The organism is Actinoplanes sp. NPDC023714, assembly GCF_040639855.1.
Lineage (GTDB): Bacteria > Actinomycetota > Actinomycetes > Mycobacteriales > Micromonosporaceae > Actinoplanes.
Window position 1 is genome coordinate 418,414 of the sequence record NZ_JBFAAR010000001.1, and the last position, 55,992, is coordinate 474,405.

Here is a 55,992-nt window from a genome sequence, read left to right on the forward strand (position 1 = left end):
GTCGAGGGGATCATCGCGGCGGTCAAGGCCATGGCGCCGTCGTTCGGCGGGATCAACCTGGAGGACATCAGCGCGCCGCGCTGCTTCGAGATCGAGCGCCGCCTCGACGCCGAGCTCGACATCCCGGTCTTCCACGACGACCAGCACGGCACCGCGGTCGTCACGCTGGCCGCCCTGCGCAACGCCGCGAAGCTGCTCGGGCGCGACTTCGCCGGCCTGCGGGTCGTCATCAGCGGCGCCGGCGCGGCCGGGGTCGCGATCACCAACACCCTGATCGCCGCGGGCGTCCAGGGCGCCAACGTGATCGTCTGCGACTCGCGCGGCATCATCCACGCCGACCGCCCGAACCTGGGGCCGGTCAAGGAGCACCTCGCCGCCACCACGAACGTCTCCGGGCGGACCGGCGGGATCGCCGAGGCGCTGATCGGCGCCGACGTGCTGATCGGTGTCTCCGGCGGCGCGATCGAGGAGTCGGCGCTGGCCGGCATGGCGCCCGGCGCGATCATCTTCGCGCTGGCGAACCCGACGCCGGAGGTCCCGCCGGCGGTCGCCCACCAGTACGCGGCCATCGTCGCGACCGGCCGGAGCGACTTCCCGAACCAGATCAACAACGTCCTGGCGTTCCCCGGCATCTTCCGCGGCACGCTGGACGTCCGGGCCACCACGATCACCGACCGGATGAAGGTCGCCGCGGCCGACGCGATCGCGGCGATCGTCGCCGACGACCTGCGTCCCGAGGCGATCGTGCCGTCGCCGCTGGACCCGCGGGTCGCCCCGGCGGTCGCGGCCGCGGTCGCGGCGGCGGCCATCGAGGACGGCGTGGCCCGCCGGACCGCGGTTCCGGCGCCCGCGCAGGCGGCGGCCTCCCCGGTCTCGCCGGCGCCGGCGGTCTTCCCGGCGTAGCGCTCTTCTTTCGCGCTCTTCTTTAGCGATCTTTTTTCGCGCTCTTTTTTCGCGATCTTGGACGATTGACCGCCGAAATCGGTAGTTGATCGTCCAAGGTCGCTGAGCGGGTGGTTGATCGTCCAAGATCGCTGAGCGGGTGGTTGATCGTCCAAGATCGCTGAGCGGGTGGTTGATCGTCCAAGATCGCGGTAGGTGGGGGTTGATCGTTCAAGATCGGCCGCAGGTGGTGGTGCGGCTGGGACGGCGGTCGGGCGTTCGTAATTGCCTTATTCGCCGTTAAGGTCGGTGGATGCGAGCCGCTTACGCCTCCTCCATCAACCCGGACGAGCCCCTGCGCGGGCTGACCGTCGGGGACCTGCCCGAGCCGACCGCACCCGAGGGCTGGGTCCCGGTCGAGGTCCGGGCCTCGTCGCTCAACCATCACGACCTCTGGTCGCTGCGGGGCGTCGGCCTGCCCGCCGACCGGCTCCCGATGATCCTCGGCTGTGACGCCGCGGGCGTCGACCCGGACGGCAACGAGGTCGTCGTCTATCCGGTGGTCGAGGACAAGGCCGACCCCCGCGGTTTCTCGCTCTTCTCCGAGCGGCACCCGGGCACGATCGCCGAGCGGCTCGCGGCGCCCCGGGAGAACCTGGTCCCGAAGCCGGCCGGGGTGTCGTTCGCCGAGGCGGCCTGCCTGCCGACGGCGTGGCTCACGGCGTACCACATGCTGGTGACCCGCGGCCGCGCCGGGGAGGCCTCCGCCGTGCTGGTGCAGGGCGCCGGCGGCGGCGTCGCGACCGCGGCGGTCGCGCTCGGCGTCGCGCTGGGCAAGCGGGTGTACGCGACCAGCCGCGAGCCCGGGAAGCGCGAGCGGATCGCGGAGCTCGGCGCCACGGCGGTCGAGCCCGGCGCGCGCCTGCCGGAACGCGTCGACGTGGTGATCGAGTCGGTCGGCGCGCCCACCTTCGACCACTCGATGAAGTGCGCGGCGCCGGGCGCCCGGATCGTGGTGTGCGGCGCCACGGCGGGGCACCGGGCCGAGGTGGACCTGCGCCGGGTCTTCGCCATGCAGCTCGAGATCCTGGGCAGCAGCATGGGCACCCCGGACGAGCTGGCGGCGCTGCTGGAGATGGTGGCCGGCGGGACGGTCAAGCCGGTGATCGACTCGACGTACCGGCTCGGGGCGGCGCGGGAGGCGTTCGAGCGGCTCGACTCGGGCGAGCTCTTCGGCAAGGTCGTCATTGATCATTTCGCCTGATCAGGTGGACGGTTTCGCCATCCTTGCCCCGTTTCGCTAGGGTCGGCGCATGTCTGACAACAGCGTCGACCCCAGCGGCAACACCGAGGCGTTCCGGGCGTTCACCCGGACCGGGCCGGACGAGACGGCGGCGAGCAAGCTCCCGCTGCTGATCGGCGGCGGCGTGCTCGTCGTCCTCCTGATCGGCCTAGTGGCCTTCTTCGCGCGCTAGGGCACGAAGGGCCTCCGAAGCGATCTCCAGCTCCTCCTCGGTCGGCACCACGCACACGGTGACCGGTGACCCGTCCGGGGAGATGATCCGCTCGTGGCGAGCGTTGCGGTCCGGGTCCACCGCGATGCCGAGCGACTCCAGCCCGGCCAGCGCGTGCTCCCGGACCAGCGGCGCGTTCTCGCCGACCCCGGCCGTGAAGGTGATCGCGTCCACCCGGCCGAGGACCGCGAGGTACGACCCGACGTACTCGCGGATCCGGCGGCAGTAGACGTCGAACGCCAGCGTGGCGTCCGCGTCACCGGCCTCGCGACGCTCCAGCACCGTACGCATGTCGTTGGCGCCGGACAGGCCGAGCATCCCGGACCGGCGGGTGAGCACGTCCTCGATCTCCTCGATCGACAGTCCGGCCACCCGGTGCAGGTGGAAGATCAGGCTCGGGTCGATGTCACCCGAACGGGTGCCCATCACGAGACCGGGCAGCGGCGTCATGCCCATCGACGTCGCCACGCTCTTCCCGCCGCGCACCGCCGTGGCGCTCGCCCCGTTGCCGAGGTGCAGGGTGATCACGTTCGCCTCGCCGGCCGGCTTGCCGATCACCCGCGCCGTCTCCCGGGACACGTAGGCGTGCGAGGTGCCGTGGAAGCCGTACCGTCGCAGCCCCCACCGGCCGGCGAGCTCCCGGTCGATCGCCCAGAGTGCGCCCTCCGGAGGGATCGTGGCGTGGAACGCCGTGTCGAAGACCGCGACCTGCGGCACGTCCGGCAGCAGCTTGCGGGCCACCCGCAGGCCGGCCAGCGCGCCCGGGTTGTGCAGCGGGGCGAGCGGGACCAGTTCCTCGATCGCGGCCAGCACCTCGTCGGTCACCACGGTGGACGCGGTGAACCGCTCGCCGCCGTGCACCACCCGGTGCCCGACCGCGGCCAGCCCGGTGAGGTCGAGCCGGTCCATCAGGATCCGGAGGGCCTCGTCGTGGCCGGCCGCCTCCCCGCCCTCCTCGCCGATCCGCTCGATGTGCCCCTTGGTGACCACCTCGTCGCCGTCGAAGAGGCGGTAGCGGACCGAGGAGGAGCCGGAGTTGAGCACGAGTACCCGGGTCATTTCGCTCCCGCCTGGATCGCCGTGATGGCGACCGTGTTCACGATGTCCTTGACCGTGGCGCCGCGGGACAGGTCGTTCACCGGCGCGCGCAGACCCTGCATGACCGGGCCGACCGCGACCGCGTTCGCCGACCGCTGGACGGCCTTGTACGTGTTGTTCCCCGTGTTGAGGTCGGGGAACACGAAGACCGTGGCCTTGCCGGCCACCGCGCTGCCGGGCAGCTTCGCGGCGGCGACGGCCGGGTCGATGGCGGCGTCGTACTGGATGGGCCCCTCGACCGGCAGGTCGGGACGCCGCTCCCGGACGATCGCGGTGGCCGCCGCGACCTTGTCGACGTCGGCGCCCGAGCCGGAGCTGCCGGTGGAGTAGGAGAGCATCGCGACCCGCGGCTCGATGCCGAAGGCGGCGGCCGTCTGCGCCGAGGAGAGCGCGATGTCGGCGAGCTGGGCCGCGTCCGGGTCGGGGTTGACCGCGCAGTCGCCGTAGACCAGCACCCGGTCGGCGAGCAGCATGAAGAACACGCTGGACGCCACCGACAGCCCCGGAACCGTCTTGATGATCTCGAAGGCCGGCCGGATCGTGGCCGCCGTCGTGTGGTTCGCGCCGGAGACCATGCCGTCGGCGAGGCCGGCCGCGACCATCAGGGTGCCGAAGTAGTTGACGTCCCGGACCACGTCGTACGCCAGGTCCATGGTGACGCCGCGGTGCTTGCGCAGCTCCGCGTAGCGCGCCGCGAAGTCCTCCCGCCACCGGCTCGTGGCCGGGTCGACCAGCTGCGCCCCGCCGATCTCCACGCCGATCTCCCGGGCCCGCCGGGTGATCTCGGCCGGGTCGCCGAGCAGGGTCAGGTCGGCGACGTCGCGCCGCAGCAGCGTCTCGGCGGCGCGCAGGATCCGCTCCTCGGTCCCCTCCGGCAGCACCAGGTGGCGGCGGTCGGCGCGGGCCCGGTCGATCAGGTCGTTCTCGAACATCAGCGGCGTCACCCGGCTGGACCGGGCCACGTCGAGCATCCGGGCCAGCTCGTCGGTGTCGACGGCCTTCTCGAAGACGCCGAGGGCCGCCTCGATCTTGCGCGGGGTGCTCAGCTCCGCCTTGATCCGGCCGGCCGCCGCGATCGTGTGGTAGCTGTCCGCCTTGGAGATCAGGATGGCGAGGCCGGTATTGAGCCGCTCGATCACCTCGACGGCGCGCCGGTCCGGCGGCTCGCCGAGGGTCAGCACCAGGCCGGCCAGCGTGACCGTGCCGGCGGCGTGCGCGGCGCTCGCGGCCACCAGCAGGTCGGCCCGGTCGCCGGGGGTGATCAGCAGCGCGCCCTCGGTCAGGTGCTCCAGCACGGTGGGGACCTGGGCGGCGCCGACCACGTAGTCCAGCACGTCCCGGTCGAGGGCGCTCGCCGTGCCGGTGAAGACGGTGGCGTCCAGCGCGGCCGCCACCTCGCCGACAGTGGGCGCGGCGATCGCGGCCACCTCGGGCATCGCCCAGATCGGGACCGGGAGACCATCAAGATCAATTTCAAAGGGTACGCGGTTCGCGATCACGGCCAGAACCGTCGCGCCGAGATCGACGAGTGAGTGGTACGCGCTGCGCGCCGCCGACGCGAGCGACTCACGCGTCCGGCCCTCGCCGCTCACCACCGGCACCACGACGCTGCCGAACTCGGTCGCCAGCCGGGCGTTGAAGGCGAGCTCCCGGGGCAGCTCCCCGCGGCCCTCCTCGGGCTTGTCGGTGAAGTCGCTGCCGATCACGACGACGGCGGCGCTGCGCCGCTCGACCTCCCGGTAGCGCTCGACGATCCGGCCGATCAGCTCCTCGCGGCGGCCGTCGGCGACGAGCGCGGTCGCCTCGGCGTGGGTGACGCCGAAGGACTCCTCGTACGGCACCGGGCCGGGATAGCGCTCGCGCAGGACGGAGAGCAGGGGATCCCGGTCGTTGCCGGCCACAAGCGGGCGGAAGACCGCCACCTGCGCCACTCGCCGGGACAGCAGCTCGACGATGCCGAGCGCCACGGTTCCTTTACCGACGCCGGGGCCTGAACCCGCGACGTACACGCTGCGTGCCACGGATTCAACCTACCGGCCGGATCATGATCCGGCCGGGCCTAAAGTCCCGTCTTTACTCGTCGTCGTCCTCGTCGTCACGAGCCAGCCAGGTGGCGAACCGCTCGATCGGCGTCTCGAACTCCGGGTTCATGTCGACGAAGGTGCGCAGCTGCTCGCCGATCCACTCCAGGGTCACGGTCTCCTCGCCACGACGCTGGACGAGCTCCTCGATGCCACGGTCGGTGAAGTACATGAGCGGATAGTAAGCGGGGCCGCTCCGGAATCCCGGAGCGGCCCCGCTTCTTCACTCGTGCGTCACGGGCGCGGCAGCGCCGCCTCGATCAGCGCCGCCTGCTCGGCGTCGTGCATCTTGGCCGAGCCGACCGCCGGGGCGGCCGCGGCCGGGCGGGAGATCCGCCGCAGGCGGACGCCCTCCAGGTGCTCGAGCAGGTTGAGCGCCACGAACGACCAGGCGCCCTGGTTGGCCGGCTCCTCCTGGACCCAGGCGAAGTCCTCGGCGTTCGGGTACTGCGAGAGCAGCGCCTTCAGCTCCTCGACGGGCAGCGGGTAGATCTGCTCCATCCGGATGATCGCCGTGTCGGTGATGCCGCGGTCGGCCCGCGCCTGGAACAGGTCGTAGTAGACCTTGCCGGAGCAGAGCAGGACCCGCTTCACCGCCGCGGCGTCGAGCCGGGTGCCGTTCACGCCGGCGTCGGCGAGCACCGGCTGGAAGGTGCCCTCGGTGAAGTCGCTCACCGAGGAGACGGCCAGCTTGTGCCGGAGCAGTGACTTCGGCGAGAAGACCACCAGCGGCTTGCGCTTGGGGCTCAGGGCCTGGCGGCGCAGCAGGTGGAAGTAGTTCGCCGGGGTGGTCGGGTTCGCCACCCGCATGTTGTCCTGCGCGCAGAGCTGCAGGAACCGCTCCGGGCGGCCGGACGAGTGGTCCGGGCCCTGACCCTCCATGCCGTGCGGGAGGAGCAGCACCAGCGACGACTGCTGGCCCCACTTCACCTCGCCGGAGGAGAGGAACTCGTCCACGATCGACTGAGCGCCGTTGACGAAGTCGCCGAACTGGGCCTCCCAGAGGACCAGCGCGTCCGGGTTCTCCACCGAGTAGCCGTACTCGAAGCCCATGGCGGCGTATTCGCTGAGCAGCGAGTCGTGCACGAAGAACCGGGCGTTGCCGGTCGCCAGCGAGGAGATCGGCAGGAAGTCCTTGCCGGTCTTCGCGTCGACGATCGCGGCGTGCCGCGAGGTGAACGTGCCGCGGCGCGAGTCCTGACCGGCCAGGCGGACCGTGACGCCCTGGTTGAGCAGCGAGCCGAAGGCGATCAGCTCGCCGAAGCCCCAGTCGATGCCGCCGTCGGTGGACATCTTGGCGCGCCGGTCGAGGAGCTGCTGGACCCGCTTGTGCGGGGTGAAGCCCTCGGGCAGCTCGATGTGCGACTGGCCGACCGCGTGCACGACGCCCGCCTCGATCGCGGTCTCCACCGCGGGCTCGCCCTCCTCCGCGATGATCCGCGGGCGGGGCGGGGTGCCGGCGGCGTCCCGGGTGGCCTTGAAGACGTCCTCGAGCCGGCCCTGGTAGTCGCGCAGCTGCTCCTCCGCCTCCTGGACGGTGATGTCGCCGCGGCCGATGAGCTCCTCGGTGTACGCCTTCCGCACGCTGCGCTTCTTGTCGATGATCTGGTACATCCGCGGGTTGGTCATCGACGGGTCGTCGCCCTCGTTGTGACCGCGCCGGCGGTAGCAGATCATGTCGATCACGACGTCCTTGTTGAACGTCTGGCGGTATTCGAAGGCGAGCTTCGCGACCCGGACCACGGCCTCGGGGTCGTCGCCGTTCACGTGGAAGATCGGGGCCTGGATCATCCGGGCCACGTCGGTCGAGTACATCGAGGAGCGGCTGTACTCCGGGGCGGTGGTGAAGCCGACCTGGTTGTTCACGATGACGTGGACCGTGCCGCCGGTGCGGTAGCCGCGCAGCTGGGAGAGGTTCAGCGTCTCGGCGACCACGCCCTGGCCGGCGAACGCGGCGTCGCCGTGCACCAGCACGGGGAGGACCGTGTAGCCGTGCAGGCCGAGGTCGAGGCGGTCCTGCTTGGCCCGGACGATGCCCTCGAGGACCGGGTCGACGGCCTCCAGGTGGGACGGGTTCGCCACGACGCTGACGGTGGTCGAGTGCTCGCCGTCGGGCGTCGTGTATTTCCCGGTCTGGCCGAGGTGGTACTTGACGTCACCGGAGCCGTGGGCCGACTTCGGGTCCATCTGACCCTCGAACTCGTTGAAGATCTTCTCGTACGGCTTGCCGACGATGTTGGTGAGCACGTTCAGCCGGCCGCGGTGGGCCATGCCGATCACCATCTCGTCGAGACCGGACTCGGCCGACGACTGCAGGACCGCGTCGAGCAGCGGGATCAGCGACTCGCCGCCCTCCAGCGAGAACCGCTTCTGGCCGACGAACTTGGTCTGCAGGAAGGTCTCGAACGCCTCGGCCGCGTTGAGCCGGTGCAGGATGTGCTTCTGCTCCTCGGTGTCCGGCTTCGTGTACTTGACCTCGATGCGCTCCTGGACCCAGCGGCGCTCCTCGGGGTCCTGGATGTGCATGTACTCGATGCCGACGCGGCGGCAGTAGCTGTCGCGCAGCACGCCGAGGACGTCGCGCAGCTTCATCTTCTGCTGGCCGCCGAAGCCGCCGACCGGGAAGGTGCGGTCGAGGTCCCACAGGGTCAGGCCGTGCTGCAGGACGTCGAGGTCGGGGTGCTTGCGGATGGTGAACTCGAGCGGGTCGGTGTCGGCCATGAGGTGGCCGCGGACCCGGTAGGCGTGGATCAGCTCGACCACCCGGGCGGCCTTGTCGATCTGGCCCTCGGAGGTGCGGGCCACGTCGCGCACCCAGCGGACCGGCTCGTACGGGATCCGCAGCGACGTGAAGATCTCGTCGTAGAAGCCGTGGTTGCCGAGCAGCAGCTCGTGCATCACCTTGAGGAACTCGCCGGACTGCGCGCCCTGGATGACCCGGTGGTCGTACGTGCTGGTCAGCGTGGTGACCTTGCTCACGCCCAGTTCGGTCAGCATCTCGTCGCTCATGCCGGCGTAGGGCGCCGGGTATTCCATCGCGCCGACGCCGATGATGGCGCTCTGGCCGTTCATCAGGCGCGGGATGGAGTGGACCGTGCCGATGCCGCCCGGGTTGGTCAGCGAGATCGTGGTGCCGGCGTAGTCGTCCATGGTCAGCTCGTTGCGCCGGGCGCGCCGGACCACGTCCTCGTACGCCTGCCAGAAGCCGCGGAAGTCGAGCGTCTCGCAGTTCTTGATGGACGGCACGACCAGCGTGCGGGAGCCGTCCTTCTTGGCGAGGTCGATCGCGATGCCGAGGTTGATGTGCTCCGGCTGGACCAGGTTGGGCTTGCCGTCGATCTCGGCGAAGGAGTTGTTCATCTCCGGGTGCTGCACGGTCGCCCGGATCAGCGCCCAGCCGATCAGGTGGGTGAAGCTGACCTTGCCGCCCCGGCCGCGGGAGAGGTGGTTGTTGATGACGATGCGGTTGTCGACCATCAGCTTGGCCGGGACCGCGCGCACCGAGGTGGCGGTCGGGACCTCGAGCGAGGCCGACATGTTCTGCACGATCTTGGAGGCCACGCCCCGGAGCGGGGTGGTCTTCGCCTCGGCCGGCACGTTGCCGTTCGGGGAGGGCTTCGGCGCGGCCTTCTCCACCGGGGCGGGAGCCGGCTTCGGCTTCGCCTCGGCGGCGGGCTTCGGCGGGGTCACCGGCTTGGGCGGGGCCACCGAGGCCGCGGCCGGCGCGTCGGTGCCCGCCTTCGCGGCGGACGCCGTGGCGGTGGCCGCCTTGGCCTCGTCCGGCGTCGCGATCGAGCCCGCTGCCGTCGCCGGTTTGTAGTCGGCGAAGAAGTCGTGCCAGGCGGGGTCGACACTGGTCGGGTCGGCCAGGTAGCGCTGGTACATCTCATCGACGATCCACTCGTTGGGACCGAAGTCCGCGAGTGGATTGTCCTGCGAAGTCTGCTGCGTCGACACTGCCGCGTTCGCCTCTTTCACCGTGTTTGTCATCACGTGACCGCTCCGTCACGTGGGACGGATAGAATTCCCCGTCAAGGCTACGCCGTGTGTGAGCGCCCTCCATCCGGACGTCCACTCTGTGACCAACTGCCGTGTCCGGTTGCACGTCGCGGCGATGTGTGAGCAGCGTCATGCGATGTCCCGGCGGCGCATGAGCAGAGCGCCCACCACCCCGGTCACCAGGGTGTACGCGACGAGCACCGCGGCGCCGGTCAGCCGGCCCGGCCCGGTCGGCAGCTCCGATCCGGTGATCATCAGGTCCGAGGCGACGGTCGGCACCAGGAAATCCAGCTCGGCGAACCCGTCGACGCGGCCGTCGATCAGGAAGAACAGGCCGGTGGCCACCGGCGGGCCCAGGACGTAGAGGATCGCCAGGGTGAGGGTCGCCGCCATCTGACCGCGGAAGAGCACCCCGCAACCGACCCCGAGGACCGCCCAGAGCGCGAAGGCGACGCCGTTCAGGCCGATCGCCTGCCAGACCTCGGCGGCGCCGAGCCGGCCGGACATGCCCAGATCCGCGGTGACCAGGGGGATCGCGATCAGATTCAGCACGGTGAGCGCGGCCCAGACGACCAGGGCGATCAGCACCGCCGCGGCGAACTTCGCCAGCACCACCCGCTCGCGTCGTGGCGTGATCAGGAACGTCGTCGTGATCGTGAGGTGCAGGAACTCGCCGGTCACCATGACCGCGCCCAGCAGCAGCACGATCAGGATGCCGAAGAACTGCCCGGTGGTGGCGAGATCGACGGTGACCCCGAGCGCCTCCTCGGGCGGCAGGACCGCGGAGTTCACCCAGTTGAAGGCGAGGGTCACCGACCAGAGCAGGAAGAGCAGCAGGCCGAAGTTCCGCCACAGCGGCGTGGTGCGCACCTTGAGCAGCTCGGCACGGATCAGGTTCACCGGATCTCCGCCCGTCCGGCCGTCAGCTCCAGGAACGCCTGCTCCAGGTCGGCCCGTTCACCGGTCAGCTCGTGCAGCTCCACGCCGGCGCGGAAGGCCGCGTGCCCGACCCGGGCCGGCTCCGCGCCGGTCACCAGCAGCGACCCGTCGTCCTGCGGCGCCACCGGCAGGCCGTGCTCACCGAGTGCGGCCGCGAGCCGGTCCGGTTCCGGCGTGCGTACCCGGACCCGCGCGGATCGGCCGCCGTCCAGCACGCCGCCGACCGGTCCCTGCCGGACCAGCCGGCCGGCCGCCACGATCACCACGTCGTCGGCCAGGTGCTGCATCTCGGCGAGCAGGTGGCTGGAGACCAGGATCGTGCGGCCCTCGGCGGCCAGGCCGCGGAGCAGGCCGCGCAGCCACCGGATCCCCTCCGGATCGAGCCCGTTGGCCGGCTCGTCGAGAATCAGCACGCCCGGATCACCGAGCATCGCGGCGGCGATGCCGAGCCGCTGGCGCATGCCGAGCGAGTAGCCCTGGAAACGGCGCTTCGCGGCCGGTTCCAGCCCGACCAGCTCGAGCACCGCGCCGACCCGGGCGGCCGGCAACCCGGCCGCCGTGCAGATGGTCCGCAGGTGGTCCCGTCCGCTCCGGCCGCGGTGCGCGCCGGACGCCTCCAGCACCGCGCCGACGTGCCGGACCGGATCGGTCAGCTCGGTGTACCGCCGGCCGCCGATGGTCGCCTCGCCGGATGTGGGGGCGACCAAGCCCAGCAGCATCCGCAGCGTGGTGGTCTTGCCGGCGCCGTTCGGGCCGAGGAAGCCGGTCACCCGTCCGGCTCGGACCGTGAACGACAGGTCGTCGACGGCGCGCAGCTTCCCGTACTCCTTGGTGAGGTGCTCGACGTTGATCACGCCGAAGATGAGACCGCGATCCAGGTGGCGCGCGCCACCCCCAGCCGCTCCCCGCCGGGCCCGTAGACGGCGGAGTCCACCGTCGCCTTGCGCCCCTCGATCGACGACGCGGCCCCGACCACCACGCACGCGTCGCCCGGCGCCGGCAGCGCGTCGATCGACGCGGTGATCCGGCCGAGGACGTAGGCCCGGCCGGTGGCGATCGCGGCCCAGCCGCCGGGGCAGTCCAGGGCGGCCCACATGGTCGGCTCGGAGACCTCGTCCGGGACCGTCCACGGCGCCGCGGTCCGGCCGTCCGGCAGCACCCCCGGGAAGATCCGCAGCCCGTCCGGGTGGTCCGGCCCGCAGACGAAACAGGTGGGGAAGGGGTGCTCGGTGAAGCCGGGATAGCTCTTCGAGACCTCGGCCGCCTCGGCGAGCGGGACGCCGGGGACGCCCTGCCCGGCCTCCCCGGCGGCGAGCGAGGCGACCAGGGTCGAGCCGTGCCAGACCGCGTCGCCGCGCACCTGGAGGCCGACCTCGAGCGGGGGCGGCACCCGCAGCGTCACCTGCGCCGGGCGCAGGCCCGCCGCCTGCGCGAAGACGCCCGCGCACCAGCCGCCGTTGCCGGTTCCGGGAGGGCCGTTGTATCGAGCCGGGATCAGCATCCACCGACCTTCGCACACGTCGTTCATCAACCGGTCACGCATCGCAACCTGATCCGACACGCCATCGGCAGTTGTCACCCTTACACAGATCTCATGGCAGTTCTGATGACGGCCGCCGCACCCACCGGGACCAGCGGCTACACGCTCCTCATCGCGGACGACGCGAGCCTCGTCGAGGCCGCGCAGCGCCTGCGCCACGACGTCTTCGCCGGAGAGCTCGGCGCCACCCTCGCCGGGGGCGACGGGCTGGACGCCGACGAGTTCGACCCGTACTGCGATCACCTGATCGTGCGGGACGACTCCACCGGCGCGGTGGTGGGCACCTACCGGATGCTCCCGCCGCGCGCCGCCGACCTGGCCGGCCGCCGCTACGCCGACGGCGAGTTCGACCTCAGCGCGCTGCGCCCGCTGCGCGACCACCTCGTCGAGATCGGCCGCTCCTGCGTGCACCCGGACCACCGCTCCGGCGCCGTGGTCAACCTGATGTGGGCCGGCATCGCCCGGTACCTGCACCTCAACAACCTGCGCTGGCTGGGCGGCTGCGCCTCGGTGCCGCTGGCCGACGGCGGCGTCACGGCGGCCGGCGTCCGCGAGCGGATCAACGCGAAGCACCTCTCCCCGCCGGCCCTGCGGGTCCGCCCGCGCCGCCCGTGGACCCCGGCCGAGGGCGTCGCGGGCGACCCGAAGGTGGCGGTCCCGGCGCTGCTCAAGGGTTACCTGCGACTGGGCAGCTGGGTCTGCGGCGAGCCGGCCTACGACCCCGGCTTCGACTGCGCCGACTTCTACGTGCTCTTCTCGATGGACCGGCTGGACCCGCGGTACCGCCGGCACTTCCTCGGCGCGACGCGATGAACTGGCAGCCCGCCTCCGGATGCGGGGACGACTGCCGGCCGGGTGACGCCGAGCGCGCCGGCCCGGTGCTGGCGGCGCTGCGGGTGGCCGGGCTTCTCGGCGTACTCGTGATCGGTCTTCTGCCCGCGGCCCTCCTGCGTGGCGGCGCCCTGCAGGCCCTGCCCCGCGCCATCCTCGCGGTCCTGGGTGTCCGGCTGGTCTGGCGCGGACCGGCGCCGCGCCCGGGCAGCCTGCTGGTCGCGAACCACGTCTCCTGGCTGGACATCGTGGCGCTCTACGCGGTCGTGCCGGTGCGGCTGGTGGCGAAGCACGACGTGGCGGCGTGGCCGGGGATCGGGGCGACGGCGGGCCGCAGCGGCGCCATCTTCATCGACCGGACCAGGCCGAAGGCGCTGCCGGGGACGGTGGGCGAGGTGGCTGCCGCGCTGCGCGCCGGGCGTTCGGTCGCGGTCTTCCCGGAGGGTACGACGTACTGCGGATCCGAGCGTGGCGCGTTCCGGCCGGCCCTCTTCCAGGCCGCCATCGACGCCGGTGCGCCGGTCGCGCCCGTCTCGATCAGCTACGACTCGGCGGAGGCCTCCTTCGTCGGCGCCGACACGCTCTGGGCCTCGGTGCTGCGGGTGGCCCGGGTGCGCCGCCTGACCGTGACCCTGGTCGCCGCGCCGGTGCTCCGGCCGGAGACCGGCGCCGGACGCGGCGCGCTGGCCCGGGCCGCGCAGTCCAGCCTCGGCGGGGGCGGTTATCGCCTCGCGGCCTGATCCGGCGTCTCGCCGCCCGACCCGGGGGAATGACGCTCACAGATAATTTTCAGCGACTGTGCAGCCGCGGCGCAGCGGACGGGGAAACAATGGGCGCCATGGCCACTCAGACCCAGCCCAAGCAGAGCGAGGCGAAACTGCTCGTCGTCGAGGACGATGCGAACATCCTCGAGCTGCTCTCCGCAAGCCTCCGCTTCGCCGGGTTCGACGTGACCACCGCGACCAGCGGCAGCGCGGCGGTCAGCGCCGCGCGCAACTCGGCGCCCGACCTCGTCGTGCTCGACGTCATGCTCCCCGACCTCGACGGGTTCGAGGTGATCCGGCTGATGCGCGAGGGCGGGCAGCGCACCCCGGTGGTCTTCCTGACCGCCCGCGACGGCACCGACGACAAGATCCGCGGCCTCACGCTGGGCGGCGACGACTACGTCACCAAGCCGTTCAGCCTGGAGGAGCTGACCGCCCGCATCCGGGCGGTGCTGCGCCGCACCACGGCGGGCGAGGAGCAGCCGTCCCGGCTGGTCTTCGCCGACCTCGAGCTCGACGAGGAGACGCACGAGGTCTACCGCGCCGGCAGCCGGGTGCAGCTCTCGCCGACCGAGTTCAAGCTCCTGCGCTACCTGATGCTCAACGCGAACCGGGTGCTCTCCAAGGCGCAGATCCTCGACCACGTCTGGAAGTACGACTTCCGCGGCGACGACAACATCGTCGAGTCCTACATCTCGTACCTGCGACGCAAGGTGGACAACGTCCAGCCGAGGCTGATCCACACGCTGCGCGGCGTGGGGTACGTCCTCCGCAAGCCCGCCGTGTAGGCATACCGTCATGAAGCTCGCCGAGCGGGTTCGCGGCTCGATCCCGCTGCACCCCAACCTGCGCAAGATCTCGCTGCGGACCAAGCTGGTCGCGTCGGTGCTGGTGCTGGTCTTCGCCGCGCTCACGCTGATCAGCGCGACCAGCACGTACGCGCTGAACACCTATCTGATCAGCCGGATGGACGACGAGCTCAAGCGGTTCGCGTACGCCCGGATCAAGATCGGGTTCACCGGCTCCCGGCTGGTGCTGCCGACCGACTACCTGACGGCCACCAAGTCGGTGAGCGGCGTCGGCGACATCGCGGTCGGCGGCGACTACACCGAGGGCCAGCTGCCGACGATCCTGACCGGGGTCGACGAGATCTCGAAGCACGACGGCACGCCGTACACGACCCGCTCGGTCGACGGCTCGGTGACCTGGCGGATGCTCGTGGTCCGCACCGACAACGACTCCGCGCTCTACGTGGGCCAGCGGATGTCCGGTGTGGACGCGGTGATCGCCTGGCTGGTCTGGGTCGACTTCCTGGTCGGCGGCGCGGTGCTGGTGGCGCTCGCCGCGATCGGCGCGGCGCTGGTCCGGCAGACCCTGATCCCGCTCGTGCAGATCGAGCGGACCGCGGCGGCGATCGGCGCCGGCGACCTGACCCGGCGGGTGCCCGACCCGGAGGAGAACGACGGCGAACCCACCACCGAGCTGGGCCGGCTGTCCCGCGCGCTGAACGCGATGCTCGCCCAGATCGAGGCGGCCTTCCTGGCCCGCGAGCAGTCCGAGCACGCGGCCCTCTCGGCCGAGCAGTCGGCGCGCGAGGCGGCCGAGGCGGCCCAGCGCTCCGAGGCGCGGGCACTGGAGTCCGAGGGCAAGATGCGGCAGTTCGTGGCGGACGCCTCGCACGAGCTGCGCACGCCGCTCACCACGATCCGCGGCTTCGCCGAGCTCTACCGGCAGGGCGCCGTCTCCGACCCGGAGCAGGTGGCCCGGCTGGTCCGCCGGATCGAGGACGAGGCGGCCCGGATGGGCCTGCTCGTCGAGGACCTGCTGCTGCTGGCCCGGCTCGACCGGGAGCGGCCGCTCACGCTCGCCCCGGTGGAGCTGCCGGTGCTCGCCCTGGACGCGCTGCAGGCCGCCGAGGCGATGGCGCCGGACCGGCGGATCGACCTCGAGGTGCGCGACGAGCCGGAGCGGCTGGTGGCGTACGGCGACGACGGCCGGCTCCGCCAGGTGATCGGCAACCTGATGACGAATGCGCTGGTGCACACGCCCGCCGACGCCACCGTGACGCTGCGGCTGCACGCCGGCGAGGGTGACACCGCGGTGGTCGAGGTGGCGGACACCGGCCCGGGGCTCGATCCCGGGCAGCGGGAGCGGGTCTTCGAGCGGTTCTACCGGGCGGACGGGGCGCGCACGCGCAACACCGACCGGGAGGCCACCGGCACCGGTCTGGGGCTCGCCATCGTGGCGGCGATCGTGAGGGCGCACCAAGGTTCCGTGGAGGTTGTCTCCGAGGAGGGCAAGGGAGCGACGTTCCGCGTAACGTTGCCCACCATAAATCCGGATAAAAGCTTCACAGAAAACGTCCAGGAGTAACACAGTTCGGTACGAGTACGACGGGGCAGAGTTAAGCGCATGAACGAGAACGAGACCGACCCGCGGCCCGCGGACGCCGCCGCTGGAGACAGCAGCGCGGCGCGGGTGGAGTCTGAGCAGCCGACCGCCGCGCAGCCGCCGGTTGCGCCGCAGTCCGCCGCACCCCAATCCGCGGCACCCCAGTCCGCGGCACCCCAGTCCGCGGCACCCCACACTCCGGCCGCCGAGCAGGCGGCGTGGGCTTCCCAGGCGGCCCACCAGCCGGCCCCTCAGCCGGCCCAGCCTCAGAGCCCGTGGGCTCCCTGGCAGCAGCAGCCCCAGGCGCAGGAGGCGGCCGCTCAGCCGACCTCCGCCCAGCCCGCGTCCGCGCAGCCCGCCTCGGGCCAGCCCTACGCTCCCGGTTACGCCCACCCCTACCAGGGCTACCAGGCCCAGGCGCCGCACGGTTACACGCCGTACCAGCAGCACGGCTACCAGGACTACGCGCAGCAGGCGGCGTACGCGTCGGCGTGGCAGCCCGGCGGCACCCAGACCGCCGAGGGCGTCGTCCCGCCGTGGGCCGGCGGCGAGCAGCAGCCGCGCAACGGCCGCGGCCGCAAGATCCTGCTGGCCGGTGCGGCCGCCGTGCTGATCGCGCTCGGCGCGGGCGGGGTCGGCGCCGCGACCGCCCTGGCCCTCGACGACGGCAACGCCTCGCAGAGCGTGCAGACCAGCAACTCCTCGGTCACCCGGGTGGTCGACCGGTCGTCGCTCGCCGAGATCGCCGCGTCGGTCCAGGACAGCGTCGTCTCCATCACCACCGGCTCGGGCGAGGGCTCCGGCGTGGTGGTCAGCGCCGACGGCTACATCGTGACCAACAACCACGTCGTCTCGACCGCGCAGGGCGACCAGGTCGACATCATCTTCGCGGACGGGACCAAGGCGACCGCCTCGATCGTCGGCACCGACGAGCGCACCGACCTGGCAGTGGTGAAGGCGTCCGGCGTCTCGGATCTGAAGGCCGCGAAGTTCGGCGACAGCTCGCAGAGCCAGGTGGGCGACACCGTCCTGGCGCTCGGCAGCCCGCTCGGCCTGGAGGGCTCGGTCACCGCCGGCATCATCAGCGCGAAGGACCGCACCATCCAGTCCGGCGGCGAGGACGAGCAGCAGACCCCGCAGAACCCGTTCGGCGGCGGCCAGCAACAGCAGCAGTCGTCCGGCTCGCAGACGATGACCGGCCTGCTGCAGACCGACGCCCCGATCAACCCGGGCAACTCGGGCGGCGCGCTGGTCAACACGAACGGCGAGGTCATCGGCATCAACTCGGCGATCGCCACCTCGGGCTCGAGTTCCGGCAACATCGGCCTCGGCTTCGCGATCCCGAGCAACAAGGCGAAGGACGTCGTCGACCAGCTGATGGCCGGCAAGAAGGTCAGCCACCCGGCGCTCGGCGTCAGCGTCACCACCGGTGAGAACGGCGGCGCCCTGGTCAGCTCGGTCACCGGCAACAGCGCGGCCGCGAAGGCCGGCCTCCAGCAGGGCGACGTGGTGACCAAGGTCGACGGCAAGGCCATCGACGAGTCCGACGACCTGGTCGCGGCGGTGCAGGCCGGCACGGTCGGTCAGAAGATGTCGATCACCTTCACCCGCAACGGCAGCGAGCAGTCCGTGACGGTGACCCTGCAGGAAGCGCAGTAGAGATCTTCCCTCTCGCTACGGCGGGTGACGTGACCCGGGGGTGGGCGCGTCACCCGCCGTATTCCGATAGATGCCGCGATTCAGGACCTTCACGACCAACGGGCAACTTTTGCCATGCCGGACTCGCGTAACCTGCGGAGACCGCCTAATCTCCATTCGCCCTCGGGCGTTTCTTGTGGAGTGAGAGGCCCTGCGAGTTGACGTACGTCGAAACCCGGACCAACGTCTGGGAAGCACTGGCCGGACGCGCCCCCGGGGCGCCGTCCGGGCCGGCCGACGCCGGGCTCTGGCACACCGTCGCCGACCGGCTCGACCCGTCGTCGGCCCGGCCGGTGCTGCGGGACGGGATCGAGGTCCGGCACCGGACCACGGTCCGCGGCGGGCGGTACGTCATGCTCCGCTCCCCGGAGGAGGGCGGCCGCAGCTCCTACCTCCGGCTCAGCCCGGAGGAATACCAGCTCGCCCTGATGATGGACGGCACCGGCACGGTGGCCCGCCTGGTCGCCGAGTTCGCCCGGATCGCCGGCCGGCTCGCGCCCGACCAGGTCCGCCGGGTCGTCGCCGACCTGGCCGCCAACCGGATGCTGGAAGAGCTCCCGATGGACGCCTTCCGCCCGCTGCGCGAGATGCGCCGGGAGCCGCTGCCGAAGCGGGTCGGCGGCTCGATCGCGGCGGCCGCCCTCGGGCGCCGGGTGCTCTCCGCCGACATCGACGGCGTGGTCGGGGCGATCTACCGGGGCGCGGGACGGTTCCTCTTCACCCGGGTGGCGTTCTGGATCGGCACGCTGTTCGCGGTCACCGGTCTCGTGCTCTTCGCGGCGACCTGGCAGCGGGGGAGCAGATCACTCTTCCTGGTGGGTGACTCGTACCTGCTCGGCGCGATCGTCCTGGTGCTCCTCAACGTGCTGGCTCTCGCGGCGCACGAATTCGGTCACGCCCTCGCGGCCAAGCGCGTCGGGCGCGAGGTCCCGGCGGCCGGGGTGATGCTGTACTTCGGCATCCCGTCCGTGTTCGTCGACACGAGCGACGTGTGGATGGCGGGCCGCCGCGCGCGCATCGCGGTCACCGCGGCGGGCCCGGCCGCGGCGCTCGGCCTGGCCGGTCTGGCCCAGGTGATCGGGCTGGCCGTGCCCGCGACCGGCGGAATCGCGTTCAAGCTGGCGTTCCTCTTCTACCTGCACACGTTCTTCAACCTGAGCCCGCTGCTCCCGCTCGACGGCCACTACCTGCTGATGGACTGGCTGGAGATCCCGGACCTGCGGGCCCGCGCGCTCTCCTGGCTCGCCGGCCGGCTGCGCCGCCGCGGCCCCCGGTTCTCGGCGCTCGACCGGGAGGGCCGGATCGTCGCCCTCTACGCGCTGCTCGGCGTGCTCTGGCTCGGCGTCGCGGCCGGGCTCGGGTACCGGCTCTGGACCGACCGGGTCCGCGGCCTGGCCACCGGCCTCTGGTACGACGGGCTCGCCGGCCGCCTGCTGCTGACCGTGATGGTGCTGGGCCTCGCCGCCCCGGCCCTCTACTTCCTCCTCGGCCGGCTCGCCGCGGCCTGGCGCCGGTGGCGTCAGCGGGCCGCCGAGCGCGACCGGGACGCCGACCTGCCCCGCCGGCTCGCCGCGCTGCACGCCTCCGAGCTGGGCGGCCTGCCCGAGCCGGCGCTGCACGAGCTGGCCGCCGGGGCCCGCTGGCGCCGCCCGCCGACCGGCCGCCTCCTGATCCGCGCCGGCGACCACCCGGACGCCGCCCTGGTGGTCGTCGAGGGCGCCCTGCACGGGCGCCGGCCCGGCGACCCCGGCGGCACGATCCGGCACCACGCCGGGCCGGGCGGGGTGGCCGCCCTGGCCGGCACGCTGACCGGCCGCCCGGTCCAGCTCGACTGGTACGCCGCGGCCGGCGCGACGGTGCTCGCGATCCCGGCGGAGACCGTCGCCGCGGTGGTCGGCCCGATGCCCGGCCCGTCGCCGGAGGAACGGGACGAGGCCGAGGCGCTCTTCGCGGACACCCCGGCCCTCGCCGGGCTCGAGGAGGACCAGCGTCTCGCTCTGATCGGCGCGGCGTACCCGGCCGACCTCGAACCGGGGCGCCCGGTGATGCTGCCCGGCCCGACCCACGCCGTGGTCGTCGAGTCCGGCGTGATCGCCATGCCGGACGGCATCGAGCTGCGCCGCGGCACCCTGGTCGGCCCGGTCGGCGACGGCAGCCCCGGCGCGGTGGCGCAGACCCGCACCCCGGTCCGCCTCTGGATCATCCCGGACGCCTCGAACCTGCCGCCCCTGGTCGGCGTGCACGGCCCCGGCGCCCCGATGCCGGCGCTGCGGCCGAGCGCCCCGGTGGCCGTGCGGCCCGGCGCCGCCCACCCGCCGCTCGCCGTGCCGCCCGGTCCGCCGGACGTGCCCGGTGAGTACGACGTGGACGGTCACTTCGAGCGCCGGATGTGGTCCTTCGCCGCCTTCCTGCTGGTGTTCGCGCTGGTCAGCGCGGGCCTCAACGTCCGGCCCGGCCCGGCCTGGGCGGAGATGCCGGCCGGCGAGGTGTTGCTCACCGTGGAGAAGGGTGAGGCGACCGCGGCCGGCTCGGCGCTCGCCCCCGGCGAACGCCGGTACCTCGCGGCCGGCTCGGAGATCAAGGTCCCGGACGCGTCGCGGGCGCTGCTGACGTTCCCGGGCGGCGCCACCGTGGTGCTGTGCGGCGGCTCGTCGACCGAGCTGACCGGCGCCGAGGTGGCGGCCGGCCGTGAAGCCGCGCCCAGCGCCCGGCTCGCCCTCGGCGGTGGCCGGGTGCTCGCGGACACGACCAGCACGAGCGGCGCCTACCAGCCGCTGGCGCTGACCGTGCTGCGGACGCAGGGCGACGTCACGAACGCGGACCGGTCCTGGTTCGCCGTCGACCCGATCACGGTGACCGTGTCGCGCGGCATCGTCACCGTCGGCGGCACCCCGTCCCCGGCCGCCCGCACGGACCTGAGCTGCGGCGACGGCAGGACGATCGAGCCGCCGTCGGCCGGTCCGAGCGAGGAGCCGACCGAGGAGGGCACGTTCCCGGCCGAGTCGGTCTCGCCGTCGCCCTCGGAGTCCTCGGTCCCGGCGGACGCCACGCCCGAGTGGACGTTCGAACCGGACGAGACGTCGACGACCGGCACGGCCGACCCCCGCCCGACGCGGACCCGGACCCGCCCCACCACGGTCCCCACCACGACGGCACCGAGCAGCCGGCCGACGCCGAGCCGCACCGTGACGACGGCGCCGACCGACGACCCGACCGAGCCGACGGACGACCCCACCGAGCCGACCGACGACCCCACCGAGCCGACGGACGACCCGACCGAACCCACCGACGACCCCACCGAGCCGACGGAGGACCCGGAGCCCACCACCGACCCCTCCACCGGCTGACCGCCCCAGGGTCAGGAGGACCCATGCTCTGCTGGTTCTGTGCCGAGGGCGCCCGCGCCACCTGCCGTTTCTGCGGCCGGGGCGTGTGCGCCGACCACGCCCGCTTCGGCCCCTACCTCCTGGAGATCAGCCGATCGGTCACCCGCGATCGTGCGGAGGCACTCGTGGTCGAGGACGCCGTCCAGTGCGGAACGTGCCGCCCGCGCCCGCAGCCGGTGGCCATGCCCGAACTGGATTGAGGTCGCCGCTGGGAGCGTGCGGGTGCGCCGGGGCCGGCGGCGGAACGCGCCGGGGGAACGTGGCCGCAGGTGTGGTGCGCCACGGGACGGCGTCGCATTGCTCGTGGAGACGGCCGTCATCTTCGTACAAATCATGGTTTATGCATTGGAATATGGGCGGATCGCGTTGGTGATCGCCTGGCGCAGGAGGGTCTTGGGGCGGGCGCCCACCAGGCTGTTCGTGAGGACGCCGGCGGTGAAGAAGAGGAGCGTCGGCATCGAGTGGACCCGGTGGGCGCGGGTGGTGACGGGATTGCTGTCGACGTCGATCGTGACGATCCGGACCTCGTCGCCGAACTCGGTGGCCAGGTCGGCCAGCACGCGGGTCATCGGGCCGCAGGGTGGGCACCACCGCGCCCAGAAGTCGACGACCACCGGGACCGGGGAGTCCAGGACCAGGTCGGCGAAGGTGGCGTCGGTGACGGTCAGCAGGGATTCATCAGGCATCGGATCTCCTGGTCCTCGAGGCGGTGTTCGATGGCTTCGTCGAGCTGATCGCTCAGGCGGCGGCGCACGTCGTTCAGCCGGGCCAGGTATCCGTCCACCTCGGCCAGGCGGCGGCGCAGGACCGCCACGGCATCGGGACAGACGTGGGCCGCGCTGTTGCCGGCGCGCAGGCAGTCCACGAACGGCTTGATGTCGTCGACGCCGAAGCCGTCGGCCAGCAGGGCGCGGATCTCGTGCACCACGCGGAGTTCGGCGTCGTCGTACTGCCGATAGCCGTTCGCGTCCCGGCTCGGGCGGACGAGGCCGTGCTCCTCGTAGTAGCGCAGCGTGCGCGGACTGGTGCCGGCCCGTTCGGCCAACTCTCCGATCAGCATGGGACCGACGGTAGGCCCTGACATCGGCGTCAAGGCAAGATGGGGACATGGTCAACAGTGGTCCGGTCGCGTTCGTGCTCGGTGGCGGCGGTGTGCTCGGCGCCGTCGAGGTCGGGATGCTGCGGGCGCTGTTCCGTGCCGGGTTCCGTCCGGACGTGGTGGTCGGCACCTCGATCGGCGCGGTGAACGGGGCGCTGGTGGCCGCCGACCCGTCCGAGGCGGTGACCGATCGGCTGCTGCGGCTCTGGACGTCGCCGGAGGCCGCCGCCGTCTACGGGGACTCGATCGGCCGGCAGATGCGCCGGTTCGCGGCCCGCACCCACCTGCACTCGCCCCGGCCGCTGCGCCGCCTGCTGGAGAGCGAGCTCGGCGAGGGCACGTCGTTCAGCGATCTCAAGATTCCGTTCCGGTGTTGTGCCGCCAGCATCGAGCGCGCGGCCGAGCACTGGTTCGACAGCGGGCCGCTCGTCGACGCGGTGCTCGCCTCCTCGGCCGTGCCCGGTCTGCTCCCACCCGCCGAGATCGGTGGCGAGCACTATGTGGACGGTGGCATCGTGAACTCGATCCCGATCGGCGAGGCGGTCCGGATCGGCGCGAAGCTGATCTTCGTATTGCAGGTCGGCAGGGTGGAACGGCAACTCGCCGTGCCGAAGCGGCCGTGGGAGGTGGCACAGGTGGCGTTCGAGATCGCCCGCCGGCACCGGTTCGCCCGCGAGCTTGCGTCGCTGCCCGACGATGTACGGGTGCATGTTCTCCCCAGCGGCGGCGGCGAGGCCCGCGACGACTCGCCGTGGGCGTACCGGGACATGGCCTCGGTCGGCCGCCGGATCAGCCGGGCCTACACCGCCTCCCGCCGCTACCTGGCGGCCAACGTGAACCCGCTGCCGGGGCAGTGATGGGGCTGCCGCCGATCTGGGTGCGACGCGTCGTGCTCGCCCCGCTCGTGGTGGTGCTCGCGGTGACGTTGCTCACCACCCTGCCGCTCTGGCTGCTGCTGGCCCTCGCCGTCTCGCCGTTCGTGCCCGGCCGGCTGCGGGTGCCGAGGTTCGTGTTCCTGCTGATCGTCTACCTCGTCTGGGACGCGGCCGCGCTGATCGTGCTGGCGGTCTTCTGGGTCGCCTCGGGCTGCGGCTGGAAGATCCGGAACCCGTTCTTCCAGCGGGCCCACTACGTCCTGACCGGATGGTTCCTGCGGGTCCTGTTCTGGTTCGCGCGCTGGTCGCTGCACCTCGCCATCGACGTGGTCGGCACCGACCCGGACACCGCCGTCCCGGGCCGCCCGGAGATCGTGGTGAGCCGGCACGCCGGGCCGGGCGACTCGTTCACGCTGATCCACGCGCTGGTCAACTGGTTCGCCCGGGAGCCGCGGATCGTCCTGAAGGCGGGCCTGCAGTGGGACCCGGCCGTGGACGTGCTGCTCAACCGCCTGCCCAACCGGTTCATCTCGCCGGGCCGGACCGGCACGGCGACGCTGGAGGACCAGATCGGCGCGCTCGCGACCGGCCTCGACGACAACGACGCCTTCGTGATCTTCCCGGAGGGCGGCAACTTCACCCCGCGCCGCAAGGTGAAGGCGATCGCCCGGCTGCGGGCCAGCGGGCTCGACGAGATGGCCGAGCGCGCCGAGCACCTGCGCAACCTGCTGCCGCCGAAGCCGGGCGGCCTGCTCGCCGCGATCGACGCCGCGCCGGACGCCGGGGTGATCTTCGTGGCGCACACCGGCCTGGACCGGATGATCACGGTGTCCGACGTCTGGCGCGAGCTGCCGATGGACAAGCGTCTGGTGATGCGGTTCTGGAGCGTGCCGCCCGAGGAGGTGCCGGCCGGCGAGCAGGAGCGGATCGACTGGCTCTACGACTGGTGGGCGCGGATCGACGCCTGGGTCGAGAGCAACCGGCCCCAGCAGTTCGAGAGTCAGCCGCCGAGAGCCCGGTAGACGTTCTCCGGCGCCTCGACCACGGTGGCGGCCTGCGGCTGCTCGGCGTCGACGGTACGGCCGTACTCGGTGTACCGCGCCTCGATCGGGGCGATGGCCGTGCCGTTCACGGCGGGCGGCGTCACCGTCAGCGTGGCGAGCCGGCCCTGCTCGTCGAGGGCGGCCACGAACGGCACCCGCTGCGCGGCCGAGCCGTAGCCGTCGATGGTGACCCGGTCCAGGCCGGCGATCCCGGCGGCCTTCGTGAGGTCGACCGTGCCGGAGTAGGTGTTGCCGCCGGTCGACTGGACGTCGGTGGTGGAGGCGAGCAGGTTCGCCGAGTCCACCGGGTCGATCCGGCCGGGGCGCAGGCCGACGTTAGCGCCCTCCGGCAGCCGGCTCATGTCCAGGTGGGTCCAGGTGCCGTCCTTGGTGATGCCGGGGATCTGCGCCCAGAGGTCCTGGCCGATCAGCAGCGACTTCACGGTGATCTCGGTGTTCGGGCCGCTCGCGGTGAGCTCGGCGGTGCCCTTGCCGCCCGGCGGGTCGAGCAGGGCGGACAGCTTGAACCCGGTGCCCGCCGTGACCGTCATGGTGTAGCTGGTGGTGCCGAGGGCGGCGGTCGCCTTGCCGAGAGCGGCCGTGGCGGCCGGGTCGGCGGTCGAGGTGACGCTCGGGGCGGGTTCCGCCGAGGCGAACACCGAAGTGGAGGGTGCCGGGTCGGCGGTGCTCGTGGTGGCGCAGCCCGCCAGGGCGATGGCGGCGCATGCCGCACAAATAGCGATTTTTCGCATTTGCCTATCTCCTGCCGTGAGACGCCTGTCGATGAGCCTCCTTGCCCGATGGAGTGACGAAACAAACGGACAAGTCCGGCCTCGCGGACGCCCGGATTTCTCGGCGGATCATGTGGCGGGCATGATGGGCCGGTACGCGCAATCCATGGGGAGGACTCGTGAGATTCGAGGTCAGCAAGGTCCTCGACGCCATCGAGGTCCGGCTCACCACCGACCCGGCGCTCGCCCGGGCCGTGGTTGATCTGTCCGAGGTCGTCCGCTACGCCGACCTCGACGGTGGCCGCCCGGCCAGCCTGGTCCGACTCGGTCTGCTGGTCGACGCGCTCGGCCGGTACGTCGCCGAGGAGAACGTGCCCGTCTACGCGGTGGCGCCTCGCGGCCTCATCTCGGACACCGATCTCACCTCGAACGAGCGCATGGTCGTCCGCCGCTGGGCCGACGACGGCAAGATCGAGGTGGTTCCGCAGCTCGACGACCGGGTGCTCGAGGTGGCCGAGATGCTCGGCCTGCCGGTGCTCACCCGCGACCGGGAGGACCGCTTCCGGGACCGCCGCCCGTGGGTCACCGACCCCGGCCGCCTGCTCGCGCTCGTGTCGAACCAGGGCGGACCGGTGCTGGTCCCGCGGGTCGGCCGGGGCGAGGTGGCGCCCCCGGTGCCCCGGTCGCCGCTCGGCGAGCGGCTGCTGGCCCGGGTGTGGAACTGCCCGGCGCCGAACTGCACCAGCTACAGCACCGGCGGCGCCGGCGACTCGGACAGCTTCTTCTCCGACATGCGGACCTTCACGAGCCCGGTCTCGCAGCCGCCACCGGCCCTGCGGTCCGGCGCGCCGACCTGCCCGCGGCACGGGGAGCGGCTCCGGGACGCCGGCGCGCGCCCGGCCACCGAGGTCTTCTCGGTACGCATCGACGGCGTGATCCGGCAGCGTTTCGTGGTCTCCGAGGACCAGCCGGTCGTGATCGGCCGGGCCCCCGAGGGCGGCGCCGGCGTGATGCTGGGGCAGTGGCTCACCGACGACGCCCGGAAGTGGATCAGCCGGGGCCACGTGCAGCTCTCGCTGCGCGCCGGCGAGGTGACCGTCACCGACATCAGCATGAACGGCTCCGGCCTGCGCCCCGGCGGCGCGCCCGACGACGACCAGCGGCTCACCCTGAAGCGGGACGAGAGCCGGGTCCTCGGGCCGGAGGACGTGGTGGAGCTCTACGCCGGGGTGCACCTGGGCCGGTCGAAGATGTGGGCGACCGGTGGCGTGGTGCAGCCCGAGTCGGTAATGGGCGAGGCGCCGACGATGGCGTTCCGCCCGGTGGGCCGCTGAGCCTGCTTTTGTGCGATCTTGTGAAGTCCCGCGGCACCGTTGCTGCGGGACTTCACAAGATCGAGTGGAGGGCTACGCCAGGATCGCGGCCAGCTGGGCCAGCGCGTGATCCAGGTCCTCCTCGGTGACCGTCAGCGGCGGGGCCAGCCGGATCGTCGAGCCGTGCGTGTCCTTCGCGAGGACGCCCCGCTCGGCGAGGCGCTCGCACGCCTGCCGGCCGGTCATCAGCAGCGGGTCGATGTCGACGCCGGCCCAGAGGCCGCGCCCGCGGACCGCCACGACGCCCTTGCCGATCAGCGCGGTCAGCCCCGCGTGCAGCCGCGCGCCGAGCCGCTCCGAGCGCTCCTGGAACTCGCCGGTCGCGAGCAGCCGGACCACCTCGGCGCCGACGGCGCAGGCCAGCGGGTTGCCGCCGAACGTCGAGCCGTGCTCGCCGGGCCGCAGCACGCCGAGCACCGCACGGTCGGCGGCCACCGCGGAGACCGGCACGATGCCGCCGCCGAGGGCCTTGCCGAGCACGTACATGTCCGGGACGACGCCCTCGTGCTCGATCGCGAACGTGCGGCCGGTGCGGCCGAGCCCGGACTGGATCTCGTCGGCGATCATCAGCACGTTCCGCTCGGTGCAGAGGTCGCGCACCCCGGCGAAGAACCCGGCCGGGGGCACCAGCACGCCGGCCTCGCCCTGGATCGGCTCCATGAGCACGGCCACGGTGTTCGGCGTGATCGCCTTCCGGACGGCTTCGAGATCACCGTACGGAACCACGACGAACCCGGGCGTGTACGGGCCGAACTCGGCCCGCGCCTCCGGGTCGGTGGAGAAGCTCACGATCGTCGTGGTGCGCCCGTGGAAGTTGCCGGCCGCCACGATGATCTCGGCGCGCTCGTCGGCCACGCCCTTGACCCGGTAGCCCCACTTGCGGGCCACCTTGATCGCGGTCTCGACGGCCTCGGCGCCGGTGTTCATCGGCAGGACCATGTCCTTGCCGCAGAGCTCGGCGAGGCCCTTGCAGAACGCGGCGAACTGGTCGTGCACGAACGCGCGGCTGGTCAGCGTGACCCGGTCGAGCTGGGCGTGCGCCGCGGCGACGAGGCCGGGGTGCCGGTGCCCGAAGTTGAGGGCCGAGTACCCGGCGAGGAAGTCGAGGTAGCGGCGGCCGTCGACGTCGGTGACCCAGGCGCCCTCGGCCTCGGCGACCACGACCGGCAGCGGGTGGTAGTTGTGGGCGGTCCAGCGCTCGGCCTCGGCCAGCGCGTCCGGCGTACGGAACTCCACGGTCGTCACGAGCGCACCTCCAGCGTGCAGCACTTCGGGCCGCCGCCGGCTTTGCGCAGCTCGGACAGGTCGACCCCGATGGTCCGGTAACCGGCTGCCTCGAGGGCGGCCGTGAGATGGACGGCCTGCGCCGGCAGCACCACGGTGCGCCCGTCGCTGACCGCGTTCAGGCCGAGCACGGCCGCGTCCTCCGGCGTCGCGACGATCGCGTTCGGGAAGAGTTGCCGGAGCACCGCCTGCGAGCCCGGGGAGAACGCCTGCGGCAGGTACGCGATGTTCGTCTCGTCCAGCACGCAGAGCGCGGTGTCCAGGTGGTAGTACGCCGGATCGACCAGTTGCAGCGTGATCACCGGCCGGCGCAGGAACTCCTGGGTCTCGGCGTGCGAGGCGTGCGCCGTACGGAACCCGGTGCCCGCCAGCAGCACGTCCCCGGCGAGCAGGATGTCGCCCTCGCCCTCGTTGGTGTGCTTCGGCTCGTGCACCTCGAAGCCGCGGTCCCGGAACCAGGACGCGTACGCCGGCGCCTCGTCGGCGCGCTCGGCGTCCCGGAACTGGACCCCCAGGACCCGGCCGTCCACCACGGTCCCGCCGTTCGCGGCGAAGACCATGTCGGGCAGGCCGGGGAGCGGCTCGATCAGCTCGACGGTGTGGCCGAGGTCGAGGAACGTCTGCCGCAGGTTCTCCCATTGGCTGACGGCCAGCGCGTTGTCGTACGGCGCCGCCGGGTCCATCCACGGATTGATCCGGTAGGTCACGGCGAAGTGGGTGGGCCGGCACATGAGGTAGCGGCGCGGCATGGCGTGGGACGTCATGGAACAAGACGCTATGCGGGATCGGCCGACGATCACCCTGGATCAACCATGCGTACGGCGGCGAATCGTTGCGTGATCGCCGACGGCCACGGCGAAACATTGCGTGGCCCTTCATCACAGAAAAGCGCAGGGCGCTGCGGAGCCGGCGAACCGCCAGCCCTGCAGCGCCCTGCGAGGATCTCCGGCGCACCGCCGGAGGCATTTCGGGGCGGGTTCGGTGGAGCACCGTCCCGGTTCCGAGGAGCAATCACCGGTGCATCACCGGCGATGAATGTCTGATACCCGTCAGAAGCGGGTCTCAAACTGTGTGTCGAGCCACTGCCGGAGATCGGAGGCCGGCTGCATGTCGGTGCCGAGCCAGGAGAGCGAGCCGGTCAGCGCCAGGATGCCGACGACGATCGCGGCGATCGAGAGCAGCAGGCCGATCAGGGCGTCGGTCTTGCCGGCGATGTGCCGCTTGCGGGTCGCGAAGAAGCCGACCACCGAGAAGATCAGGCCGAGCGCCGCGACGCCGATGCCGTAGCCCACGAGCGGGCCGGAGAGCACCAGCAGCGCGCCGGCGACACCGAGGATGAGGCCGAGGGTGGCGGCGAGGCTGGCGCGCGGCTTGCGGTCCCGGACCGGCTCGGCGGCCGGGCGGTCCTCGGTCACCGCGGCGGCGCGCTCGGCCTCGGTGCGGTGGTCGAGGCGGGTGGCCGGGATCCTCGTGGTGGTCTCGTCCCGCGGCGGCGTCACGGTGCTCGTCCGCGGCGCGACCGGGGTCCGGCGCGGCAGGCGGTCGTCGACCTGTTCGTCACGCTGCGTCGCGGGCGTGGTGGTCGCGGTGGGCCGGTCCTCGACCGTGCTATCGGCCGAGGACTGGCGGGAGAAGGAAGGAATCCTCACGTCAGCACCTCCGAACGTTCTCATCAGTGATGACGAAGCTCTATACCCCCTTGAACCCCAAACGACACGAAAGGCACGTGGAAGTCACTCCACGTGCCCTTCGAACTGCTCGGATGTCAGCCGATCGGGGAAGCGGTGTGCACGTCGGCCGTCGTGGTGATGACGTGGTCGACGAGGCCGTACTCCTTGGCCTGCTGGGCGGTGAACCAGCGGTCGCGGTCGGAGTCGCGCTCGATCTCCTCCGGGGTGTGCCCGGTGTGGAAGGCGATCCGCTCGTTCATGACCTGCTTGATGTGCAGCATGCTCTCCGCCTGGATGGCGATGTCCGCGGCGGTGCCGCCGATGCCGCCGGACAGCTGGTGCATCATCACCCGGGCGTGCGGCAGGGCGTAGCGCTTGCCGGGGGTGCCGGCGCAGAGCAGGAACTGGCCCATCGAGGCCGCCATGCCCATCGCCACGGTCGCGACGTCGTTCTTGATGTACTGCATGGTGTCGTACACCGCCATGCCGGCGCTGATCGAGCCGCCGGGGGAGTTGATGTACAGCGTGATGTCGCGCTCCGAGTCCTCGGACGCGAGCAGCAGCATCTGCGCGCAGATCCGGTTGGTCACCTCGTCGTTGACCTCGCTGCCGAGGAAGATGATCCGCTCGCGGAGCAGCCGCTCGAACACCTGGTCGTCGAAGGACGCGCCGCCGCCACGCATGGTCGTGTCAATGCTCATGAGCCAACCCTCTCGCATCGCTGTTTACGTTTCACACCTTCTCCCAGGCGTGGCGGAATAGCCCAGTGATTCCCCTCAGGGCGAATCCGCTGTGGGCAGAAAGCGTCCCGCAGTGGTACTGATCACGCCGAATCGGTGTGGTGACCCGCGGCGGCTAATTTTGTCCGGTGCCCGAGGGACATACCATTCACCGCCTTGCCGTCCGTCACCGTGAGCTCTTCGCCGGCTCGCGCGTTGCGGTGAGCAGCCCGCAGGGCCGGTTCGCGGCGGGCGCGGCCCTGGTCGACGGCCAGGTGCTGCGGGACACCGAGGCGTACGGCAAGCACCTGCTGCACCACTACGCGGACGGCCGGACCGTCCACGTCCACCTCGGTCTCTACGGCAAGTTCGCCGACGGCGAGGGCGAGGCGCCCGTCCCGGTCGGCCAGGTGCGGCTCGCGATGACCGGTTCCGGTCACTGGCTGGAGCTGCGCGGCCCGACCGCGTGCGAGGTGCTCGACCCGGGCGCCGTCGACCTGCTGAAGGCCCGGCTCGGCGCCGACCCGCTGCGCGACGACGCCGACCCGTCCCGGGCCTACGCGAAGGTGCGGAGCAGCACGAAGCCGCTCTTCGCGCTCCTGCTCGACCAGTCGATCGTGGCGGGCTGCGGCCTCATCTACGCGAACGAGGTGCTGTTCCGGGCCGGGCTGTCGCCGGAGACGCCGGGCACCGCGATCGACCCGGCCGGATGGACGGCGATCTGGGACGACCTGCGGGCGCTCATGAAGGAGGGCGTGGCGCGCGGCCGGATCGACACGGTGCACACCGAGCACACGCCGGAGGCGATGCGGCGGGCGCCGCGGGTCGACCGGCACGGCGGCGAGGTGTACGTCTACCGCCGTCCCGGCCAGCCCTGCCTGGTCTGCGGCACCGAGGTGGCGCGCGGGCCGCTGGCCGGGCGCAACCTCTACTGGTGCCCGACCTGCCAGCCCGCGATCACCGCGCCGGCGGGACGCGCACGCCGGCGCTGAAGAGCACCGCCGGCCGCTGAGAAACAGCGCCGGCGCTGAAGCAGCGGTTCAGCCGGCGCTCGGCGACACCGACGGCCCGGCACCCGCCGCGGCCGCCCCGCCCTCGCCTCCGGCCGGCGCCTCGGCGGCCGGTGATTCGGCCGCCGGCGACCCGGAGACCGAGGGCGACGGCGTCGCGGGCGTCGGCTCGACCGGCGCCGGACTGCTCGGCGCGGGCGTCGGCTCGGTGGTGGCCGGCGCGGGCTCCTGACCGGGAATGCCCAGCGAGAAGTTCTTCACGAGCCACGGCATCAGCTGGTCGTACGCCTTTGTCGTCGACGGCTGGTTGAAGTCGTGCGACAGGATGATCGATCCCGGTCGCGTCTCCTTCTTGACCGTGGACACGATCCGCTTCACGTGCTGCTCGGCGGTCTCCCCGGCCGGGTGCTCCCAGTCCCGAGGGTCGACCTCCCAGTAGAGCGAGGTCATGCCGCCGCCGGTGTAGGCCACCCGGACCAGCCGGTCGGTGAAGTTGCCGCCCGGCGCCCGGAAGTAGGGGATCTCCGCGCCCGGCACGGCGGCCCGGATCGCCTCGTTCGTCCGCACCAGGTCCTCGAGGATCTGCTCGGGCTTCTTCTTGCCGATCTTCAGGTCGTGGTCCCACGTGTGGTTGCAGAGCACGTGGCCCGCGTCGCTGATCTGCTTGACCAGCTCCGGGTATCGCTGTGCCTGCGTGCCGACGAGGCAGAACACGGCCTTGACGTCGTACTTCGCCAGGATCTCCAGGATCCTGGGAGTCTCGTTCGGGTCGGGGCCGTCGTCGAAGGTGAGCGTCACGGTCCGCGACCCGGTGGTGCGCAGCGAGTTCGACGGCCCGTCACCCTTCGGCACGGCGAGCTTCGCCGGCTGCACCTCGGCGGCCGGCGGCGTCGTGGGGGCGGCTGTCAAGGCGGCCGGCGACGGCTTCTCGGCCTGCTCGGCCGACTCCGGCCGGGTGGTGGCGATCGGCGCGGCGATCCGGGTCTCCTCCGGCGCCGGCTTCGAGCTGGTCGCCCGGGAGACCGCCTGGGCGGCCACGTTCATGACGCTGGTCGGGCCGCCGCCCTGCTGCGGGATCGTCGGCAGCGCGGTGAGCAGCAGGCCCGCGACGACCAGGGTGCCGAGCATCAGCTGCGGCCGGTTGCGCGCGGCCTTCAGCCAGCCGTCGAGCGGGACGGTGCCGCCGGGGGCGCGGTGCCGGGCCGCGCTGTTCCTCTCCCGCGCCCTGTCCCGCGACGCGCGCGGGGTGGTCTGCGAGTGCCGCGCCGAGCGCGACCCCGTGCCGCGAGAGCCGCGTGCGCCGGTCACGCTCCTTGCTCCGTACGAGGAACCGCCGGTGGCCGCGCGGTGCCGGGCCGAGCGGGTGCCGGAGTCGGTGCCGAGGCTGTCGGCGCTCAGAATCAGGGCACGGTTCCCGAGGGTGGGGGTGCCGGCCGGGTCGTTCTCGGCAGGCGCGTCGGGCCTGCGGTGCCGCCCGACCCGGGCGCCGTCCACACCGGATGACGGTGCTGCTGGACGCGGGTTGTGCGGAAGCATCCGTCATGCCTACCGGTTGGCATGATCGAGCGCGATACCGGATCGGTCATTCCGTCGCCACGGACGGTGATTTTCGCTGCTCACCGTATGTGACTACGCTCCGCAACATCCGTACCGATAGGGGTGTGATCCTTATCGGTCCCGCTATTTCGCCTCAAGTCAGGCGGAGGGCGCCTCTCCCCGGGTCAGGCGGGCCAGCTCGTCGACCACGTCGGCGACCGAGGCGCCGCGGGCCAGCATCGCGCGCTGCCGGGCCGCACCGGTGCCGCCGGCCCGGAGCCGTCCCATCAGGACGGTCGCCGTCTCGAGATCGCCATGCCTCTCCAGCTCCGGACGTACGAAATCGAAGAGCTGACGCATGAGACGCCATGCCGGACGGGGCTCGCGCGTGGCCATGTCGATGTTGAGACCCTCCAGCCCGTCGTGCGCGGCCCGCCAGTGTGCGGCCATGAGCAGGGGATGCGGCACGTCCGGCGCCTCGATGCCGTCGCGGACCTCGTTGAGCAGCGTGGCGACGAGGGCCCGGGCCAGCGCGGTGAGCAGCATGGCGTCGTCGAGCGTCGGCGTGACGTCGCCCATCCGGATCTCGACGGTCGGGTAGTTCGCGGAGAGCCGGGCGTACCAGTAGAGCATCCCCTCGTCGAGCATGGCGCCGCTCGCCTCGAGGTCGGCGATGAGCGTGAGGTAGTGCTCGTGCGAGTGCAGGTAGGGCGTCGGGCCGACGGTGGGCCAGCGCTCCCACATCATCGAGCGCCAGCTCGCGTATCCGGTGTCGCGGCCCGCGAAGAGCGGGGAGTTCGCGGCGGCCGCCTGCAGCACGGGCAGCCAGGGGCGCAGGTGGTTGAGGACCTGCACGCCGGTCTCCGGGTCGGGGATGCTCACGTGCACGTGGGTGCCGCACATGCCCTGGCCGGGGGAGAGGTCGCCGAAGCGCTCCCGCATCCGGTGGTAGCGCGGTTTGTCCACGATCCGCAGGTTCGGCCCGGCGGCCGGCCCGGTGCCGATCGCGAGCAGCCGCGCGCCGGCCCGCTCGGCGGCCGAGGCGACGGTGCCGCGCAGCCGGGCCATCTCCTCGCGCAGGTCGGCGAGGTCGAGCCGCGGCGGGCTCGCCACCTCGATCTGGCTGCGGTAGTACTCGTGCTGAACCCCGTCCCGCAGTTCCTCGGGAAGCTCGGCGAAGACGTCCTCGACCGCCTCGACGGCGCGTGGCTCGACGGCGTCGACCAGGAGGTACTCCTCCTCGATGCCGAGGGTGTGCAGGTCGTTCCGGTCGGCCTCGGCGGCGATGTCCGCGGGGAGGACCGTTCCCTCGGTGGCGGCGTCCATGGGCCGTCGAATACCCGAGGGGATCTCCCCGGAAACAGATGTCGTTGACAGTCGATGTAACAAGCGTGAAACTGCGTGAGAGCGCTCTCTCATCCCCCTTCGGAAGGCGTTTCCCATGCGAGCTCCCCGACTACTCGCCGCAGCCGCTGCCGCCCTCGCGGTGGTCGCCTCCATCACGGTCGTGACCAGCGCCGAGGCGGCCGTCCCGCCCGCGCCGTCCGGCATGTCGCTGGTCTTCAGCGACGACTTCACCGGTGCGGCCGGCACCGGCCTGAACCGCACGAACTGGCTCTACTCCACCGGCTACGGATATCCCGGCGGCGCCGCCAACTGGGGCACCGGCGAGGTCGAGCGGATGACCGACTCGACCGCGAACGTCTACCAGGACGGCAACGGCAACCTGGCGATCAAGCCGATCCGGGACGGGGCCGGCAACTGGACCTCGGGCCGGGTCGAGACGCAGCGGACCGACTTCGCGGCGCCGGCCGGCGGCCGGGTCCGGATCGAGGCGCGGATCCAGCAGCCGAACGTCACCGGCGCCGCCGCGGCCGGGTACTGGCCGGCCTTCTGGGCCCTCGGCGCCGCGGCCCGCCCGGTCGGCGCCACCAACTGGCCGGGCATCGGCGAGTGGGACATCATGGAGAACATCAACGGGCGGTCCAGCGTCTTCGCGGCCCTGCACTGCGGGACCAACCCGGGCGGCCCGTGCAACGAGACCACCGGCCTGACCAGCGGCGAGCGCGCCTGCAACGGCTGCCTGTCGAGCTTCCACACCTACGCCGTGGAGTACGACCGCAGCACCTCGCCCGAGCAGATGCGGTGGTACCTCGACGGCGTCAACTACTTCACCCTCAACTCGACCGCTGTCGACGCCACCACCTGGAACAACGCGACCCACCACGGGATGTTCGTGATCCTCAACGTGGCGATCGGCGGCGGGTTCCCGGCGGCCTTCGGCGGCGGCCCCACCGCGCAGACGCAGTCCGGCGTGCCGATGCTCGTCGACTACGTGGCGGTCTGGCAGTCGTCCGGGGGCTCCACGCCCTCGCCCACGCCCAGCGCCTCTTCTTCTTCGCGTGATGCCTACTCCCGGATCGAGGCGGAGTCCTACAACTCCTCGGCGGGTGTCCAGGTCGAGGCGTGCTCCGAGGGCGGGCAGGACGTCGGATACATCGGGAACGGCGACTGGCTGCAGTTCGACAACGTCAACTTCGGTACGGGCGGCGTACGGGACTTCGTGGCGCGGGTCGCCTCCGGCGCGGGCAGCGGGGTGAGCGGGCTCATCGAGGTGCGGCTGGACAGCCGGAGCAACGCGCCGATCGGCAGTTTCGCGCTCGGCGGCACCGGCGGCTGGCAGACCTGGCGGTCGATCCCGGGGAACGTCGCGAACGTGACCGGGTCGCACACGGTCTTCCTGACCTTCAGCAGCGGGCAGCCCGCCGACTTCGTCAACGTCAACTGGATCCAGTTCCGGCGGTAATCATTTTCATCGATCAGGGCGCTTTACTTTTACTGTTAACAGTCCTAAACATTGACGCATGATGAAGCGCCCCAGCTCGGTGATCCTCGCGACGGTCACGGCCCTCGCCGCAGGTGGTGCGGCGACCTACTTCGCGGGCAGCGCGCAGGCGGCGGCGGCTTGTGCTCCGGCATGGAGCGCCACCGCCGTCTACGTCGGCGGCAACACCGCCTCGCAGAACGGCCACAACTACACCGCCAAGTGGTGGACGCAGAACGAGTCGCCCGCCACGAACAGCACGCAGTGGGCGGTCTGGACCGACAACGGGATCTGCGGCAGCGGCCCGTCGCCGTCCCCCTCCTCCTCGCCGTCCTCTTCGCCGTCCCCGTCCTCCTCGCCGTCCACTTCGCAGCCCCCCGTTACCGGTCAGCTGCCCAAGCACTTCCTCACCGGGTACTGGCAGAACTTCGACAACGGCGCCGCGCCGCTCAAGCTCGCTGCCGTCCCGGCCACGTACGACCTGATTGCGGTCGCCTTCGCGGACGCCACCTCGACGCCCGGCGCGGTCACCTTCAACCTCGACCCGGGCCTCGCCACGGCGGTCGGCGGATACACCGACGCGCAGTTCAAGGCGGACATCGCCACGCTGCACGCGCGCGGCAAGAAGGTCGTCATCTCGGTCGGCGGCGAGAAGGGCACGGTCGCGGTGAACAGCGCCGCCGCCGCCACGGCGTTCGCCGACTCGGTTCACACGCTGATCCGCAACTACGGGTTCGACGGCGTCGACATCGACCTGGAGAACGGGCTCAACCCGACCTACATGGCGAGCGCGCTGCGGTCCCTGCGGGCCAAGGTGGGCAGCAGCCTGATCATCACGATGGCGCCGCAGACGATCGACATGCAGAACCCGCAGTCGTCGTACTTCAAGCTGGCGCTCGACATCAAGGACATCCTGACCGTCGTCTTCACCCAGTACTACAACTCCGGCGCGATGCTCGGCTGCGACAACAACGCCGCGTACGGCCAGGGCAGCGTCAACTTCCTCACCGCGCTCGCCTGCATCCCCCTGCAGAACGGGCTGCGCCCCGACCAGATCGCCCTCGGCCTGCCGGCCAGCACCCGGGCGGCCGGCGGCGGATACGTCGCGCCGACCGTGGTGAACGCCGCGCTCGACTGCCTCGCGAAGGGCACGAACTGCGGCACGTTCAAGCCGCCGGCCACGTACCCGGGCATCCGGGGCGCGATGACCTGGTCGATCAACTGGGACGTCACGAACGGCAACGCGTGGGCCAACACGGTCGACCCGCACCTCGCCACCCTCCCCTGATCCCCTCTTCTCCGGAGCACCCCGTGAAACTCAGCAGAAAGATCGCCCTGGTAGCGGCGGTCGCGACGGCCTCGACGGCCGCCGCCGTCCTCCCGATGACCACCTCGAGCGCCGCCGTCGCCTGCGCGCCGGCGTGGAGCGCGAGCGCCGTCTACGTGAAGGACAACGTCGCCTCGCAGAACGGCCACAACTACACCGCGAAGTGGTGGACGCAGAACGAGTCGCCCGCCACGAACAGCAGCCAGTGGGCCGTCTGGGCGGACAACGGGGTCTGCGGCGGTACCACCACGCCGCCGACCACCACGCCGCCGACCACCGGCCCGACCACGCCGCCCCCGGCCACCGGCACGAAGATGGCGGCGGCGCCGTACATCTACCCGGGCTGGGGCAACCCGCCCGCGCCGGCCACCGTGGTGAACGCGACCGGCATCAAGGCGTTCACGATGGCCTTCGTGCTGGCCAGCAACGGCTGCAACCCGGCCTGGGACGGCTCGACCGGCCTGACCGGGGGCGCGCACGCCAGCACCATCGCGGCGATCCGCGCGGCCGGCGCCGACGTGGTGCCGTCGATCGGCGGGTGGAGCGGCAACAAGCTCGGCCCGAACTGCGCCACGGCCGAGGCGCTCGCCGGCGCGTACCAGAAGGTGATCGACACCTTCCAGCTGAAGGCGATCGACGTCGACATCGAGAACACCGACGAGTTCGAGAACTACGTGGTGGCCGACCGGATCGTGGACGCCCTGAAGATCGTCAAGCAGAAGAACCCGTCGGTGAAGACGATCCTCACCTTCGGCACCACGACGACCGGCCCGAACGCGCACGGCGTCCGCCTGATCCAGCAGGCCAAGGCGAAGAACGCGAACATCGACGTCTTCACCCAGATGCCGTTCGACTTCAGCGGCCACGCCGACATGTACGCCGCGACGGTGGGCGCCACCGAGGGCCTCAAGAACGTGCTCAAGTCGACGTTCGGCTGGACCGACGCGCAGGCGTACTCGCGGATCGGCATCTCCGGCATGAACGGCCTCTCCGACCAGCAGGAGGTCACGTCGGTGGAGACCTGGACCCGGATCCGGGACTACGCGAAGAGCAAGAATCTGGCCCGGTTCGCCTTCTGGGCGGTCAACCGGGACCGGGGCTGCGCCGGTGGCGGGGTGGTCTCCAACTGCTCCGGCATCGCCCAGGCGGACTGGGCGTTCACCAAGGTGAGCGCCGGGTTCTGAGTCAGCTGATCGGTGCGCGGTCGCTCTTCTGAGCGGCCGCGCGCCGCCGTTTCCGGATCTTCTTGACCACCCACGAGCCGATCGCGATCGCGAAGAACGCCCAGATCGCGTAGTCGAACCAGTGGCTGTACTTCTCCACGTCCTGCCATCGGCTGCCGAGCGCGTAGCCGCCGCCGATGAAGAGGGCGTTCCACACGCCGCTGCCGATCGTGGTGAAGAGAGCGAACTGCCCGATCGCCATATGGTTCGCGCCCGCAGGGATCGAGACCAGGCTGCGTACGACCGGAGCACAGCGCCCGAACAGCACGGCGGAACGTTCGTGCTTGGAGAACCAGCGGTCCGCCTTGTTCAGATCGTCGACGTCGACCAGCGGGACCTTGTCCAGCCAGCGGCGCAGGCGGTCCTCGCCGAGACCGCGGCCGAGCCAGTAGAGCAGCAGCGCGCCGATCAGCGCGCCGGCCGTCGCCGCGACCCAGACGAGCACCAGGTTGACCCGGCCCTCGCTGGCCAGGTAGCCGGCCATCGAGAGGACGATCTCGCTGGGGATCGGGGGGACGAGGTTCTCCAGCGCGACCAGCAGGCCGACGCCGGCCTCGCCGGCCGACTCGATCACCGAAGCGACCCAGCCGGTGAGCCCTCCCGCGTTCGCCAGGTCGCCCACGGCCATCAGCGTCCTCCTTCGTCGGCAGGCTCGTACCCGCTCTCCAGCGTACGAACCCCTTGCCGGATATACCGCTCATCGGTATATGCTTGCGGCCATGAGCGAAGCCCCGATGCGCGAGCCGACCTTCCTGGTGCTCACCGCGCTGGCCGAGGAACCCCGGCACGGCTATGCCGTGATCGAGGACGTGTCCGCGCTGACCGGCGGCCGGGTCCGGCTGCGGGCCGGCACGCTCTACTCGGCTCTCGACCGGCTGCGCGCCGAGGGCCTCATCGAGGTCGATCGGGAAGAGATCGTGCAGTCCCGGCTCCGGCGCTACTACCGGCTCACCGCGACCGGCGAGCGCAGCCTGGCCGCCGAGACGGCCCGCCTGCGGGAGCAGGCCGCGATCGCCGACCGGCGCCTGCGCGCCCGCCGCGCCGACCTCGGCGGAGCGCCCGCATGAGCGCTCTCCACCGCCGGTTGCTGACGCTCTATCCGAGCGACTTCCGCCGGGAATACGAGGAGGAGATGCTCGCCGTGCTGGCGGCCGACGGCCGGCCCGGCCCGGCGCAGGTGTTCGACCTGGTCCGGGCCGCTCTCCTGGTCCGGCTGGCGCGTCTTCCGGCGGCGCCGCCCGGCCTGCGGCGGGCCGCCCGGGTCGCTCAGTTCTTCGGCACGCTCCTGCTGCTGGCGGCCGCGCTGCGCCGGGTCGTGCCGTTCGTGCCGGCCGGGATCGAGGCGCTCGATCCCCTCGACGTCCTGCGCGCGGCCGTCTGGGCGGTGGTCCTCGCCGCCGCGTGGCGAGGCCTGCGCCTTCTCGGCTTCGCCGGCGCCACGGCCGGCCTGGCCCTGGAGGTGGCGGCGCCCTGGCGGTTCTACTCCGACACGCCCGCCATGGTGCTCAACGCCTACTGGCTCATCATGGCCGCGGCCGTGGTGCTGGTGGCCGGCCTGGCCGCCGCGCGGGGTGGCGATCGGTTCCGCGGCGTGCTCCCGGTGCTGTCCGCCGCCGGTCTGCTGGTCGCGCTCAGCGAGGTCTACTGGCTCGCCTCGTCGCAGCTGTCGCCCTGGTTGATGCTCGGCAACGGCAGCCTGAGCCCCTACTACATGGAGAGGGCGCCGGAGTTCGCCGCCGGGGTCCTGGTCCTCGTGGCGGCCGCCGGCCTGGTGCTGCTCGCGGTGTTCCGGCAGGAGCCCGCGGTCCGCCGGTGGCTGCTGGCCTGGGCCGCGCCGGTGCTGGTCACGGTGCCGCTGATCCGGAGCGGTTTCGACGCCTTCATCCGGCACAACGCGGGCCACCCCGAGGCGACCCGGCTCCTCGACGGCTTCCAGTGGGCGGCCCTGGTGCTCGTGCCGCTGGCGGCGTTCCTGACGGTGGCCCATCTGACCAGCCGATACGAGCGTGGCCGCGGGCCGGCGCGAACCGGGGGAGTGGCATGACGAGCACATTGGAGAGTCGCTACCGGCGGCTGCTGCGGGTCTACCCGGCCGGGCACCGCGCGGCATACGAGGAGGAGATGATCGGCGTGTTGATGGCCGGTTCGGCGCCGGGCCGGCGCATCCCCGCCCCGGCCGAGATGGCCGACCTTCTGCGGGCCGGCCTCGCCGCCCGCCTGGGCGGGTCGTGGCGGGGCGAGCGGGGTTCCGGCCGGCGGGACGCCTCCGCGGTGGCCGGCCTGATCGTCGCGGCGATGATGGCGGCGGTCGCCGGCCGGCGGCTCCTCAGCGGTCTCCGGTTCCACCTGTCCGGCAGCCCGGGCGACCCGATGGAGATGTTCGGCATCCGCGGCCTGCTGCTGCTCGACGTGTCACTGCGGTTCGCCCTCTGGGCCGCCGTCTGCGCGGCCGCCCTCTGCGGCCTGCGGCGCACCGCGTCCTGGCTGGTGGTGCCGGCCGCTCTGGTCGAGCTGGGCGCCGTCCTCTGGTGGCTGCCCGGCACCCCGGTCCAGTCGTCGATCCGCCTCTCCTGGTCCCTCGTGACGGTCGGCGTGGCCGTGGCCGCCCTCATGGCGGCCCGCCGCGCCCGCCCGCTCCCGGCCCTCCTCGGCCGCCGCGGCCTCACCGTCTTCCTGTCCGCAGCCGCCGCCATCCTCCTCGCCGAGCTGCTCGCCGAACTGCTCGCCGAGTCCGCCTTCGCGGCCGGCTACGGCTGGCCGGTCCGCCTCTTCGAGCTCGCCCTCTTCGCCCTGCTGACAGCCCCGGTCCTGACCGTGGCCCCGGGCCTCCGAGGCCGGGTAGTGGTCCTGCTGGTCCCCGCGTTCGCCGGCCCGATCACGTGGGAGCTGGCCCTGCGCTCCGACCTGCTCACCACGGTGGGCACCGGAACCGACCTCGTCCTCCAACTCTTCCTGGTCCTGGCCACCCCGTTGATCGCTTTCCTGGCGGCAGCCACGGTCCTCACGATCTGGCGCCGCACCGCACCAACCTCCGAGGAGACTCCACAGTGAACCCTTGACCACCTCCGGCCCGCCCGACCCACCCCGCGTGCTCACCGGGCCACCCACCCCGGCCGCCCGACCCACCTCGGTGCTCTCCGGGCGGCTCGGCGGCCCGACGCTCCCCGGTGCTCCCGGGCGGTCCGGTCCTGCCCGCCTGCCTTGCGGGGCCCCGACTACGCCCCGAGCGGCTCAACTCACGCGCTGCACGCGACATCGTCGCTGAGCCGCGTCGCTTCCAGGCCGGACGCCCCTCGTCCGGGGTCGTGCGCCCACGCCCGGGGCCTGGCGCCATGGCCGCGGTGGCCGCTCATCGCCTTGGGCCGCTCATCGCCTTGGGCCGCTCCGTGACCGGCCGCTCCGTGACCGGCCGCTCCGTGACCGGCCGTCGCTTGTTGCGCGGTGGGTCCTTGTTTCGCGGGTGTCGATTCGCGGACGGGCCTTCCTCGCCTCGGGGATGGCACGGACGGGACACGTTTCGGCCGGGTGGGGTGGGGCTAAAGAAGAGGGCCATGAGTGACCGGTGGTACGAGAAAGCGGTCGTCTACTGTCTCGACATCGACTCCTTCGCCGACTCGGACGGTGATGGGTGCGGTGACATCCGGGGGCTGATCGGCCGCCTGGACTACCTGGCACGGCTCGGGATCAACTGCCTGTGGTTGAACCCGATCCATCCGTCGCCCGGGCAGGACGACGGCTATGACGCTACGGACTTCTACAACGTCGATCCGCGGTTCGGGAACCTCGGTGACTTCGCCGAGCTGCTGCACGAGGCCGGCAACCGGGGCATCAAGGTGATCATCGACCTGGTGGTGAACCACACCTCGGACAAGCACCCGTGGTTCCAGTCGGCCCGGAAGTCGGCCGATTCGCCGTACCGTGATTGGTATGTCTGGAGCGAGACCGCTCCCTCGGACCGCAACCAAGGCATGGTCTTCCCGGGCGAACAGGAGGAGACCTGGACGTATGACCGGACGGCCAAACTCTGGTACTACCACCGGTTCTACAAGTTCCAGCCGGATCTGAACATCAAGAACCCCGAGGTCCGCGAGGAGATCAAGAAGATCTGCTCGTTCTGGCTGCAGCTCGGGGTGGCCGGGTTCCGGATGGACGCGGTGCCGTTCATCATCGAGGAGACCGAGCCGGGCAACCCGAACTCGCCCAAGGACATGGAGTTCCTGACCGACCTGCGGCAGCACGTGCAGTGGCGCAAGGGTGACGCGGTGCTGCTGGCCGAGGCCAATGTGGAGCCCGACCAGCTGGTGAAGTTCTTCGGCGACGAGGGTGGTTCCGGCAACCGGATTCACATGCTGTTCGACTTCATGCTCAACGCGAGGGTGATCCTGGGCCTGGCCCGGGAGGATCCCGAGCCGATCATCGACGCGCTGCGGGACTCGCCGAAGCTGCCGGCGGGCGGGCAGTGGGCCACGTTCCTGCGCAACCACGACGAGATCGACCTGTCCCGGCTCACCGCCGACCAGCGGCAGGACGTCTTCGCGCGGTTCGGGCCGGACGAGGACATGCAGCTCTACGGCCGGGGCATCCGGCGGCGGCTCGCCCCGATGCTCGGCAACGACCGGCGGCGGCTGGAGCTGGCCTACGCGCTGCAGTTCAGCCTGCGCGGCACGCCGGTGCTGCGCTACGGCGAGGAGATCGGCATGGGCGACGACCTGACCCTCAAGGGCCGGGACGCCATCCGTACGCCGATGCAGTGGTCGCAGCTGCCGAACGGCGGGTTCACCACGGCCGACCCGAAGCTGCTGGGGCGCCCGGTGATCACCGGCGGCGAGTTCGGCTACGAGACCGTGAACGTCACGGCGCAGCGCCACGATCCGCGGTCGCTGCTCTCCTGGTTCGAGCGGATGATCCGTACGCTGCGGGAGGCTCCCGAGATCGGCTGCGGCACCTGTTCGCACGTCGACGTGCCGGCGCCCCGCGGCGTGCTGGTGCACCGGGCCGACGACCACACCGGCGCGATGCTCTTCGTGCACAACCTCGGCACCGAGGCCGGCGTCGTGGACCTGAGCAGCCTGGCCGCCGAGGCCGAGTTCCCGAACGACGTGCTGGCCGACCAGGAATACCCCGAACCCGGCAAGCTGGACGCGATCCGGGTCGAGGGGTATGGCTACCGGTGGATCCGACTGCGCAAGAGGCTCTGATCACCGCTAGAGTCGGGCCCCAGGAGCAGCGAAGATCACAGTCCCGGAGGCCGCAATGTCGCAGTCCGTACCCAGCCGGGTAGCCATCGTGACCGGGGCCGCCCGCGGCATCGGTGAGGCCGTCGCCCTGAGGCTCGCCGCGGACGGTCTCGCCGTCGCGGTCGTCGACCTCGACGAGGGCGCCTGCGCCAACGCCGTGACAGCGATCCACGACGCGGGCGGCACCGCGGTCGCGATCGGCGCCGACGTCGCCGACCCGGCTCAGGTGACCGCCGCCGTGGAGCGTGTGGTGACCGAGCTCGGGGCGCCGACGGTGCTGGTCAACAACGCCGGGGTGCTGCGTGACAACCTGCTCTTCAAGATGACCGAGGACGACTGGGACACCGTCATGGCGGTGCACCTGCGCGGCGCGTTCCTGTTCAGCCGGGCGGTGCAGAAGCACATGGTGGACGCCGGGTTCGGCCGCATCGTCAGCCTCTCCAGCACGTCCGCGCTCGGCAACCGGGGCCAGGCCAACTACGCCGCCGCGAAGGCCGGGATCCAGGGCTTCACCAAGACCCTCGCGATCGAGCTGGGCAAGTTCGGCATCACCGCGAACGCGGTGGCGCCGGGCTTCATCGTCACGGACATGACCCGGGCCACGGCGGCCCGGGTCGGCGTGGACTTCGCCGACTTCGAGAAGGCCACGATCGGCACCATCCCGGTGGGCCGCGCGGGCCGGCCGGACGACGTGGCGCACACCGTCTCGTTCCTGGCGAGCGAGGGCGCCGGGTTCGTGTCGGGGCAGGTCATCTACGTGGCCGGCGGGCCCAAGGACTAGATGATAGGGACGGCTGGCAACTTGCTGAGAAGAGTTACAAAGAAATCATGAACCGACGCATGAGTTCCCGCAGCGTGTCGTTGACCAGCACCTTTCTTCTGCTGGCCGCGGGGGGAGCGGCGGCGTGCGACAACGATGAATATGTGGACGAGGGCTTCTACTGTGCCGACCAGAACGGTGTGGTCGTCGACGAGGACTACTGCGACGACGACTACAACGGCGGTGGGGGCGGCGGCTTCTTCATCTGGCACAGCTCGGGCTACAGCAGGGGCTACCCGGTGGGCTACAAGCTGCCTCCGGGCGGCAACAAGTTCGCCTACAACGACGCCGCGTCGCGGTCGAAGTTCGGCCTGCCGTCGAGCGGCAAGATCAGCAATGGCACGGTGAAGACGAGCGTGGTCGGCAAGGGCGGCGGCGGCCGGTCCTCGTCGAAGTCGGGCGGCTGACCGTGCGGCGGATCGCGTACGGGCCGGTCCGGGACGGCTGGCGGCTCACGAACTTCAGCCTCGGGCTGACGTACAACGACACCGAGCTGCCGGACGGCACGATGCAGTCGTACTGGCAGGAGGGGCCGTACTACGACTTCAGCGCCGCCGAGATCGAGGAGCTGGAGACGGCGACCGCCGCGCTCTACGACATGTGCCTCGAGGCCGGCGAGTGGATGGTCAAGCAGTGCCCGCGGCGGACCGTCGAGGGCCGCAAACGGGGCTACTTCGAGTCCATCTGCACGCCGGAGACCTGCTTCCTCGCGAAGATCGGCATCCCGGAGTACACCCACGAGCAGATCATCCGGACCTGGTACGACGGCGACGCGGAGACGTGGACGCACTACGACAAGGACCCGGACATGCGTCTGCCGATGCAGACCCCGGACTGGTCGCCGAGCGTCTACGGCCGGTTCGACCTCTGGTACAACGGCGCCGGCAGCGTCCCGAAGCTGCTCGAGTTCAACGCGCAGACGCCGACCTCGCTGGTCGAGGCCGCCGTGATCCAGTGGCACTGGATGGACCAGACCGGTCTCACCGATCACCCGTGGCGGCAGTGGAACTCGATCCACGAGCGCCTGGTCGGCTGGGACGCGGTTCCCGGCGAGCCGGGCGATCCCGGCGCCTGGCGACGCAACATCGACAAGCTTCGCGAGGCCCGGACCTGGCTGCCCGAGAAGCCCAAGATCTTTTTTGCGTACGAGACCAGCGAGACGTCCGGCGAGGACCGCATGAACGTCGCCTACCTCATGGCGACGGCGGAGGAGGCCGGTTATCCGGTCGAGCTGATCGCGATGAGCCAGATCGGCTGGGACGTGGCCGGCGACCGGGTCCTCTTCGTCCCGTCGCCGGGTCAGGAGCACCTGGCCGAGCCGATCGACGTGATCTTCATGCTGTACCCGTGGGAGTGGTTCTGGCACGAGGAGGGCGGCAAGGCCTTCTTCCGCAACATGGCCGACCCGGAGAAGCGGGGGACCGTGTGGATGGAGCCGCCGTACAAGGCGGCGCTACTCGGCAACAAGGCGCTGCTGCCGGTGCTGTGGATGCTCTACGGCGACAACCCGGAGCTCAGCAAGTACCTGTTGCCGGCCTACTTCGCCGAGTCGTCGTCGGCGGCGAAGCTCACCTCGTACGCGAAGAAGCCTGTCTGGGGTCGTGAGGGCGGATCGGTGACCCTGGTGAAAGACGGTCAGACGATCGTCGGCAACCCTTCCGAGTACGGCGCGGACGGGCGCTACATCGTCCAGGAGCTGAAGGAGCTGCCGTCCTTCGAATCCCTGGAGGGGACGGTTCACCCCGTCATCGGGGCGTGGCTCATCGACGGCGAGCCGGCCGGCATGGGAATCCGCGAGGGTGTCGGCACCGCCGGACTGGTGACGACGAACACCTGCAACTTCGTCCCGCACGTGATCGAGGGCCGCAACTAGCCCCCGGTTCGTCCCCCTCCCCCCGTCCCGCCCCGTCCCGCCCCGTCCCGCTTCCGTCACAGATCTTGTTGATTGGGGCAGACCCGTTTCTGTGCAGATCATCAAGATCGGGGCGGGGTGGTCTTGTGCGTGGTCGAGGGCCGCAGCCAGGTCCCGGTCTTCCCGATCTTGTTGATTGGAGCAGACCCGTTCCTGTGCGGATCATCAAGATCGGGAAGGGGGGCGGGGCGTCAGGGCGTCGGGGGTGTCAGGGGCGGTGCTTGGCGATCCACCAGAGGCCGACGAACGGCAGTACCAGCGGGACGTATCCGTAACCGCTGCCGAAGTGCGACCAGACGGTGTCGTCCGGGAAGGCCACCGCGTCGACGACGCTGAGCGTGCCGACGATCAGCACGCCGGCGAGCTCGATGCTGCAGCTGACCAGCGCGATCATCCGCCCGCGCGCGCCGCCGCGGGCCAGGCCGACCGTCGCGGCGATGTAGACGAGGCCGGCCACCGCGGACAGCAGATAGGCGAGCGGGGCCTCGGAGAAGTGCGTGCTGATCTGTACGAGGGCGCGGGCGCTCGCGGACAGCGCGAAGATGCCGTAGACGAGCAGCAGAACCCGGCCGATCCCGGTGTTCAGCGCGGCGTCGTGGGGACGGGTCGCTGTGGCCTTCTTCTCAGACAACGGGCACCGACGCGATCTGCTGCAGGCGCAGCACGAGGACGGGTAGGACGATGGCGGCGATGCCGAGGATGAGGTTGCCCCAGCGGGTCGGCTCCATCCGGGCCAGGACCAGCGCGGTCGGCGCGAACGCCACGGTCGTGAACAGGTAGCCCAGGAAGGTGCCCAGCTCCTGCGGCCGGCTGCCGTCGAAGAGGCCGATCACGGCGACCACGACGAGGACCGTCACGAGCGCGCCGAGCACCACGGTGGCCAGCAGGTCGATGCGGTTGGGCGCGCGATCGAGGGCCGTGCGGACGAAGTACCACGCGGCGAGGAGCAGAGCGGCGACGATCGTCGCCACGGACAGGGCACCGTTCACCGCCACAGGTTACTGATGTGGCGATGGGCTGGTAACTTCCGCCTCCGGAGATCACAGAAGGAACAGGGGTGCCGCGGTGCGATTCGGATTGTTCGGTACGGGTCCGTGGGCGTACCAGGCACACGCGCCGGCTCTGGCGGCCCACCCCGAGGTGGAGTTCACCGGTGTCTGGGGACGGGACGCCGGGAAGGCCGCGAAGCTGGCGGGTGAATTCGGGACGCGCGCGTATTCCGACATCGACGCCTTGATCGCCGACGTGGACGCCGTGGCGATCGCGCTGCCGCCCGACGTGCAGGCGCCGATCGCGCTGCGCGCCGCCGAGGCGGGCCGGCACCTCGTACTGGACAAGCCGGTCGCTCTGCGTGCCGAGGACGCCGAGACGATCGCGTCCGCCGTCACCGCGCGTGATCTCGCGTCGGTCGTCTTCTTCACCCGCCGCTTCACGCCGGTGATGACCGAGTTCCTGGCCGACGCGGTGGCGACCGGCGGCTGGACCGAGGCGCGCGTCGACCACCTCGGCTCGATCTTCACGCCGGGCAACCCGTTCGGCGCCTCGCCGTGGCGCCGGGAGCGCGGCGGCCTCTGGGACGTCGGCCCGCACGCCCTCGCCCTGGTGCTGCCGGTGCTCGGCCCGGTCACCGAGGTGGCCGCCATGGCCGGCGCCCGCGACCTCACCCACCTGCTGCTCAAGCACGAGGGCGGGGCCACCAGCCGGCTCACCCTGGCAGTGGACGCCCCCGAGGCCGCGGCCCGCGAGGAGGCGGTCTTCGCGGGCGAGGCCGGTCTGCGGACCGTGCCGCGGGCGCGCTGGAACCCGGACGAGGCCCTCGGCCGGGCCGTCGACCAGCTGCTGGCGGCCGCCGCGGGTGGCCCGGCACCGGACTGCGACGTCCGCTTCGGCGCCCGGGTGACCGCGATCCTGGAGGCGGCCGAGCGGGCGATCAGCGAGGGCACGACGGTCCGCCTGGCCTGAGCGGCCTTACGCTCCGCTACGGGACGGTGCGCTCGATCGCCGCGGCGCCGTCCCGTTCGAGCTCGGCCTTGGCGCGGGCGACGTTCTCCGGTGTCGGGTCCTTGCCCTGGGCCACGGCCAGATCCTCCGGCTCCCACGGCTGCTCGGCGCCGGTCCTGATCAGCGGCGTGCCGAAGGGCTCGGCCTCGGTGTTCTGCATCCTGACCTCACAGATGTGAAAGTTCGTCCGGTTCGTTACCCGTTTTCTGATCGTAGAACCCGGGTAGCCCGAACTGAGCGCTAACTGGACAGAACCTGCGCGTTACGGATGGACGCTTAGTAGTGAGCCGAATACATTTTCGGCTTGTCACGCCCATCGGGCTCGACGTCCGGCGGCGACCTGCAGGTCGCCAGCGGCAGCCCGAGACGCGTGCGGGGGTGAGGGGACGCTTTGGATGGCCGACAGGGCACAGGCGGAGCAGGCAGGACACGCACCGAGCGGCGGCTCGGCGTGAGCACCGGGCGGCGGCCCGGCGTGAGCACCGGGCGGCGGCTCGGCGTGAGCACCGGGGGAGTGCGGCCGTGACGGGCCGATGGGATGCCGAGCGGGATGCCTCGGACGCGGCACAGGTCCTGGCCGGGATAGCGGCGCTGCTCCAGCGTGCCGCGACCGACGACGTCGACGTGGACCGGCTGCTGGCGATGGCCCGCAGCGGTGAGGCGGCCGCCGGCCGGGTCGAAGCCTTCCTGCGCGAGCATCGCGGCGCCGGCGACGGCGAGATGGCCGCGGTACCGGCCCGGCTCGCGCCCTGGCGGGACTGGGTCCCGTCGCGCGGGCACATCTTCGGCGCCGCCCCGCAGCCGCGCCGGGTGAACGGCGTCCCGCAGCCCCGCCGCTGCGGAGATCCGGGCGAATAGGCGCCACGCGCAGCCCTTGCGGAGATCCGGGCGAATAGGCGCCACGCGCAGCCCTTGCGGAGAGCCGGGCGCGGAGGCGCCACGCGCCGCTGTGGAGAGCCGGCCGCGTCGAAGAGACCGCGGAGACCGGGCGCGTCGAAGTATTGCGGAGATCTGGACGCGCGGGAGGCCCCCCGTCCGGGCGACATCTGGCGACTCCGGAGAGTGACCCTCGATCAGGTGACTCTGAGCCACCCTGATCGGGCGACAAGAGCGCCGCCCCGACCGGCTGGCAAAGGCGCCGCACCGATCGGGCCGGCAAGGGTGTCTGGAGCGACCGGCTACCCGGCCGGGTGCCGCAGTGTCTCCGAGGGTGACTCGCCGAAGCGCTCCCGGTAGGCCGACGCGAACCGGCCGAGGTGGGCGAAACCCCAGCGGTGCGCCACCGCCGCCACCGTGACGGTCGCCGGGTCGCCGTCGAGGAGCGCCTCGCGTACCCGGGCCAGCCGGATCTGCTGGAGGTAGGTCATCGGCGCGCAGCCGAGGTGCCTGCGGAAACCCTCCTGGAGCGACCGGACGCTCATCCCGGCGACGGTGGAGAGGTCGCCGACCGTGAACGCGCGCTCCGGCTCCTCGTGGATCGCCTCGATCACCCGCTGAACGGCGCGCGGCGGGCCGCTCGCCGCCGGCGAGACGAGCTCTTCCTGGTACCGGTGCGGGACGCTCAGCAGCAGCCCGCTGAGCACGCTGCTGCACAGCTGCTCGGCGATGAGCGGCTGGTAGATCAGGCTGGACTCGTGCTCCAGCTCGTCGCGCAGCAGCCGGACGAGGCGGCTCCAGCTCTGCGCCGGCCCGCCGGTCACCGGGAACTGCGGCGCCAGGTCGATCGGCCCCTCGACCGGATGACCGAGCAGCGCGGCCAGTTCGCTCTCCAGGGCCCACTGCTCGATCCGTACGTCGAGCTCGGACGTATTGGGCTCGTGCCGCAGATGGAGCCGGTCCCCGGGCCGGAACGCCAGGGCCGTGGCGGGCGTGACGACGAACTCCCGGCCGTCCCGGCGCGCCCGGACCAGCCCGGCCGTGGGCAGCGTCACGTGATAGGCCTCGGCCTGCGGGGAAACCGTGGTGGCGGAGCCTTCGAAGGTCAGGTGCCCGACGGTGAGCGGTCCGAGTTGGATCATCTCGACGCCCAGCTTGAGCTCCTCGCCGTCCGGCGTGCCGATCGACATGGGGTGGTAGAAACGATTCAGGATGTCCCGGGCCCGGGTGACGTCGACGTGGTCGAAGTAGACCGTTCCCGGCGCCGTGGCGGCGCGAGGCGAGCCGTCAACCATGCGGTCCGGAGCTCCAACGCATACGGTGAGTATTCGGTCCGAGTCCGGTGACCGTCAACGTCGACGCCACGCAGTGACCGTTACCGCACATTCCGGCCATATGAACTACTCTGGCGTTCCGCGCCTACGTGGCGTAACTTGCAGACCAGCGGATTGTTGTAGGAACGCGGGTTCGGTCGGCGTCCCCAGCGAACGCTCGACCGCATTTCGGTCAACACACCGAGTCCCGCGGAAGTCGGTGTCGGCTCCAGCCCGACGCCAGGAAGAGGGCAGCTGTGTATCTGCCGATCACGACCCGCCAGCTGGCCGACGGAACTGTCGAGATCGCACCCAGCGGTGAGATCGATCTCGACAACGCGCACGTGATGCGCGACGCGGTCAACGACGTGCTGACGAGCATGACCCCCAGCAAGATCTGTTTGGATCTTCAACGGGTGATGCTCATCGACAGCATCGGGATCGGCATTCTCGTGGCCTGCTTCCATACCGCGGCGGCCAGCGGCATCAAGCTGGTGGTCAGTCACCCGAGTGCCACGGTCTACCGGCAACTCTGGGTCTCCGGTCTCGTCGGCCTCCTCGGCTGTGCCGAGCCGCCGTCGCCGCGCACCTCGGTGGGCCTGCGGCCGTCCTGACCCCGGCGGGCCGATTTCACTCCCCAGTGATCGCAGCCCGACCGAAAAGGATCGGGCGCGGCCCCCCAGAGGAGACCGCGCCCTGAAGGAGACCGCGCCCTGAAGGAGACCGCGCCCTGAAGGACGTGACGCCGCGCCCGCCCAGGAGCGGACGCGGGCCTCGAAGGGTCAGTGGACGGACAGGGCCGCCGCCTCCTCCTGCTTACGACGCTCCTCACCGGAGAGCGTGGAGAGCGGCTTCTCCTTGATGAAGATCACCGCGATCACCGCGAGGAAGGCGATCGGCGCGCCGACCAGGAAGAGCTCGGCGGTCGCCGACCCGTAGATGTCCTGCACCACGGTGAGGACCTCGGGCGGCAGCGTGGTCAGGTCGGGCACCTGCGCGGACTCGCCGCCGCCGGCCGCCGCGCCGAACCGCTCGGCGAACCCGGACGAGACCTTGTGGGTCAGCACCGCGCCGAGCGCGCTCACGCCGATCGAGCCGCCCATGCTGCGGAAGAACGTCAGCGCCGAGGTGGTCGCGCCGAGCTCGGCGACCGGCACGTCGTTCTGCGCGGCGAGGACCAGGTTCTGCATGAGCATGCCGACGCCGATGCCGAGCACCGCCATGAACAGCGAGATCATGACGACGCTGGTGTCCGCGCCGATCGTGCTGAGCATCAGCATGCCGGCGGTCATCACGATCGAGCCGGCCACCAGGTAGGCCTTCCACCGGCCGTACTTGGTGATCAGCGCGCCGGCCACGGTCGACGAGATGAGCAGGCCGAACACCATCGGCAGGCCCATCAGGCCGGCCACCGTCGGCGACTTGCCCAGGGAGATCTGGAAGTACTGGGACAGGAAGACCGTGCCGCCGAACATCGCGACGCCGACCAGCACGCTGGCGACGATCGTGAGGGTGACGGTCCGGTGCCGGAAGATGCCGAGCGGGATGATCGGCTCCTTGGCCTTCGCCTCGGCCCAGACCGCGAGGGCGAGCAGGGCGACGCCGAGGGCGACCAGCGCGCCGGTCTGCCAGGAGGCCCAGTCGAACTTGTCGCCGGCGAGCGTCGACCAGATCAGCAGGGTGCTGACGCCGCCCGTGATGAGCAGCGCGCCGAGCCAGTCGATGCTGACCTTGCGGCGGACCACCGGCAGGTTGAGGGTCTTCTGCAGCAGCGCGATCGCGATGAGGCTGAACGGCACGCCGATCAGGAAGCACCAGCGCCAGCCCAGCCAGGACGTGTCGACGAGCACGCCGCCGATCAGCGGGCCGGCGATGGTGCCGACGCCGAAGACCGCGCCGAACAGGCCGGAGTAGCGGCCCAGCTCCCGCGGCGGGATCATGGCGGCCATCACGATCATCGCGAGGGCGGTCATGCCGCCCGCGCCGATGCCCTGGATGATCCGGCTGACCAGCAGGACCTCGACGTTCGGGGTGAGGCCGGCGACCAGCGAGCCGGCCACGAAGAGGCCGAGCGAGAGCTGGATCAGCAGCTTCTTGCTGTAGAGGTCGGCCATCTTGCCCCAGAGCGGGACGGTGGCCGTCATGGCGAGCAGCTCGGTGGTGACGATCCAGGTGTAGACGGACTGGCTGCCGCCGAGATCGGCGATGATCCGGGGCAGGGCGTTGGCGACCACGGTGGAGGCCAGGATGCTGACGAACATGCCGAGCAGCAGGCCGGAGAGCGCCTGGACGACCTCCCGCTGCGACATCCGGCCGCTTTCCGCGGCCGAGGTGGTGCCTTCCAGAGAAGTCATGCATTCCTCGAAACAGACGGGGGTGGGACGAGGCCCGCGGCGATCGTGCCGAAGGCCTCGCGGACGTGCTCCGCGAGCGGCCCGGAGTCCTCGCTCGCGGCCCAGCGGATCACGGCGACGCGCACGGCGGCGTTCGTGACCGCGGCCGCGAGCTGCGGAAACGGGTCGTTCGAGGGAAGGCCGGCGCGTTCGGCGACGGCCTCGGCCAGCTCCTGCTCGGCCGTGGAGGCCGCGGCGATCAGCAGCGGCAGCAGCTGGGGGTTGTTCCCGATCACCCGCATCCGCAGCAGCCAGTGCTCGCGGTCGAGCTGGATCTGCTGGAAGGCCGGGACCAGGGCGTCGAACAGGGCGTCCAGCAGCGGCCGGTCGGCCGGGGCGGCGGACAGATGGGCGCGCAGGTCGGTGCAGCCCTCCAGGGGGTCGCCGACGAGGGCGTCCTCCTTCGTGGCGAAGTAGTTGAAGAACGTCCGCTGCGACACCCCGGCCGCCGCGGCGATCTCGTCGACGGTGACGCGATCGCCGCCTCGCTCGTCCACCAGGCGCAATGCGGCGGTGATCAGGTCGAGGCGGGTCTGCCGGCGTTTGGCTTCACGAAGCACCCGGCGAGGCTACCTGCGACTTTGCAGAATCTGCAAAGTTTTCCGGGGAACCCCTCAGTCGTTCAGCTGGGAACGCTCGATCTCGGCCAGCGCGGCGGTCAGCCACGGCTCCACCGGGCGGCCCGCGAGCAGGTCGTCGACGAGCGCCACGGCGTGCCGGGCCAGCACTGCCGGCTTCGGCGCGGGCGCGCCCTCCTCGTCGAGCACGCCGAGGGCGCCGGCCAGCAGCCAGAGCACCACCTGCGGGTCGGCCTCCGGCCAGGAGCGGACGCAGCTCGCCAGCGCGGCGCGGACGTCGTCGGCGGTGAGACCGTCCGGGTTGGCGTCCTCCAGCAGCAGGCGGACCACCGTGCCGAGGATGAGGCCGGTCTGCGCCGGGTCCTGAGCGGCGAGATCGTGCGCCTCGAAGGCGTCCGTGGAGGACCGGAACGACGACAGGGACGCGACGGTGGCGGCGGCGATCGGCCGGGCCGGCGGCGGGAGGTGACGCCAGCTGTTGGTCATGCGGCGACTCTACGGTCCGGCGGGGAGCCGGGCGATCCCCGGGTGCTGCGCCTCGATCGCAAGAAACCCGATCGCCGGAAAGGCGCGTCAATGCATCGAATGATGGATGCGGAAACGTTCACCCGGACGAGGGATACAAATCGTGAAACCGCAGGAGGCGCATTCTCGGATGTGCGAATCCGCGCCCGTTCAGGAAAACTGCCTCGGGTGGAGGAGGAGCAGAAACTCGGCGGCCGCTACCGCCTGCTGAACGAACTCGGCCGCGGCGGCATGGCCGTGGTCTGGCGGGCTCTCGACGAGGTGCTCGGCCGTCCGGTCGCGGTGAAGGTGCTGGCCGGCAGATATGCGGGCGAGGAGCGATTCCGGTCCCGGATCCTGCACGAGGCCCGGGCGGCGGCGACCCTCTCGCACCCGAACATCGCGCAGATCTACGATTTCGGTGAATCCGGCGAGGACGGCGGACCGGTTCCGTACGTGGTCATGGAATTGATCAACGGGCCGACGCTGCAACAGCGAGTGGCGCGCGGTCCCATTCCGCCGCGAACCGTCTTCCGGATCTGCGGGGAGATCGCCTCGGCGCTCGCGGTCGCGCACGCCGACGGCCTGGTGCACCGCGACATCAAGCTCGCCAACGTGATGGTCACGCCGGCCGGGGCGAAGGTCGTGGACTTCGGCATCGCGGCGGTGGCCGGCCCGGCCTCGCCCGAGGACGCGCTGCTCGGCACGCCCGCCTACCTGGCGCCGGAACGTCTCACCGGCGGCGCGATCGAGCCGGCCTCGGACGTCTACGCGCTCGGCGTGCTGCTCTACCGCCTGCTCGCCGGGGTCGCGCCGTGGAGCGTGGAGACCACGACGCAGATGCTCTCGGCGCACGTCTACGTCGAGCCGTTCCCGCTGCCCGACCTTCCCGGGGTGCCCGCGGTGATCGCCGACCTGGTCGACCGCTGTCTCGCGAAGAACCCGGCGGACCGTCCGGACGCGGCCGAGGCGTCGGCCGTGCTGGGTGACGCGGCCGAGGCCGCGAGTGCGAGAGAGACCGAGAGGGTACGGGTGACCGCCCCCGCGATCACCTCCCTCGAGGACGGGGCCGCACCCGAGGGACGGGCCGGGACGGCGACCCTGCTGCGCGAGGCGACGGTCCCGGTGCCCCCTCCGCCCACCCCGGCCGCTCCGGATTCCGGTGGTGGTGGGTCCTCGCACGGTGCTTCCGGCGTACCGAAAAGAAAGAAACTCCTGGCCGGCGGCGGAATCGCGGCCCTGCTCGTCGCCCTGCCGTTCTTCTGGCCCTCGGGCGACGATCGGCCGGGAACGGCTCCGGAAGCGGCGGCGCCCCCCTCATCGTCACCGAGAGTGACCAGTAGGTCGCCCGGCGGACGGGGCGTCACCAAGGCCGCCGTGCCCGCCTCCCCGGCCGCCCGGGTGCCCGAATCGGCCGGCTCGCTGGGCCCGGCCGCCTCCGGACCGTTCCCGTCGGTCTCCGCGCCGGCGCCGTCCGGCGAGTCCGCGGACCCCTCCCCGTCGCCCAGCGAGGACGCGAGCGTGCCACCCGCCACGGCCGATCCCGATCCGGAGGCCACCCGCCTGGAATCGCCCGGCGGAACGGTGCTGGCCCGATGCGTCGAGGGCGGCAACGAGCTGATCGGGTGGGAGCCGGACGAGGGCTTCGTGGTGGAGCGCGTCGATCCCGGCCCGGAGCTCACCACCACCGTGGTCTTCCGGAGCGAACGGGCGCGGTACCGGATGAGCGTCAACTGTTTCGGCGCCCGGCCGTCCGCCGTCGTGCTGCCGCTGTGACCTGCTCTCCTCCCGGTGATCGTCACGCTGCGTGGGGTACTGGCTAGACTGACCCGTCACCGCAGGGCGAAAGGGACATCGATGACGGCACCCGCGAATACGCTCAGAAGCAGACTCGCCCGCGTCCGGGCCGCGGCCCGGCGGCGGCTGCGTCCCGTCCCGCCGCCCCCTCCGCCGGTCGCGCCCTCGGTCGTGAACCTCGTCCCCGACCCCGGCTTCCGCGGCAAGCCGGACCGGCCCTTCGAGGCCGGTGGCCTCTACGTGCACTCCCACAACGCCTGCGAGTTCGCCGACGTGCCCGGCCTGGACGGCGTGCGCGGCGCCCGGGTCGAGGGGGTCGGCGCCAACAACGACACCCACATCGCGCCCGGCGGCCGCAACGCCCCCGGCGAATTCCGGCTCGGCATGCGCCCCGGCGGCACCTACACCGCGAGCGTCTCGGTCTACCTGGAGGAACCGCTCACCGGCACGCTGAACGCCGCGGCGCTGCGGCTCGTGCCGGGCTGCATCGTCGACGAGGCGGTGAAGTGGACCCTCGCCCAGTCCGCCCCCGCCCGCAACGAGCACGGCCACCACCGGATCAGCGTCACGTTCACGGTCCCGGAGGACGCGAAGGGCGCCTGGATCCGGCTCGTCGCCGGGATGTCCGCGGGCCACGGCGTCGTCTACTGGTACGACTACTCGCTCACCGAGACGGCGGTGGCGCTCGACCACTTCGACGGCTCGACGCCGGCCACCGGCTTCC

The 55,992-nt window shown here is 71.7% G+C and carries 53 protein-coding genes (2 of these 53 cut by a window edge); 29 read left to right on the plus strand and 24 right to left on the minus strand.

Going from position 1 to position 55,992, the window contains the following annotated elements; genetic code table 11:
• The 3 genes from AB0G10_RS02125 to AB0G10_RS02135 form a co-directional block, all read left to right on the plus strand.
• Window positions 1-903, plus strand: the 3' portion of a protein-coding gene (locus AB0G10_RS02125) for an NADP-dependent malic enzyme (protein WP_360917924.1). It extends 285 nt beyond the left edge of the window; only the last 903 of its 1,188 coding nucleotides appear in the window; the start codon falls outside the window, past its left edge; it ends in the stop codon at window positions 901-903.
• Window positions 904-1,195: 292 nt separating this feature from the next.
• Window positions 1,196-2,146: a zinc-binding dehydrogenase gene (locus AB0G10_RS02130; RefSeq protein ID WP_360915121.1), complete on the plus strand. Its 951-nt coding sequence runs from the start codon at window positions 1,196-1,198 to the stop codon at window positions 2,144-2,146.
• Window positions 2,147-2,195: 49 nt separating this feature from the next.
• Window positions 2,196-2,357, plus strand: coding sequence for a hypothetical protein (locus tag AB0G10_RS02135; protein WP_360915124.1), 162 nt, complete (start codon window positions 2,196-2,198; stop codon window positions 2,355-2,357).
• On the opposite strand, the gene AB0G10_RS02140 is transcribed toward AB0G10_RS02135, so the two are convergent.
• From AB0G10_RS02140 to AB0G10_RS02170, 7 genes are all read right to left on the minus strand, one after another.
• Complete coding sequence (locus AB0G10_RS02140; protein ID WP_360915127.1) at window positions 2,334-3,455, minus strand: acetate kinase; 1,122 nt, start codon at window positions 3,453-3,455, stop codon at window positions 2,334-2,336. The genes AB0G10_RS02135 and AB0G10_RS02140 overlap by 24 nt on opposite strands.
• On the minus strand, window positions 3,452-5,515 hold the full coding sequence (gene pta / locus AB0G10_RS02145; protein ID WP_360915130.1) for a phosphate acetyltransferase: 2,064 nt from the start codon (window positions 5,513-5,515) through the stop codon (window positions 3,452-3,454). Before pta ends, AB0G10_RS02140 begins: the two co-directional genes overlap by 4 nt.
• A gap of 52 nt (window positions 5,516-5,567) precedes the next feature.
• On the minus strand, window positions 5,568-5,747 hold the full coding sequence (locus tag AB0G10_RS02150; protein ID WP_111651783.1) for a DUF6104 family protein: 180 nt from the start codon (window positions 5,745-5,747) through the stop codon (window positions 5,568-5,570).
• A gap of 62 nt (window positions 5,748-5,809) precedes the next feature.
• Window positions 5,810-9,532, minus strand: a complete 3,723-nt coding sequence (locus AB0G10_RS02155) for a multifunctional oxoglutarate decarboxylase/oxoglutarate dehydrogenase thiamine pyrophosphate-binding subunit/dihydrolipoyllysine-residue succinyltransferase subunit (RefSeq protein WP_360917925.1) — start codon at window positions 9,530-9,532, stop codon at window positions 5,810-5,812.
• Window positions 9,533-9,703: 171 nt separating this feature from the next.
• Window positions 9,704-10,474, minus strand: coding sequence for an ABC transporter permease (locus AB0G10_RS02160; protein WP_360915134.1), 771 nt, complete (start codon window positions 10,472-10,474; stop codon window positions 9,704-9,706).
• The gene (locus AB0G10_RS02165) at window positions 10,471-11,376 is read right to left on the minus strand and encodes an ATP-binding cassette domain-containing protein (protein ID WP_360917926.1); all 906 of its coding nucleotides are present in this window, start codon (window positions 11,374-11,376) and stop codon (window positions 10,471-10,473) included. Before AB0G10_RS02165 ends, AB0G10_RS02160 begins: the two co-directional genes overlap by 4 nt.
• Window positions 11,364-12,014 carry a hypothetical protein gene (locus tag AB0G10_RS02170; RefSeq protein WP_360915137.1) on the minus strand — a complete coding sequence of 217 codons (651 nt, stop codon included), beginning with the start codon at window positions 12,012-12,014 and terminating at the stop codon, window positions 11,364-11,366. The genes AB0G10_RS02165 and AB0G10_RS02170 overlap by 13 nt, the downstream gene beginning before the upstream one ends.
• A gap of 93 nt (window positions 12,015-12,107) precedes the next feature.
• Between AB0G10_RS02170 and AB0G10_RS02175 the strand changes: the two genes are divergently transcribed.
• The 7 genes from AB0G10_RS02175 to AB0G10_RS02205 all read left to right on the plus strand — a co-directional run bounded on the left by AB0G10_RS02175 (window position 12,108) and on the right by AB0G10_RS02205 (window position 21,323).
• The gene (locus AB0G10_RS02175) at window positions 12,108-12,866 is read left to right on the plus strand and encodes a GNAT family N-acyltransferase (protein WP_360915140.1); all 759 of its coding nucleotides are present in this window, start codon (window positions 12,108-12,110) and stop codon (window positions 12,864-12,866) included.
• The gene (locus tag AB0G10_RS02180; RefSeq protein ID WP_360915143.1) at window positions 12,863-13,624 is read left to right on the plus strand and encodes a lysophospholipid acyltransferase family protein; all 762 of its coding nucleotides are present in this window, start codon (window positions 12,863-12,865) and stop codon (window positions 13,622-13,624) included. The genes AB0G10_RS02175 and AB0G10_RS02180 overlap by 4 nt, the downstream gene beginning before the upstream one ends.
• A 98-nt stretch (window positions 13,625-13,722) precedes the next feature.
• Window positions 13,723-14,436, plus strand: coding sequence for a response regulator transcription factor (locus AB0G10_RS02185; protein WP_127543285.1), 714 nt, complete (start codon window positions 13,723-13,725; stop codon window positions 14,434-14,436).
• Between the two features lie 10 nt (window positions 14,437-14,446).
• Window positions 14,447-16,021 (plus strand): ATP-binding protein, encoded by a 1,575-nt coding sequence (locus AB0G10_RS02190; protein WP_360915146.1) that lies wholly within the window; start codon window positions 14,447-14,449, stop codon window positions 16,019-16,021.
• A gap of 39 nt (window positions 16,022-16,060) precedes the next feature.
• Complete coding sequence (locus AB0G10_RS02195) at window positions 16,061-17,698, plus strand: trypsin-like peptidase domain-containing protein (RefSeq protein WP_360915149.1); 1,638 nt, start codon at window positions 16,061-16,063, stop codon at window positions 17,696-17,698.
• Window positions 17,699-17,895: 197 nt separating this feature from the next.
• A complete protein-coding gene (locus AB0G10_RS02200) occupies window positions 17,896-21,084 on the plus strand; it encodes a cyclic nucleotide-binding protein (protein ID WP_360915152.1) in 3,189 nt (1,062 codons plus the stop codon).
• A gap of 23 nt (window positions 21,085-21,107) precedes the next feature.
• Complete coding sequence (locus AB0G10_RS02205; RefSeq protein ID WP_360915155.1) at window positions 21,108-21,323, plus strand: hypothetical protein; 216 nt, start codon at window positions 21,108-21,110, stop codon at window positions 21,321-21,323.
• Window positions 21,324-21,461: 138 nt separating this feature from the next.
• On the opposite strand, the gene AB0G10_RS02210 is transcribed toward AB0G10_RS02205, so the two are convergent.
• Window positions 21,462-21,809 carry a thioredoxin domain-containing protein gene (locus AB0G10_RS02210; protein WP_360915158.1) on the minus strand — a complete coding sequence of 116 codons (348 nt, stop codon included), beginning with the start codon at window positions 21,807-21,809 and terminating at the stop codon, window positions 21,462-21,464.
• Window positions 21,788-22,183, minus strand: a complete 396-nt coding sequence (locus AB0G10_RS02215) for a MerR family transcriptional regulator (protein ID WP_360915161.1) — start codon at window positions 22,181-22,183, stop codon at window positions 21,788-21,790. The genes AB0G10_RS02210 and AB0G10_RS02215 overlap by 22 nt, the downstream gene beginning before the upstream one ends.
• Before the next feature lie 47 nt (window positions 22,184-22,230).
• Between AB0G10_RS02215 and AB0G10_RS02220 the strand changes: the two genes are divergently transcribed.
• Together AB0G10_RS02220 and AB0G10_RS02225 are read left to right on the plus strand one after the other, a co-directional pair.
• Window positions 22,231-23,079: a patatin-like phospholipase family protein gene (locus AB0G10_RS02220; protein WP_360915164.1), complete on the plus strand. Its 849-nt coding sequence runs from the start codon at window positions 22,231-22,233 to the stop codon at window positions 23,077-23,079.
• Entirely contained in the window at window positions 23,079-24,119 is a 1,041-nt protein-coding gene (locus AB0G10_RS02225) for a 1-acyl-sn-glycerol-3-phosphate acyltransferase (protein ID WP_360915167.1), read from the plus strand. Before AB0G10_RS02220 ends, AB0G10_RS02225 begins: the two co-directional genes overlap by 1 nt.
• On the opposite strand, the gene AB0G10_RS02230 is transcribed toward AB0G10_RS02225, so the two are convergent.
• Window positions 24,098-24,892, minus strand: a complete 795-nt coding sequence (locus AB0G10_RS02230) for a hypothetical protein (protein ID WP_360915170.1) — start codon at window positions 24,890-24,892, stop codon at window positions 24,098-24,100. The genes AB0G10_RS02225 and AB0G10_RS02230 overlap by 22 nt on opposite strands.
• Window positions 24,893-25,050: 158 nt before the next feature.
• On the opposite strand from AB0G10_RS02230, the gene AB0G10_RS02235 reads away from it, so the two are divergent.
• A complete protein-coding gene (locus AB0G10_RS02235; RefSeq protein ID WP_360915173.1) occupies window positions 25,051-26,205 on the plus strand; it encodes an FHA domain-containing protein in 1,155 nt (384 codons plus the stop codon).
• Between the two features lie 72 nt (window positions 26,206-26,277).
• On the opposite strand, the gene rocD is transcribed toward AB0G10_RS02235, so the two are convergent.
• The 4 genes from rocD to AB0G10_RS02255 all read right to left on the minus strand — a co-directional run bounded on the left by rocD (window position 26,278) and on the right by AB0G10_RS02255 (window position 29,899).
• Window positions 26,278-27,489, minus strand: a complete 1,212-nt coding sequence (gene rocD / locus AB0G10_RS02240; protein WP_360915176.1) for an ornithine--oxo-acid transaminase — start codon at window positions 27,487-27,489, stop codon at window positions 26,278-26,280.
• Window positions 27,486-28,292, minus strand: a complete 807-nt coding sequence (gene ddaH / locus AB0G10_RS02245) for a dimethylargininase (RefSeq protein WP_360915179.1) — start codon at window positions 28,290-28,292, stop codon at window positions 27,486-27,488. Before ddaH ends, rocD begins: the two co-directional genes overlap by 4 nt.
• 285 nt (window positions 28,293-28,577) lie before the next feature.
• Window positions 28,578-29,177, minus strand: coding sequence for a hypothetical protein (locus AB0G10_RS02250; protein WP_360915182.1), 600 nt, complete (start codon window positions 29,175-29,177; stop codon window positions 28,578-28,580).
• A 116-nt stretch (window positions 29,178-29,293) separates the two neighbouring features.
• Window positions 29,294-29,899: an ATP-dependent Clp protease proteolytic subunit gene (locus AB0G10_RS02255; RefSeq protein ID WP_360915185.1), complete on the minus strand. Its 606-nt coding sequence runs from the start codon at window positions 29,897-29,899 to the stop codon at window positions 29,294-29,296.
• A 167-nt stretch (window positions 29,900-30,066) separates the two neighbouring features.
• On the opposite strand from AB0G10_RS02255, the gene AB0G10_RS02260 reads away from it, so the two are divergent.
• Window positions 30,067-30,909, plus strand: coding sequence for a DNA-formamidopyrimidine glycosylase family protein (locus AB0G10_RS02260; RefSeq protein WP_360915188.1), 843 nt, complete (start codon window positions 30,067-30,069; stop codon window positions 30,907-30,909).
• Window positions 30,910-30,957: 48 nt separating this feature from the next.
• Here the strand turns inward: AB0G10_RS02260 and AB0G10_RS02265 are convergent, their stop codons facing one another.
• Both AB0G10_RS02265 and AB0G10_RS02270 read right to left on the minus strand, forming a co-directional pair.
• Window positions 30,958-32,421 carry a polysaccharide deacetylase family protein gene (locus AB0G10_RS02265; RefSeq protein ID WP_360915191.1) on the minus strand — a complete coding sequence of 488 codons (1,464 nt, stop codon included), beginning with the start codon at window positions 32,419-32,421 and terminating at the stop codon, window positions 30,958-30,960.
• A gap of 201 nt (window positions 32,422-32,622) precedes the next feature.
• Complete coding sequence (locus AB0G10_RS02270) at window positions 32,623-33,789, minus strand: glutamate--cysteine ligase (RefSeq protein WP_360915195.1); 1,167 nt, start codon at window positions 33,787-33,789, stop codon at window positions 32,623-32,625.
• Window positions 33,790-33,904: 115 nt separating this feature from the next.
• Between AB0G10_RS02270 and AB0G10_RS02275 the strand changes: the two genes are divergently transcribed.
• The 3 genes from AB0G10_RS02275 (at window position 33,905) to AB0G10_RS02285 (ending at window position 37,798) form a co-directional block, all read left to right on the plus strand.
• Complete coding sequence (locus tag AB0G10_RS02275) at window positions 33,905-35,269, plus strand: carbohydrate-binding protein (RefSeq protein ID WP_360915198.1); 1,365 nt, start codon at window positions 33,905-33,907, stop codon at window positions 35,267-35,269.
• Window positions 35,270-35,330: 61 nt separating this feature from the next.
• On the plus strand, window positions 35,331-36,575 hold the full coding sequence (locus AB0G10_RS02280) for a glycosyl hydrolase family 18 protein (RefSeq protein WP_360917927.1): 1,245 nt from the start codon (window positions 35,331-35,333) through the stop codon (window positions 36,573-36,575).
• Window positions 36,576-36,598: 23 nt separating this feature from the next.
• Window positions 36,599-37,798, plus strand: a complete 1,200-nt coding sequence (locus AB0G10_RS02285; protein ID WP_360915201.1) for a chitinase — start codon at window positions 36,599-36,601, stop codon at window positions 37,796-37,798.
• A 1-nt stretch (window position 37,799) separates the two neighbouring features.
• Here AB0G10_RS02285 and AB0G10_RS02290 read toward each other — a convergent pair whose 3' ends face one another.
• Entirely contained in the window at window positions 37,800-38,465 is a 666-nt protein-coding gene (locus tag AB0G10_RS02290) for a DedA family protein (protein WP_360915204.1), read from the minus strand.
• 91 nt (window positions 38,466-38,556) lie between these two features.
• Here AB0G10_RS02290 and AB0G10_RS02295 point away from each other — a divergent pair, with 91 nt between their 5' ends.
• The 7 genes from AB0G10_RS02295 (at window position 38,557) to AB0G10_RS02325 (ending at window position 45,767) form a co-directional block, all read left to right on the plus strand.
• Window positions 38,557-38,904 carry a PadR family transcriptional regulator gene (locus AB0G10_RS02295; RefSeq protein WP_360915207.1) on the plus strand — a complete coding sequence of 116 codons (348 nt, stop codon included), beginning with the start codon at window positions 38,557-38,559 and terminating at the stop codon, window positions 38,902-38,904.
• Complete coding sequence (locus tag AB0G10_RS02300) at window positions 38,901-39,881, plus strand: hypothetical protein (protein ID WP_360915210.1); 981 nt, start codon at window positions 38,901-38,903, stop codon at window positions 39,879-39,881. The genes AB0G10_RS02295 and AB0G10_RS02300 overlap by 4 nt, the downstream gene beginning before the upstream one ends.
• Window positions 39,878-40,888 (plus strand): hypothetical protein, encoded by a 1,011-nt coding sequence (locus AB0G10_RS02305; protein ID WP_360915213.1) that lies wholly within the window; start codon window positions 39,878-39,880, stop codon window positions 40,886-40,888. The genes AB0G10_RS02300 and AB0G10_RS02305 overlap by 4 nt, the downstream gene beginning before the upstream one ends.
• Before the next feature lie 500 nt (window positions 40,889-41,388).
• A complete protein-coding gene (locus AB0G10_RS02310) occupies window positions 41,389-43,035 on the plus strand; it encodes an alpha-amylase family protein (protein ID WP_360915216.1) in 1,647 nt (548 codons plus the stop codon).
• A gap of 55 nt (window positions 43,036-43,090) precedes the next feature.
• Window positions 43,091-43,855, plus strand: coding sequence for a 3-oxoacyl-ACP reductase FabG (fabG, locus tag AB0G10_RS02315; RefSeq protein WP_360915219.1), 765 nt, complete (start codon window positions 43,091-43,093; stop codon window positions 43,853-43,855).
• A 47-nt stretch (window positions 43,856-43,902) separates the two neighbouring features.
• Window positions 43,903-44,301 carry a hypothetical protein gene (locus AB0G10_RS02320; protein WP_360915221.1) on the plus strand — a complete coding sequence of 133 codons (399 nt, stop codon included), beginning with the start codon at window positions 43,903-43,905 and terminating at the stop codon, window positions 44,299-44,301.
• A 2-nt stretch (window positions 44,302-44,303) separates the two neighbouring features.
• Window positions 44,304-45,767: a glutathionylspermidine synthase family protein gene (locus tag AB0G10_RS02325; protein WP_360915224.1), complete on the plus strand. Its 1,464-nt coding sequence runs from the start codon at window positions 44,304-44,306 to the stop codon at window positions 45,765-45,767.
• Between the two features lie 247 nt (window positions 45,768-46,014).
• On the opposite strand, the gene AB0G10_RS02330 is transcribed toward AB0G10_RS02325, so the two are convergent.
• A complete protein-coding gene (locus AB0G10_RS02330; protein WP_360915227.1) occupies window positions 46,015-46,437 on the minus strand; it encodes a hypothetical protein in 423 nt (140 codons plus the stop codon).
• A complete protein-coding gene (locus tag AB0G10_RS02335; RefSeq protein ID WP_360915230.1) occupies window positions 46,430-46,795 on the minus strand; it encodes a hypothetical protein in 366 nt (121 codons plus the stop codon). The genes AB0G10_RS02330 and AB0G10_RS02335 overlap by 8 nt, the downstream gene beginning before the upstream one ends.
• 76 nt (window positions 46,796-46,871) lie before the next feature.
• On the opposite strand from AB0G10_RS02335, the gene AB0G10_RS02340 reads away from it, so the two are divergent.
• On the plus strand, window positions 46,872-47,768 hold the full coding sequence (locus AB0G10_RS02340) for a Gfo/Idh/MocA family oxidoreductase (protein WP_360915233.1): 897 nt from the start codon (window positions 46,872-46,874) through the stop codon (window positions 47,766-47,768).
• 16 nt (window positions 47,769-47,784) lie between these two features.
• Here the strand turns inward: AB0G10_RS02340 and AB0G10_RS02345 are convergent, their stop codons facing one another.
• Entirely contained in the window at window positions 47,785-47,967 is a 183-nt protein-coding gene (locus AB0G10_RS02345; RefSeq protein ID WP_360917989.1) for a hypothetical protein, read from the minus strand.
• Window positions 47,968-48,329: 362 nt separating this feature from the next.
• Here AB0G10_RS02345 and AB0G10_RS02350 point away from each other — a divergent pair, with 362 nt between their 5' ends.
• Complete coding sequence (locus AB0G10_RS02350; protein ID WP_360915236.1) at window positions 48,330-48,665, plus strand: hypothetical protein; 336 nt, start codon at window positions 48,330-48,332, stop codon at window positions 48,663-48,665.
• 320 nt (window positions 48,666-48,985) lie between these two features.
• On the opposite strand, the gene AB0G10_RS02355 is transcribed toward AB0G10_RS02350, so the two are convergent.
• Window positions 48,986-49,978 (minus strand): AraC family transcriptional regulator, encoded by a 993-nt coding sequence (locus AB0G10_RS02355; RefSeq protein ID WP_360915239.1) that lies wholly within the window; start codon window positions 49,976-49,978, stop codon window positions 48,986-48,988.
• Between the two features lie 275 nt (window positions 49,979-50,253).
• Between AB0G10_RS02355 and AB0G10_RS02360 the strand changes: the two genes are divergently transcribed.
• Complete coding sequence (locus AB0G10_RS02360) at window positions 50,254-50,610, plus strand: STAS domain-containing protein (protein WP_127543252.1); 357 nt, start codon at window positions 50,254-50,256, stop codon at window positions 50,608-50,610.
• A 168-nt stretch (window positions 50,611-50,778) separates the two neighbouring features.
• Here AB0G10_RS02360 and AB0G10_RS02365 read toward each other — a convergent pair whose 3' ends face one another.
• From AB0G10_RS02365 to AB0G10_RS02375, 3 genes are read right to left on the minus strand one after another with little or no spacing between them, the layout of a single operon-like run.
• Window positions 50,779-52,350, minus strand: coding sequence for an MDR family MFS transporter (locus AB0G10_RS02365; RefSeq protein WP_360915242.1), 1,572 nt, complete (start codon window positions 52,348-52,350; stop codon window positions 50,779-50,781).
• Window positions 52,347-52,949 carry a TetR family transcriptional regulator gene (locus tag AB0G10_RS02370; RefSeq protein WP_360915245.1) on the minus strand — a complete coding sequence of 201 codons (603 nt, stop codon included), beginning with the start codon at window positions 52,947-52,949 and terminating at the stop codon, window positions 52,347-52,349. Before AB0G10_RS02370 ends, AB0G10_RS02365 begins: the two co-directional genes overlap by 4 nt.
• A gap of 54 nt (window positions 52,950-53,003) precedes the next feature.
• Entirely contained in the window at window positions 53,004-53,453 is a 450-nt protein-coding gene (locus AB0G10_RS02375) for a hypothetical protein (protein ID WP_360915248.1), read from the minus strand.
• A gap of 207 nt (window positions 53,454-53,660) precedes the next feature.
• Between AB0G10_RS02375 and AB0G10_RS02380 the strand changes: the two genes are divergently transcribed.
• Together AB0G10_RS02380 and AB0G10_RS02385 are read left to right on the plus strand one after the other, a co-directional pair.
• Window positions 53,661-55,247, plus strand: a complete 1,587-nt coding sequence (locus tag AB0G10_RS02380; protein WP_360915252.1) for a protein kinase — start codon at window positions 53,661-53,663, stop codon at window positions 55,245-55,247.
• A gap of 81 nt (window positions 55,248-55,328) precedes the next feature.
• A protein-coding gene (locus AB0G10_RS02385) for a capsular polysaccharide synthesis protein (protein ID WP_360915255.1) crosses the window boundary here: on the plus strand, window positions 55,329-55,992 show its 5' portion. 1,304 nt of this gene lie beyond the right edge of the window; 664 of the gene's 1,968 nt are visible here — the first part of the coding sequence; its start codon is at window positions 55,329-55,331; its stop codon lies beyond the right edge, outside the window.

Coding starts and splice junctions, on each gene's coding strand:
- fabG (WP_360915219.1), top strand. CDS start 43,091: ATGTCGCAGTCCGTACCCAGCCGGGTAGCCATCGTGACCGGGGCCGCC.
- AB0G10_RS02320 (WP_360915221.1), top strand. CDS start 43,903: ATGAACCGACGCATGAGTTCCCGCAGCGTGTCGTTGACCAGCACCTTT.
- AB0G10_RS02290 (WP_360915204.1), bottom strand. CDS start 38,465: ATGGCCGTGGGCGACCTGGCGAACGCGGGAGGGCTCACCGGCTGGGTC.
- AB0G10_RS02215 (WP_360915161.1), bottom strand. CDS start 22,183: ATGCTGATCGGAGAGTTGGCCGAACGGGCCGGCACCAGTCCGCGCACG.
- AB0G10_RS02225 (WP_360915167.1), top strand. CDS start 23,079: ATGGGGCTGCCGCCGATCTGGGTGCGACGCGTCGTGCTCGCCCCGCTC.
- AB0G10_RS02375 (WP_360915248.1), bottom strand. CDS start 53,453: ATGACCAACAGCTGGCGTCACCTCCCGCCGCCGGCCCGGCCGATCGCC.
- AB0G10_RS02270 (WP_360915195.1), bottom strand. CDS start 33,789: ATGGACGCCGCCACCGAGGGAACGGTCCTCCCCGCGGACATCGCCGCC.
- AB0G10_RS02355 (WP_360915239.1), bottom strand. CDS start 49,978: ATGGTTGACGGCTCGCCTCGCGCCGCCACGGCGCCGGGAACGGTCTAC.
- AB0G10_RS02205 (WP_360915155.1), top strand. CDS start 21,108: ATGCTCTGCTGGTTCTGTGCCGAGGGCGCCCGCGCCACCTGCCGTTTC.
- AB0G10_RS02185 (WP_127543285.1), top strand. CDS start 13,723: ATGGCCACTCAGACCCAGCCCAAGCAGAGCGAGGCGAAACTGCTCGTC.
- AB0G10_RS02180 (WP_360915143.1), top strand. CDS start 12,863: ATGAACTGGCAGCCCGCCTCCGGATGCGGGGACGACTGCCGGCCGGGT.
- AB0G10_RS02295 (WP_360915207.1), top strand. CDS start 38,557: ATGAGCGAAGCCCCGATGCGCGAGCCGACCTTCCTGGTGCTCACCGCG.
- AB0G10_RS02190 (WP_360915146.1), top strand. CDS start 14,447: ATGAAGCTCGCCGAGCGGGTTCGCGGCTCGATCCCGCTGCACCCCAAC.
- AB0G10_RS02310 (WP_360915216.1), top strand. CDS start 41,389: ATGAGTGACCGGTGGTACGAGAAAGCGGTCGTCTACTGTCTCGACATC.
- AB0G10_RS02175 (WP_360915140.1), top strand. CDS start 12,108: ATGGCAGTTCTGATGACGGCCGCCGCACCCACCGGGACCAGCGGCTAC.
- AB0G10_RS02130 (WP_360915121.1), top strand. CDS start 1,196: ATGCGAGCCGCTTACGCCTCCTCCATCAACCCGGACGAGCCCCTGCGC.
- AB0G10_RS02195 (WP_360915149.1), top strand. CDS start 16,061: ATGAACGAGAACGAGACCGACCCGCGGCCCGCGGACGCCGCCGCTGGA.
- ddaH (WP_360915179.1), bottom strand. CDS start 28,292: ATGACGTCCCACGCCATGCCGCGCCGCTACCTCATGTGCCGGCCCACC.
- AB0G10_RS02275 (WP_360915198.1), top strand. CDS start 33,905: ATGCGAGCTCCCCGACTACTCGCCGCAGCCGCTGCCGCCCTCGCGGTG.
- AB0G10_RS02300 (WP_360915210.1), top strand. CDS start 38,901: ATGAGCGCTCTCCACCGCCGGTTGCTGACGCTCTATCCGAGCGACTTC.
- AB0G10_RS02220 (WP_360915164.1), top strand. CDS start 22,231: ATGGTCAACAGTGGTCCGGTCGCGTTCGTGCTCGGTGGCGGCGGTGTG.
- AB0G10_RS02150 (WP_111651783.1), bottom strand. CDS start 5,747: ATGTACTTCACCGACCGTGGCATCGAGGAGCTCGTCCAGCGTCGTGGC.
- AB0G10_RS02170 (WP_360915137.1), bottom strand. CDS start 12,014: ATGCTGATCCCGGCTCGATACAACGGCCCTCCCGGAACCGGCAACGGC.
- AB0G10_RS02345 (WP_360917989.1), bottom strand. CDS start 47,967: ATGCAGAACACCGAGGCCGAGCCCTTCGGCACGCCGCTGATCAGGACC.
- AB0G10_RS02230 (WP_360915170.1), bottom strand. CDS start 24,892: ATGCGAAAAATCGCTATTTGTGCGGCATGCGCCGCCATCGCCCTGGCG.
- AB0G10_RS02280 (WP_360917927.1), top strand. CDS start 35,331: ATGAAGCGCCCCAGCTCGGTGATCCTCGCGACGGTCACGGCCCTCGCC.
- AB0G10_RS02135 (WP_360915124.1), top strand. CDS start 2,196: ATGTCTGACAACAGCGTCGACCCCAGCGGCAACACCGAGGCGTTCCGG.
- AB0G10_RS02210 (WP_360915158.1), bottom strand. CDS start 21,809: ATGCCTGATGAATCCCTGCTGACCGTCACCGACGCCACCTTCGCCGAC.
- AB0G10_RS02140 (WP_360915127.1), bottom strand. CDS start 3,455: ATGACCCGGGTACTCGTGCTCAACTCCGGCTCCTCCTCGGTCCGCTAC.
- AB0G10_RS02255 (WP_360915185.1), bottom strand. CDS start 29,899: ATGAGCATTGACACGACCATGCGTGGCGGCGGCGCGTCCTTCGACGAC.
- AB0G10_RS02305 (WP_360915213.1), top strand. CDS start 39,878: ATGACGAGCACATTGGAGAGTCGCTACCGGCGGCTGCTGCGGGTCTAC.
- AB0G10_RS02365 (WP_360915242.1), bottom strand. CDS start 52,350: ATGACTTCTCTGGAAGGCACCACCTCGGCCGCGGAAAGCGGCCGGATG.